Raw genomic sequence first — 57,671 nt, 5'->3', positions numbered from 1 at the left:
AGGTCCCACACGATTTCGGCCAAGGCCTCCTTGGGGCCGTGGGCCACGGGCGTCTCACTGCCGTCGGCGCCCAGCACGACGGCCTCGTTCTCCTCGGAGCCGAACGTTCTGCGCTCCCCCACCTCGTTCACCACCAGCAGATCGCAGCCCTTGCGCAGCAGCTTCGCCCGGCCGTTGGCCAGGACGTCGTCGGTCTCGGCGGCGAAGCCGACGACCACCTGATCGGCGCGCGCCCGGTCGGCGGACAGCTCCGCGAGGATGTCCGGATTTCGCACGAGGACGATCGGGTCCGGCTCCTTGCCGTCCTTCTTCTTGATCTTTCCGGCCGCGTAGGTCTCCGGCCGGAAATCTGCCACGGCGGCCGCCATGACGACCGCGTCGGCGTCGGCGGCCGCCTTCAGGACCGCCTCGCGCAGCTGTACGGCGGTGCCGACCCGCACGACGTCGACCCCGGCCGGGTCGGGCAGGCCGGTGTTCGCCGCGACCAGGGTGACGCGGGCGCCACGGGCGGCGGCGGTGCGGGCGAGGGCGTAGCCCTGCTTGCCGGACGAGCGGTTGCCGAGGAAGCGGACCGGGTCGAGGGGTTCACGGGTGCCGCCGGCGCTGACCACGACGTGCCGGCCGGCCAGGTCGGGCTCGCGTACGCCCCTGGCCAGGACGCGGCGGCAGACCTCGAAGATCTCGCCGGGGTCGGGCAGGCGGCCCTTGCCGGTGTCGACGCCGGTGAGGCGGCCGACCGCCGGTTCGATTACGACGGCGCCCCGGCGGCGCAGTGTCGCCACGTTCTCCCGGGTGGCCGGGTGCTCCCACATCTCGGTGTGCATCGCGGGGGCGAAGACGACCGGACAGCGGGCCGTGAGGAGGGTGTTGGTGAGGAGGTCGTCGGCCAGGCCGTGGGCTGCCTTGGCGAGCATGTCGGCGGTGGCCGGGGCGACGACGACCAGATCGGCGTGCTGGCCGATGCGGACGTGCGGGACCTCGTGGACGTCGTCCCAGACCTCGGTGGAGACCGGGTGGCCCGAGAGGGCGGACCAGGTGGCGGCGCCGACGAAGTGCAGCGCGGAGGCAGTGGGGACGACGCGCACGTCGTGACCCGACTCCGTCAGCCGGCGCAGCAGCTCGCAGGCCTTGTAGGCGGCGATGCCTCCGCTGACCCCCAGAACGACCTTCGGTGTGTCCACCGTCTCTCCCCGGACCTCGACGATTTCGTCCGCCGTGGCTCCCGGCGTACGAGTCCATCACACACCACAGGCCCGGCAGTCGTACTGCCGGGCCTGTGGAAAAACCAAGTGCGAGCCGAAAATACTACTGGGCGGGGCCTTCGACGGCCTCGGACGTCAGCAGTCCGGCGTTGATCTCGCGGAGGGCGATCGAGAGCGGCTTCTCGTGGACGTGGGTGTCCACGAGCGGACCGACGTACTCGAGGAGGCCCTCGCCGAGCTGCGAGTAGTACGCGTTGATCTGGCGGGCCCGCTTGGCCGCGTAGATCACGAGGCTGTACTTCGAGTCGGTGGCCTCGAGGAGCTCGTCGATCGGCGGGTTGATGATGCCCTCGGGCGCGGAGATGGAAGAGGACACGCTCTACCTTCCGATGGATGGGAAAAGACCGGTCGTGATCACAGAGGCCGCGAAGAGCACGAACCCGCGATCACACAACATCCATCAAGGCTAGCAGCTCACGCGCCACGTCCTCGACGGAGGTGTTGACCAGGGTCACGTCGAACTCCGGCTCGGCCGCGAGTTCGATCTTCGCCGCCGCCAGGCGGCGCTCGATGACCTCGGGCGGTTCGGTGCCCCGCCCGGTGAGTCTGCGGACCAGCTCCTCCCAGGAGGGGGGAGCCAGAAAGACCAGCTGGGCCTCGGGCATGGACTCGCGGACCTGCCGGGCGCCCTGGAGATCGATCTCCAGCAGGACCGGCTCGCCCGACTCCAGGCGCTCCAGGACGGCGGCGCGCGGAGTGCCGTAGCGGTTGCCGGCGAACTCGGCCCATTCCAGCAGCTCGCCGTTGGCGATGAGCTTGTCCATCTCCTCGTCGGTGACGAAGAAGTAGTGGACGCCGTGCTGCTCGCCGGGACGGGGCTTGCGGGTCGTCGCCGACACCGAGAGCCAGACCTCGGGGTGTTTCTTGCGCATATGAGCGACGACCGTGCTCTTGCCGACCCCTGAAGGGCCGGAGAGCACGGTCAGCCGCGGACGTACGTCCGGGGGCTCGGGGGTGGTCCCCCGGAATGTTGCAGCCATGCAGCGATTATTCCAGCAATCCCGGAGTGCCCGGGACTCCCCTCCGGCAGGAACCGGCAATCAGGAGCCGGTGCTGCCGAACTCGCGCTCCAGGGAGGCGATCTGGTTGGAACCGAGGCCGCGTACCCGGCGGCTCTCGGAGATGCCGAGTCGCTCCATGATCTGCTTGGCGCGGACCTTGCCCACGCCCGGGAGCGACTCCAGGAGGGCGGAGACCTTCATCTTGCCGATGACGTCGTTTTCCTGACCCTGCTTGATGACCTCGTGAAGAGAGGCGCCGGAGTGCTTCAGTCGATTCTTGACCTCGGCCCGCTCCCGGCGAGCCGCGGCGGCCTTTTCGAGCGCGGCTGCGCGCTGTTCGGGGGTAAGGGGCGGAAGAGCCACGCCTACGTCACCTCGGATGTCGAACTGTCGGATACGGACCGGTGAGGGGCCTGGTCGCCCCTCACCAGGTGAGCCGGACAACATGCTTGCCCGTTCACTCTCCGTCGGAGACTAGCGGCCAACTCCGCCGGAGTCAGCGAGAACAGAGGAAAAGTCCTGGTCAGCCTCCGTAGGGCCGGACATTTAAGACATACTGCCCCGGATTCGGGGATGTATCCAGGCTCGAGTCGACCGCCGGCCGCCCGACCGAGCCCCCGGTGGGACGGCCGACGCCCGTCAGACGGAGGTCACGGCGCTCCGCACTTCTCGCGCGAACCGCTCCACGGCGTCACGCAGAGCGACCGTGTCGGGACCGTGCCGCAACACGCCCCGGCTCACGTTCGGCACCACATTGCGCACCGCGGACCCGAAGACACGCGGCAGATCCGCCGGGGTCGCCCCCTGGGCGCCGACGCCGGGCGCGAGGAGCGGCCCGTTGACGTCGAGGTCGTACGCCGAGAGATCACCCAGGGTGGCGCCCACGACCGCCCCGAAGGAGCCCAGCGGCCCCTCCCCCGCGTTCTCCGCCGCCAGGTGCGCCAGCATGGTCGCGCCCACGTTCCGCCCGTCGGCGCGCAGCGCGTGCTGCACCTCGCCGCCCTCCGGGTTGGAGGTGAGCGCCAGCACGAAGAGCCCCGCGCCGCTCTCCCGGGCCAGCGCCACCGCGGGCGCCAGCGACCCGTAGCCGAGATAGGGCGAGACGGTGAGGGCGTCCGAGAACAGCGGCGCGTCCTTGTGCAGGAAGGCCTCGGCGTAGGCGGCCATGGTCGAGCCGATGTCGCCGCGCTTGGCGTCCATGACGACCAGCGCGCCGGCCGCCCGCGCCTCCTGCACCGTCTTCTCCAGGACGGCGACCCCGCGCGAGCCGAACCGCTCGAAGAAGGCGCTCTGCGGCTTCAGCAGGGCGACCCGGTCCGCCGTCGCCTCGACGACCGTGCGGCTGAACCGCTCCAGACCGGCGACGTCGTCGTTCAGACCCCACTCGGCGAGCAGGGAGGCGTGCGGGTCGATGCCGACGCACAGGGGACCGCGCTCGTCCATGGCGCGGCGCAGCCGCCCGCCGAAGGGCTCCAGGGTCATGCCGTCCTCCTCACGTCGGCGCCGACGGCGTCGGCGAGGGTGGCGTGGGGGCTCGTCCGCAGACGCGCGGCGAGCCCCTTGTGCACGGCGCGGCTCCAGAAGGGCCCTTCGTAGACGAAGGCGCTGTACCCCTGGACCAGCGTGGCGCCGGCCAGGATGCGCTGCCAGGCGTCCTCGGCGTTCTCGACGCCGCCGACGCCCACCAGGGTGATGCGGTCGCCCACGCGCGCGTACAGCCGGCGCAGCACCTCCAGGGAGCGGGTCTTGAGGGGCGCCCCGGACAGTCCGCCGGTCTCCTTCACCAGCGAGGGGTCGGACGTCAGCCCCAGACCCTCGCGCGCGATGGTGGTGTTGGTGGCGATGATCCCGTCCAGGCCCAGCTCCACGGCCAGGTCGGCGACCGCGTCGACGTCCTCGTCGGCCAGGTCCGGGGCGATCTTCACCAGCAGCGGGACGCGCCGCGCGGTCACCACGCGGTCGGCGGCCTCGCGAACGGCGCTGAGCAGCGGCCGCAGCGCCTCGGTGGCCTGGAGGTTGCGCAGCCCGGGCGTGTTCGGCGAGGACACGTTCACGACCAGGTAGTCGGCATGGGGGGCGAGCCGCTCGGCCGACTTCACGTAGTCGCCGACGGCCTCCTCCTCGGGGACGAGCTTGGTCTTGCCGATGTTGACGCCGACCACGGGCCTGAAGACGGGGGTCCGGGAGGCCAGGCGTGCGGCGACGGCCAGGGAGCCCTCGTTGTTGAAGCCCATCCGGTTGATGAGCGCCCGGTCCTTCACGAGCCGGAACAGCCGCTGCCTGGGGTTGCCGGGCTGCGGCTCACCGGTGACCGTGCCGATCTCGACGTGGTCGAAGCCGAGCATCGCCATGCCGTCGATCGCGACGGCGTTCTTGTCGAAGCCGGCGGCGAGCCCGAAGGGGCCGTGCATGCGCAGGCCGAAGGCCTCCGTGCGCAGCTCCCGGTGGCGGGGAGCGAGGGCGGCGGCCACGAAGGTGCGCAGCACCGGGACTCGGGCGGCGAGGCGGATCCAGCGGAAGGCCAGGTAGTGGGCCTGCTCGGGGTCCATCCGCTGGAAGACGAGATTGAAGAAGATCTTGTACATGGTTCCCTCATGAAGAGGGGGACACCGTTTCCCGGTGTCCCCCTCAGGGCTGCTAGTCGCGGTCGCGGGCCGCGGTCAGGTGTTCGGCGTGTTCCTGGAGCGAGCGCACGCCCACGTCGCCGTGGTTGAGCGCGTCGATGCCCTGGACGGCGGCGGCGAGCGCCTGGACCGTCGTCAGGCACGGCACGGACCGGGCCACGGCCGCCGTGCGGATCTCGTAGCCGTCGAGACGGCCGCCGGTGCCGTACGGGGTGTTGACGATGAGGTCGACCTCCCCGTCGTGGATGCACTGGACGATGGTCTTCTCACCGTTGGGCCCGGTGCCCTCGGACTGCTTGCGCACCACCGTGGCGTTGATGCCGTTGCGCCTGAGGACCTCGGCGGTGCCGGAGGTGGCGAGCAGCTCGAAGCCGTGCGCGACCAGCTCGCGCGCGGGGAAGATCATCGAGCGCTTGTCCCGGTTGGCGACCGAGATGAACGCGCGGCCCTTGGTGGGCAGCGGGCCGTAGGCGCCCGCCTGCGACTTGGCGTACGCGGTGCCGAAGACGGAGTCGATGCCCATGACCTCGCCGGTGGAGCGCATCTCCGGGCCGAGGACGGTGTCGACGCCGCGGCCGGAGGTGTCCCGGAAGCGGGTCCACGGCATCACGGCCTCCTTGACGGAGATCGGCGCGTCCAGCGGCAGCTCGCCGCCGTCGCCGGTCGCCGGGAGCAGGCCCTCCGCACGCAGTTCGGCGACGGTCGCGCCCAGCGAGATCCGGGCGGCGGCCTTCGCCAGCGGCACCGCGGTCGCCTTGGAGGTGAAGGGCACGGTGCGCGACGCGCGCGGGTTGGCCTCCAGCACGTAGAGGATGTCGCCCGCCATCGCGAACTGGATGTTGATCAGGCCGCGCACGCCGACGCCCTTGGCGATCGCCTCGGTGGAGGCCCGCAGACGCTTGATGTCGAAGCCGCCCAGGGTGATCGGGGGCAGGGCGCAGGCCGAGTCGCCGGAGTGGATGCCGGCCTCCTCGATGTGCTCCATCACGCCGCCGAGGTACAGCTCCTCGCCGTCGTACAGCGCGTCGACGTCGATCTCGATGGCGTCGTCGAGGAAACGGTCGACCAGGACCGGCCGGGTGGGGCTGATCTCGGTCGACTCGGCGATGTAGGAGGACAGCCGGGTCTCGTCGTAGACGATCTCCATGCCGCGGCCGCCCAGGACGTAGGACGGCCGGACGAGGACCGGGTAGCCGATCTCGTCCGCGATGGCCTTGGCCTCGCTGAAGGTGGTGGCGGTGCCGTGCTTCGGGGCCGGGAGGCCGGCCTCGGCGAGCACCCGCCCGAAGGCGCCCCGGTCCTCGGCCGCGTGGATGGCCTCGGGCGGGGTGCCCACGATCGGCACGCCGTTGTCCTTCAGCGCCTGCGCCAGACCCAGCGGGGTCTGCCCGCCGAGCTGGACGACGACGCCGGCGATCGGGCCGGCCTGCGCCTCCGCGTACACGACCTCCAGCACGTCTTCCAGCGTCAGCGGCTCGAAGTACAGGCGGTCGGAGGTGTCGTAGTCGGTGGAGACGGTCTCGGGGTTGCAGTTGACCATCACGGTCTCGTAGCCCGCGTCGCTCAGCGCGAAGGAGGCGTGGACGCAGGAGTAGTCGAACTCGATGCCCTGGCCGATGCGGTTCGGACCGGAGCCCAGGATGATGACGGCCGCCTTCTCGCGGGGCGCGACCTCGTTCTCCTCGTCGTAGGAGGAGTAGAAGTACGGCGTCTTCGCGGCGAACTCGGCGGCGCAGGTGTCGACCGTCTTGTAGACCGGCCGCACGCCCAGCGCGTGCCGGACCTCACGCACCACGTCCTCGCGCAGTCCGCGGATCTCGGCGATCTGCACGTCGGAGAAGCCGTGCCGCTTGGCCTCGGCGAGCAGCGCGCCGTCGAGGCGGTCGGCGGCGGCCAGCTCGTCGGCGGTCTCCTTGATCAGGAAGAGCTGGTCGACGAACCAGGGGTCGATCTTGGTGAACTCGAAGACCTCCTCGGGCGTGGCGCCCGCGCGGATGGCCTGCATGACGGTGTTGATGCGGCCGTCGGTGGGCCGGACGGCCTCGCGCAGCAGCTCGTCCTTGTCGCCGGGCTCGCCGACGAAGGTGAACTGGCTGCCCTTCTTCTCCAGCGAACGCAGCGCCTTCTGGAAGGCCTCGGTGAAGTTGCGGCCGATCGCCATGGCCTCGCCCACCGACTTCATCGTCGTCGTGAGCGTGGAGTCGGCGCTCGGGAACTTCTCGAACGCGAAGCGCGGGGCCTTGACGACCACGTAGTCGAGCGTGGGCTCGAAGGAGGCCGGGGTCTCCCGGGTGATGTCGTTGGGGATCTCGTCCAGCGTGTAGCCGACGGCGAGCTTGGCCGCGATCTTGGCGATCGGGAAGCCGGTCGCCTTGGAGGCGAGCGCCGACGAGCGCGACACGCGCGGGTTCATCTCGATGACGATGACCCGGCCGTCCTCGGGGTTCACCGCGAACTGGATGTTGCAGCCGCCGGTGTCGACGCCGACCTCGCGGATGATCGCGATGCCGACGTCGCGCAGCACCTGGTACTCGCGGTCGGTCAGCGTCATGGCCGGGGCGACGGTGATCGAGTCGCCGGTGTGCACGCCCATGGGGTCGAAGTTCTCGATGGAGCAGACCACCACGACGTTGTCGTGCTTGTCGCGCATCAGCTCGAGCTCGTACTCCTTCCAGCCGAGGATGGACTCCTCCAGGAGCACCTCGGTGGTCGGCGAGAGGGTGAGGCCCTGGCCCGCGATACGGCGCAGCTCCTCCTCGTCGTGGGCGAAGCCGGAACCGGCGCCGCCCATGGTGAAGGAGGGGCGCACGACGACGGGGTAGCCGCCGAGCTCGTCGACCCCGGCGATCACCTCGTCCATGGTGTGGCAGATGACCGAGCGGGCCGACTCGCCGTGCCCGATCTTGGCGCGGACGGCTTCCACGACGCCCTTGAACAGGTCGCGGTCCTCGCCCTTGTTGATGGCCTCGACGTTGGCGCCGATCAGTTCGACGCCGTACTTGTCCAGGACGCCGTTCTCGGCGAGCGAGATCGCCGTGTTGAGGGCCGTCTGGCCGCCCAGGGTGGGCAGCAGCGCGTCGGGCCGCTCCTTGGCGATGATCTTCTCGACGAACTCGGGGGTGATCGGCTCGACGTAGGTGGCGTCGGCGATCTCCGGGTCGGTCATGATCGTCGCCGGGTTGGAGTTGACCAGGACGACCCGCAGGCCCTCGGCGCGCAGGATGCGGCACGCCTGGGTGCCGGAGTAGTCGAACTCGGCGGCCTGACCGATGACGATCGGGCCGGAGCCGATGACCAGGACGGACTGGATATCGGTGCGCTTAGGCACGCTGGCCCTCCATCAGAGATACGAAGCGGTCGAACAGGTAGGCGGCGTCGTGCGGGCCCGCTGCCGCTTCGGGGTGGTACTGGACGGAGAAGGCCGGCTGGTCGAGCAGCTGAAGCCCCTCCACGACGTCGTCGTTCAGGCAGACGTGGGAGACCTCGGCGCGGCCGAACCTCGTCTCGCTGACCCTGTCGAGCGGCGCGTCCACGGCGAAGCCGTGGTTGTGCGCGGTGACCTCGACCTTGCCGGTCGTGCGGTCCTGGACCGGCTGGTTGATGCCCCGGTGGCCGTACTTCAGCTTGTAGGTGCCGAACCCGAGGGCGCGGCCGAGGATCTGGTTGCCGAAGCAGATGCCGAACAGGGGCGTCCTGCGCTCCAGCACCTCGGTCATCAGCGCGACGGGGCCGTCGGCGGTGGCCGGGTCGCCCGGCCCGTTGGAGAAGAACACGCCGTCGGGGTTCACGGCGTACACCTCCTCGGCCGAGGCCGTCGCGGGCAGCACGTGCACCTCGATGCCGCGCTGGGCCATGCGGTGCGGGGTCATGCCCTTGATGCCGAGGTCGACGGCGGCGACGGTGAACCTCTTCTCGCCCACCGCCGGGACGACGTAGGCCTCCTTGGTGGCGACCTCCTCGTAGAGGCTCGCGCCCTTCATGTGCGGCTGGGCCTGCACGCGCGCGAGGAGCTCGCCGTCGGGGGCGATCGCCTCGCCGGAGAAGACGCCGGCGCGCATCGAGCCGCGCTCGCGCAGGTGGCGGGTGAGGGCGCGGGTGTCGATGCCGGAGATCCCGACGACGCCCTGGGCGACCAGCTCGTCGTCCAGGGAGCGCTTGGCCCGCCAGTTGGACGGCACGCGCGCGGGGTCGCGCACGACGTAGCCGGAGACCCAGATGCGGCCCGACTCGTCGTCCTCGTCGTTCCAGCCCGTGTTGCCGATCTGCGGCGCGGTCGCCACGACGATCTGGCGGTCGTACGAAGGGTCGGTGAGGGTCTCCTGGTAGCCGGTCATGCCGGTGGAGAACACCGCTTCGCCGAAGGTCTCCCCCACGGCCCCGTAGGCACGGCCCCGGAAGGTCCGGCCGTCCTCCAGGACGAGTACGGCGGGAAGCGCCTTTTTCCCCAAAGCGATTCCCCTGGTGGAGGTCGTCATCGTGCGCCTTCCGTTTCCGTCGGGTTTTCCGTCTTGTCGATCATGGAGTTGATGGCGTCGACCCACTGGCCGTGCTCGGCCGCGTGGTCCGAGCGGAAGCCGGAGTCGAGCAGCCGGTCGCCGTGCGCCCAGGTCACCACCAGCAGTCCGCCCTCGGTGAGGACCTTGCCGGCGATGCCCTTGTCGAGCCGGGCCCCGCGCAGTGCGGCGGCCGGGACGAAGAAGTCGCTCGCGCCGGGGCGGACGACGTCCAGTCCCGCGTCCGTGAGGGTGAGCTCGACCCGGCTGCGGGTGCCCAGGCCGTGCGCCACGATGCGGTCGAGCCACTGCCCCGCGGTGGTGGAGCCGTGGTAGCGGCCACTCGTCGACAACACCGTCAACACCGTCGGTCTCGCCTCGCCCGGCTCGGAAGGCGCGGCGGGAAGCGCGGGCAGGTCGCCCTGGAGCGTGCCGCGCCACTTCCAGCCCTCGCGCATCAGCCAGTACACGAGCGCGACGAACAGGCCGAGGCCGACCACCCAGCCGATCCGGGCGGCCCAGTCGGTCACTTGCGCCGATTCCTTCTCGGCCGCGAGCAGTAGTGCTGCAGATGTCACGTGAGCTTCCCGTCGACGAGCGTGGCCCTGCCCCGCAGCCAGGTGTGCGTGACACGGCCCGGCAGCTCACGCCCCTCGTACGGGGTGTTGTGGCTGCGCGAGGCGAAGCCCGCGGGGTCCACGGACCCACGGTATTCCGTGTCGACCAGCGTGAGGTTGGCGGGCTCACCAGCCGAGACGGGACGACCGTGGCCCTCGGCCTGCCCGATGAGGGCGGGCTTGAAGGACATCCGGCTCGCGACCCCGGCCCAGTCCAGCAGGCCCGTCTCCACCATGGTCTCCTGGACCACCGACAGCGCGGTCTCCAGGCCGACCATGCCCATGGCGGCCGCGGCCCACTCGCAGTCCTTGTCCTCGTGCGGGTGCGGGGCGTGGTCGGTGGCCACGATGTCGATGGTGCCGTCGGCGAGCGCCTCGCGCAGGGCGAGCACGTCCCGCTCGGTGCGCAGCGGCGGGTTCACCTTGTAGACCGGGTTGTACGACCGGACCAGCTCGTCGGTCAGCAGCAGGTGGTGCGGGGTGACCTCGGCGGTGACGTCGATGCCGCGGGACTTGGCCCAGCGCACGATCTCGACCGAGCCGGCGGTGGAGAGGTGGCAGATGTGGACGCGGGAGCCGACGTGCTCGGCGAGCAGGACGTCCCGGGCGATGATCGACTCCTCGGCCACCGCGGGCCATCCCCCGAGCCCCAGCTCGGCGGAGACGACGCCCTCGTTCATCTGGGCGCCCTCGGTCAGCCGCGGTTCCTGCGCGTGCTGGGCGACGACCCCGCCGAAGGCCTTCACGTACTCCAGGGCCCGGCGCATGATCACAGCGTCGTCGACGCACTTGCCGTCGTCGGAGAAGACGGTGACGCCGGCGGCCGACTCGTGCATGGCGCCGAGCTCGGCGAGCTTCCGGCCCTCCAGGCCGACGGTGACCGCGCCGATGGGCTGCACGTCGCAGTAGCCGTGCTCCCGCCCGAGGCGGTAGACCTGCTCGACCACGCCGGCGGTGTCGGCCACGGGGAAGGTGTTGGCCATGGCGAAGACGGCCGTGTAACCGCCGGAGGCGGCGGCGCGGGTGCCGGTCAGCACGGTCTCGGAGTCCTCGCGGCCCGGCTCGCGCAGATGGGTGTGCAGGTCGACCAGGCCCGGCAGCAGGACCTTCCCGGCCGCCTCGACCACCTCGGCGCCCTCGGCGCTCAGTCCCGTGCCCACCTCGGCGATCGTGGAACCGTCGATCAGGACGTCCTGCGGCTCGCCGCCGAGCACCTTCGCACCACGGATCAGGATCTTGCTCATGTTCTTACTTCTCCTCGGTGGTGCGGGCGTGGCTGACGGCGGGTTCGTTGCCGCCCAGGAGCAGGTAGAGGACGGCCATCCGGATGGACACGCCGTTGGCGACCTGTTCGACGACGGTGCAGCGCTCGGAGTCGGCGACCTCCGCGGTGATCTCCATGCCGCGCACCATCGGGCCGGGGTGCATCACGATGGCGTGCTCGGGCATCCGCGCCATACGGTCGCCGTCGAGGCCGTAGCGGCGCGAGTACTCGCGCTCGGTCGGGAAGAACGCGGCGTTCATCCGCTCCCGCTGCACGCGCAGCATCATCACCGCGTCGGACTTGGGCAGCGTGCTGTCCAGGTCGTAGGAGACCGCGCAGGGCCAGGCCTCGATGCCGACCGGCACCAGCGTGGGCGGGGCGACCAGGGTGACCTCGGCGCCGAGGGTGTGCAGCAGGTCGACGTTGGAGCGGGCGACCCGGCTGTGCAGGACGTCGCCGACGATCGTGATGCGCTTGCCGGAGAGGTCCTGGCCGATCCCCGCGTCCCGGCCGACGAGCCGGCGGCGCATGGTGAAGGCGTCCAGGAGGGCCTGGGTGGGGTGCTGGTGGGTGCCGTCGCCGGCGTTGACCACGGCCGCGTCGATCCAGCCGGAGGTGGCCAGCCGGTAGGGGGCGCCGGAGGCCCCGTGCCGGATGACGACCGCGTCGACGCCCATGGCCTCCAGCGTCTGGGCGGTGTCCTTCAGGGACTCGCCCTTGGACACGCTCGACCCTTTGGCGGAGAAGTTGATGACGTCCGCGGACAGCCGCTTCTCGGCGGCCTCGAAGGAGATGCGGGTGCGGGTGGAGTCCTCGAAGAAGAGGTTGACGATCGTGCGGCCGCGCAGGGTCGGCAGTTTCTTGATGGGCCGGTCGGCCACCCGGGCCATCTCCTCGGCGGTGTCGAGGATCAGGACGGCGTCGTCGCGGGTGAGGTCGGCGGCCGAGATGAGATGACGCTGCATCTGTCAGGCTCCGTAAGGCAGTTCAGGTTCGGGGAGATTCCGGGCAGGCGGAGGCGTGCCGAAGGGGCGCACGCCGGCGGCGTACGCGATCCGTCTGCTACTGGGTCTGCTTCACGCCGAGCAGCACGGTGTCGCGACCGTCCTCCTCGGCGAGCTGGACCTTGACCGTCTCCCGCAGCGACGTGGGGAGGTTCTTGCCGACGTAGTCGGCGCGGATGGGCAGTTCGCGGTGGCCGCGGTCGACGAGGACCGCCAGCTGCACCGCGCGCGGGCGCCCGAGGTCGTTCAGGGCGTCGAGGGCGGCGCGGATGGTGCGCCCGGAGAACAGCACGTCGTCGACGAGGACGACCAGCCTGCCGTCCAGGCCGTCACCGGGGATCTCGGTGCGGGCCAGCGCGCGCGGCGGGTGCATGCGCAGGTCGTCGCGGTACATGGTGATGTCGAGGGAGCCGACGGGGATCTTGCGGTCGGTGATCTGCTCCAGCTTGGCGCCGAGCCGCCGGGCGAGGAACACGCCGCGCGTCGGGATGCCGAGGAGGACCACGTCGTCGGCGCCCTTGGCGCGTTCGACGATCTCGTGGGCGATGCGGGTCAGCACGCGCGCGATGTCGGGGCCTTCGAGGACGGGCCGCGCCTCGGCCTGCCGGAGGTCCTGCTCGCCGCCCTGCGTGATGTCCTGCGCGGTGTCCTGCTCAATGTCCTGCTTGTCCATACGAAACGGACCTCCTTCTCCGCCTCACGGGACGGACCTTAAAGGACGTCGGATTTGCGCCATCCACGGTAGCAGGCCGGGACTGCGGCCCTATCACCCCCTTGGCCTAGTCGGCCGTCACTACCACGGAAGAGTCGGTGTGGACCATTCGGCTTGACGCAGAAGAATCACGCTGCGTAACCTCACAGTGAGTTACCAGCACGCGGCTCGTGCCGCGTCGACCCAGTGCCGGGGAGCTATATGTCCAGCGAATACGCCAAACAGCTCGGGGCCAAGCTCCGCGCGATCCGCACCCAGCAGGGCCTTTCCCTCCACGGTGTCGAGGAGAAGTCCCAGGGACGCTGGAAGGCGGTCGTGGTCGGTTCGTACGAGCGCGGCGACCGCGCCGTGACCGTGCAGCGCCTCGCCGAACTGGCGGACTTCTACGGCGTTCCCGTGCAGGAACTGCTGCCCGGAACCACTCCGGGCGGGGCCGCAGAGCCGCCGCCGAAGCTGGTCCTCGACCTGGAGCGACTGGCTCACGTGCCGGTCGAGAAGGCGGGCCCGCTGCAGCGCTACGCGGCCACGATCCAGTCGCAGCGCGGTGACTACAACGGCAAGGTGCTGTCGATCCGCCAGGACGACCTGCGCACCCTCGCCGTCATCTACGACCAGTCGCCCTCGGTCCTGACCGAGCAGCTGATCAGCTGGGGCGTCCTGGACCCGGACGCGCGTCGCGCGGTCTCCCACGAGGAGAACTAGCCGCTTCGCGGCTGAGCAGAAACGTACCCTCCGAGTGGCCGGAACCCAGCGGTACCGGCGCCGGCCACTTGTACGGGGGCGTGTACATGGCGGAGGGCCCACAGCGTGCGCTGTGGGCCCTCCGCCATGTACACGCCCCCGCGGGGCACTGCGGGCCGCGGACGGCCCGCAGGCCGCCTGTGGCGGCCTGCGACGCCCCGGCTCGCCTCGCGGGGCTATTCGCGCCGCAGGGACGGCTTGAGCTCCTTGAGGCGGCCGAGCAGGCCGTTGACGAACGAGGGCGACTCGTCCGTCGAGAACTCCTTCGCCAGCTGCACCATCTCGTCGAGCACGACGGCGTCCGGCGTCTCGTCGGCCCAGATCAGCTCATAGGCGCCGAGGCGCAGGATGTTGCGGTCGACGACCGGCATCCGGTCCAGCGTCCAGCCGACCGAGTACTGCGAGAGCAGGTCGTCGATGCGCCGCGCGTGCTCCGCGTAGCCCTCGACCAGCTGCATCGTGTACTCGCTCACCGGCGGCTGCCGGGTGTCGGCCCGGGAGAGCCGGACCCAGTCCGCGAGGACCGTCAGGACGTCGGCTCCGCGCTGGTCGCCCTCGAAGAGGATCTGGAAGGCACGCTTGCGGGCCGTGTTGCGGGCAGCCACGGTTAGCTGTTCACCCGGCCGAGGTAGTCGCTGGTGCGGGTGTCGACCTTGATCTTCTCACCGGTGGTGATGAAGAGCGGGACCTGGATCTGGTGACCGGTCTCCAGGGTGGCGGGCTTGGTGCCGCCGGTGGAGCGGTCGCCCTGCAGGCCCGGCTCGGTCTCCTGCACCACGAGCTCGACGGCCGCGGGCAGCTCGACGAAGAGCACCTCGCCCTCGTGCTGCGCGACGGTGGCCGTGAAGCCCTCGATCAGGAAGTTGGCGGCGTCGCCGACGGCCTTGCGGTCGACCATGAGCTGGTCGTAGGTCTCCATGTCCATGAAGACGAAGTACTCGCCGTCCATGTACGAGAACTGCATGTCGCGCTTGTCGACAGTGGCCGTCTCGACCTTGACGCCGGCGTTGAAGGTCTTGTCGACCACCTTGCCGGACAGCACGTTCTTCAGCTTGGTGCGCACGAAGGCCGGGCCCTTGCCGGGCTTGACGTGCTGGAACTCGACGACGGACCAGAGCTGGCCGCCTTCGAGCTTGAGCACCAGGCCGTTCTTGAGGTCGTTCGTGGAAGCCACGGTTGCGGAATCTCCTGGACTGACGTGGACGACCCCGGGGCACGCACCTGCCTAGAGGGCGAGCAGCTCCTTGGTCGTGATGGTGAGTAGCTCGGGTCCGCCGTCCGCCTCGGGGCGCACGACGAGCGTGTCATCGATCCGGACGCCGCCCCGACCCGGGAGGTGGACCCCGGGTTCGACGGTGACCGGCACGCAAGCGTCCAGTTTACCCATGGCCGCGGGAGTCAACTGCGGCTCCTCTTCGATTTCGAGTCCGACACCGTGTCCGACGAGCGCCGGGAGGCCCTCGCAGTGGCCCGCGGAACCCAGCACCTGGCGTGCGGCGCGGTCCACGTCACGGCAGGCCACACCGGGCGCCAGAGCCTCGCGCCCGGCGCGCTGAGCGGCGAAGACGAGGTCGTACAGCTCGATCTGCCAGTCGGCCGGAGACGTGCCGATCACGAAGGTGCGGCCGATCTCGCAGCGGTAGCCGCGGTAGGCCGCGCCCAGACAGACCGAGAGGAAATCGCCCTCCTCGACCCGGCGGTCGGTGGGCCGGTGCCCGCGGCGGCCGGAGTTCGGGCCGGTGCCGACGGACGTGGGGAAGGCGGGGCCGTCGGCGCCGTGGTCGACCAGGCGTCGCTCCAGCTCGAGGGCGAGATGGCGTTCCGTACGCCCGACCAGGATGGACTCCAGCAGCTCCCCCAGGGCCTGGTCGGCGATCTCGGCGCCGATCCGCAGGCAGGAGATCTCCTCCTCGTCCTTGACCACTCTCGCCTGCTCCACCGCACCGCCCAGGTCGGCCAGGCGCAGCCGGGGCGCGACGGAGCGGATCCCACGGTGCCGGGACACCGTGAGGTGATGCTCCTCGACCGCGAGGCAGTCGCCGCCCCGGGCCACCAGGAGGTCGGCGGCGGCGACCGCGGGATCGCCTCCGGCGTGGGACAGGGAGTGGACGCGCAGCGCGTCGTCCGGGCGGCCTTCGCTCGGCCGCTCGTCGAGCGGCCCGGGGCAGACCAGGAGATCCTCTCGTCCGCCCAGCAGCAGAACGGCGCCGTTCGGGGCGGCGCCCGCGAGATACCTCACGTTGGCGGGACGGGAGATCAGCGCTGCCGCGCTGCCGGCCGCGTGGCAACGTTCCCGTAGGCGGTTTCGGCGGGACTCGTGCACCTCTGACATGACACGAGCGTAGGAGCGCCGACCGGATCGCGCCGGTTGGGAAGGCGTTCGGGGGACGGGACCCCGGGAGCGGCGGTGCGCCGCCCCCGGCAGACGGGGGCCTGTCGGGCCGTCACCCGTGTCCGGGACGGGCCCCGGTCCCGTCGGCTACCACTTGGGCGGGCTGGCGATCGCCCGGGCCAGCACGTCGTCCAGGACCCTGGCCGTCGTCGGGACGTCCAGCTGGGAGTTGTCGATGATGGGCAGGCCGGAGCCGTACCAGCCGGCCATGCGGCCGTGGATGCGGGCGACCTCCTCGTCGGTGAGGCGGCGGTTGCCGGAGCGCTCGGCGTTGCGCTCCAGTACGGCCTCCAGGCCTGGCAGCAGGACGACGGGCAGCAGCCCCGGGCCCACATGGCGCTTCCAGCCGCCCAGGCCCACGGCCGGACGGTCCGGGAAGATCGCGTCGTCCAGGATGCACGAGATGCCGTTGGCCAGGAAGTTGCGGGCGGCGAACCCGCAGGTGCGGCGGGCCAGCCGGTACTGGGCCTCGGAGTGGTCGTTCCACCCCGACTGCGGGTCGGCGAAGCCCGAGCGGACCCACTCGCGCACGTCGTCGAGGCTGACATGGGCGGTGGGCACTCTGCGGTGGTCGGCCCAGAACTTGGCGACGCTGGTCTTCCCGGCGCCCGCCGGGCCGATCAGCAGCACCGCGAGCGTCGTGGCCGCCGGGTCGGGGACCGTCGGAGCGGGCGGCGCGCTGGGCATGGGTACCGGCGCGCCGGGCGGCAGCGGGACGTGCCCGGTGGTATCGGCGCTCTGCGGGACCGCGGCATGCGGCGGGGCGGGCGGCGGCGCGGGCGGGACCGGAGGCCGGGGCGCGGGCGGGACGGGACCCGCGGGGGCGCCGAGGTGACCCGGCTGGTGCGGGGCGCTGCCCGGCTGGTGCGGGCCCGGGTGTTGCGCGGCCGGCGACCAGCCGGCGGCCGGACCGTGCCCCGGCTGGTGGGGCGGCGGCAGCGGAGAACCCACTGCGTGCTGCATCCGGTGCCACTCCGTCTCGTACAGGCGATGGGCGCTGGCTGTGGGGGCGCGGACCCCCGGTTCTCACCACAGCCTAAAGGGCGTGGAAGGTGCCCCCGTGCGAACGGTATCGCCCCCGGCTGTCGTTCGGTGAACGGCCGGGGGCGGTCCGAAGTGCCCGGCGGGGACGGCGAATCGGGCAGAAGGGGGCCGGGCGGACTTACCCGGCCGCCCGGCCGCCCGGCCGTCCTACTCGCCCACCTCGCCGTACGCGGCGAGCAGGACGGCCGGGTCGGGCCCCTCGAGGACGGTCGGCCTGGCCAGTCCGTCCAGGACGATGAAGCGCAGCAGGTCGCCGCGGGACTTCTTGTCGACCTTCATGTTCTCCAGCAGCTTGGGCCACTGGTCGTGGCGGTAGTGCAGCGGGAGGCCCACCGACTCCAGGACCGTGCGGTGGCGGTCGGCCGTGGCGTCGTCCAGCCGGCCCGCGAGGCGGCCCAGTTCGGCGGCGAAGTGCATGCCGACGGAGACGGCCGCGCCGTGCCGCCACTTGTAGCGCTCGTTCTTCTCGATGGCGTGCGCGAGGGTGTGGCCGTAGTTGAGGATCTCCCGCAGGCCGGACTCCTTGAGGTCGGACGACACGACGTCCGCCTTGACCCTGATGGAGCGCTCGACGAGTTCGGCGGTGTGCGGGCCCTGCGGGGTGCGGGCGGCCTGCGGGTCGGACTCGATCAGGTCCAGGATCGCCGGGTCGGCGATGAAGCCGGCCTTGATGATCTCGGCAAGGCCCGAGACGTAGTCGTTGACCGGGAGGGAGTCCAGCGCGGCCAGGTCGCACAGCACCCCGGCCGGCGGGTGGAAGGAGCCGACGAGGTTCTTGCCCTCGGCGGTGTTGATGCCGGTCTTGCCGCCGACGGCCGCGTCGACCATGGCGAGGACGGTCGTCGGGACGGCGATCCAGCGCACGCCGCGCAGCCAGGTCGCGGCGACGAACCCGGCCAGGTCGGTGGTCGAGCCGCCGCCGACGCCCACGACGACGTCCGTGCGGGTGAACCCGGACTGGCCGAGCGCCTTCCAGCAGTACGCGGCGACCTCGGCGGTCTTGGCCTCCTCCGCGTTGGGCACCTGGATGGCCACGGCCTCGAAGCCCTGCCCGGCCAGGTCGGCGCGCAGCGCGTCCCCGGTCTCGGCGAGCGCCTCGGGGTGGATCACGGCGACGCGCTTCACCCGGTCGCCGATCAGCCCACCGAGCTCACCCAGCAGCCGGCGGCCGACCAGCACCTCGTAGGGGTCCGTCCCCGCGCTGCCGCCGATCCGGATCCGCGTCACGGACTCGCTGCTCATGCTTCCTTCAACTCCAGTGCGTCCAGGGCTGCTTGGCTGACCTCTTCGGGGGTGCGGCCGTCCGTGGCCACGACCGCGGTGGCGACGCCCTCGTACAGATGGCGACGGGCCTCCATCAGCTCGCGCCACTGCTTGCGCGGGTTGACGGCGAGCAGCGGGCGTGCCGCGTTCAGGCCGGTGCGCCTGACCGCCTCCTCGACGTCCATGGCCAGGTAGAGCACGCACTGTCCGGCCAGCAGACCGCGGGTGTCCGGGTCGAGGATCGATCCGCCGCCGAGCGCCAGGACGCCGTCGTGCTCGGCGAGGGCGCGCCGCACGGCTCGCTTCTCCAGCGTGCGGAAGGCGTCCTCGCCGTCGTCGACGAAGATCTCCGCGATGCTGCGGCCCGCCTCGGCGACGATGTCGTCGTCGGTGTCCCGGTAGGCGACGCCGAGCCGCTCGGCGAGGAGCTGCCCGACGGTGGACTTGCCCACGCCCATGGGGCCGACCAGGACGACGCGTGGCCCACTCATCGGATGCGCAGGTTGTCGAGGTAGGACCGCACGTTGCGGCGGGTCTCGACGACGCTGTCGCCGCCGAACTTCTCCGCCACCGCGTCGGCCAGCACCAGCGCGACCATGGCCTCGGCGACGATGCCGGCGGCCGGGACCGCGCACACGTCGGAGCGCTGGTGGTGCGCCTGGGTCGCTTCGCCCGTGGCGACGTCGACCGTCTGCAGGGCCCGCGGCACGGTCGCGATCGGCTTCATCGCCGCGCGCACGCGCAGCAGCTCGCCGGTGGTCAGTCCGCCCTCGGTGCCGCCGGAACGGCCGGAGGCGCGCTTGATCCCGTCGCCGGTGGCGAGGATCTCGTCGTGCGCCTTCGAGCCCGGCACGCGCGCGAGGTCGAAGCCGTCGCCGACCTCGACGCCCTTGATGGCCTGGATGCCCATCAGCGCGGCGGCGAGCCGGGCGTCCAGCCGGCGGTCCCAGTGCACGTGCGAGCCGAGACCGACCGGGACGCCGTAGGCCAGCACCTCGACGACGCCGCCGAGGGTGTCGCCGTCCTTGTGGGCCTGGTCGATCTCCGCGACCATCGCCTTCGACGCGTCCGCGTCCAGGCAGCGGACCGGGTCGGCGTCCAGCTTCTCGACGTCGGCGGGGGTCGGCAGGACGCCGTAGGGCGCCTTGGCGGCGGCCAGCTCCACGACGTGGGAGACGATCTCGATGCCGGCCGTCTCCTTGAGGTACGACCGGGCGACCGCGCCGAGCGCGACCCGGGCGGCGGTCTCCCGCGCGGAGGCGCGTTCCAGGATCGGCCGGGCCTCGTCGAAGCCGTACTTCTGCATCCCGGCGAGGTCGGCGTGGCCGGGGCGGGGGCGGGTGAGCGGGGCGTTGCGGGCGAGGCCCGCGAGGATCTCCGGGTCGACCGGGTCGGCCGCCATGACCTGTTCCCACTTGGGCCACTCGGTGTTGCCCACCATGACGGCGACCGGAGAACCCATGGTCAGACCGTGCCGGACGCCGCCGAGGAAGGTGACCTCGTCGCGCTCGAACTTCATCCGCGCACCGCGCCCATAGCCGAGCCGCCGCCGCGCGAGGTGGTCGGCGACCATCTCGGTGGTGATCGGCACGCCGGCGGGAAGGCCCTCCAGCGTCGCCACAAGTGCGGGACCGTGGGATTCCCCCGCGGTCAGCCAACGCAGCCTGCTCAACGATGCTCCTCAGTGCTCGCGCCCTGGTACTGCCCTGCGCACGCGCGTCCTTCGCGTACGTCGTCGGCGTGACCGGGTGCGCGGCCCTGGCCCGCCTACTGCCGATCCTCCCACGTCCCGGCGCCGAAGCCGGTCGCCGGTCCAGCAAGCGGACGGGAGAGGGCCCCGGCGGTCAGGCGTGGCCCGGAGTCCGGCGGGAGGCGAGGGCCCGCTCGCCCGCCCTGCGCATGGCCTCCACCGGGGCCGGGGCTCGGCCGGTCATCTGTTCCACCTGGAGCACCGCCTGGTGCACGAGCAGGTCGAGGCCGCTGACGACGGCGCCCCCGCCCATCGACCAGCGGGCCGCCAGCTCGGTCGGCCAGGGGTCGTAGAGCACGTCGAAGAGGGTGGCGGGGCGTTCCGGCACCGAAGCGGCCAGGGCGTCCGTGGCCCCGGCCGGGGTGGTCGCGACGACCAGCGGGAAGCTCAGCGCGTCGGCGGCGTCCGACCAGTCGGCGATGAGGACCTCGACGTCGAGGCGCTCGCCCCACTCGCGCATCTCGGCGGCGCGGGCCTCGGTGCGCACGTAGGCGACGATCCGGCCGGTGCAGACCCGGGTGAGCGCGGCCAGGGCGGAGGACGCGGTGGCGCCCGCGCCGAGGATCGCGGCCGAGTCGACCTGGTCGATCCCGCGCTCACGCAGGGCGGCGACCATGCCGGGGATGTCGGTGTTGTCGCCGAGCCGACGGCCGTCCTCGGCGAACACGAGGGTGTTGACCGCCTCGACGGAGGCCGCGGTCTCGCTGATCTCGTCGAGCAGCGGGATGACCGCGCGCTTCAGCGGCATGGTCAGCGACAGACCGGTCCACTCGGCGCCCAGTCCGTCGAGGAAGGCGGGCAGGGCCTCCTCGCCGACGTCGAAGCGGTCGTACGTCCAGCCGGTGAGCTCCAGCGCCTCGTACGCGGCGCGGTGCAGCGCCGGGGAGAGGGAGTGGGCGATGGGGCTGCCGAGCACCGCGGCACGACGGGCGTCACTTGCCCGAGCTGGCATCGAACTTGTCCTTGAGTCGCTGGAACTCGGCGTAGGTCTTGGCGAATTCGGTGTTGCTCTTGCCGTCGGTGGCCACGAAGTAGATCCAGCCGTCGGAGGTCGGGCTCAACGTGGCCTTCAGCGCGTCCTCACCGGGATTGCCGATCGGACCGGGCGGCAGGCCCTTGTTGGTGTAGGTGTTGTACGGGTCCTTGTTCTGGTTGATCTCGGACGAGCTGATGTGGATGTTGCTCTCGCCCTTCAGGTAGTTGAAGGTCGAGTCGAACTGGAGCAGCCGGTTGGTCTGGTCGTTCGTCGGCTTGAGCCGGTTGTAGACGACCTCCGCCATCTTGCGGTAGTCGTCGTGCGTCTTGCCCTCGGCCTGGACCAGGCTGGCGACCGTGATCACCTGGAGCGGAGTGTCCAGCTTGAGCGCCTTCGCCTTGGCCGCGAAGTCGTAGGTGCCGTACACCTCGTTGGCGTGGTCGACCATCGCCTTGAGGACCGTCTCCGGCTTCATGCCCTTGGCGGCGCCGTAGGTGCCCGGGAAGAGGAAGCCCTCCAGCGGGTCCTTGATCTCCTCGTTGTCGTTAGCCCACTTGGGCAGCCCGAGCGTCGCGTACTTGCTCTCCGCGACCTTCCTGGTGGCGCCCGGGGCGAGGCCGAGTTTCTCGTCGATGTTCTTGTAGACCGCCACGTTGCGCTGCCCCGGCGTCACCAGCACGTTGGCCTGGCTCTTGGGATCGAGCATCATCTCGACGGCGCTCTTCGCGGACATCTGCTTCTTCAGGATGTACGCGCCCGCCTGGATCTTGCCGCCGTCCGGATTGCTCGTGGCCGCGGACACGAAGGCGTCGACGCTCTTGACGACGCCTGCCTCTTTCAGCAGACGGCCGATGTCCGCGCCGCCCGAGCCTTTGGGGACCTGGACGCTGACGGTCTGGCTGATGCCGCCGCCCGCGAAGTCCGGAGCCGCGCTGTAACGATTCTTGTAATAGTGGTAACCGACGTAGCCGACGCCGCCGATGCCACCGGCGAACACCAGCACGACGATCAGGCAGGCGCAGCCGTTGCGGCTCTTCTTGTTCTTCGCGCCCTTCGCGCCTTTGCCTCCGCGGCTTCGGCGCCTCCCGCGATCCGGCTCCTCGTCGTCCTCGTCGTCATCGGCGCCGCCGGCGAAGAAGGCATGCTCCTCCTGGTCGGCTCCCGGATCCCGGTCGGTGTCCTCGGAGCCGGGTTCCGGCGCCGGCTCGGGCTCCGGTTCCGCTTCGGGTTCGGCGCGCCGCCGGGCGGGCGGCTCCGGCGGCGGATACGCGTCAGGGGTGCCGTAGAAGTCGGGCTGTTCCGCGCCGTAGGCGGCGGCCTGCTGACCGTAGGGGTCGCCGGGGTCGGCCGCGTAGGGGACGTGGGCGTGGGTGCCCGTCCCGTCCCAGCCGCCCTCCTGGTATCCCTCGTGGTAGCCCTGCTGCTGGCTCTGGTGGGCGTACTGCTGCCCGCCCTGTTCGGCGTACTGCTGCTGGTCGTACCCCTGGTACTGAGGGTCGTACTGCTGACCGCCGTAGTGCTGTCGGTCGTACTGCTGCCCCTGGCCCTGGCCCCAGTCGCCGTACTCCGACTGCTGCGGATGCTGCTGCTGCGGGTGCTGCTGCGGGTAGGGGTGCTGCTGCTGGCCACCGTAGGCAGGCTGATGACCCGTGTGGGCCTGCTGCCCTTCCCATCCGCCGTCCCCGTACAACGGGTCCTCCGGATGCCACGGTTCGGAGCCTTGGCCCCGGCCATACTCAGTCATCGATCCCCTAGAGCCGCGAGGCGGCGAGAAGTCGGCCTTCGCGGGCCCGTCACCGTTCCGCCTCTCTCTGTGCGGCGGCTGTTCGAACACCACCACATCGCGCGGAACGTTACCGTATCGCGATCAGATGACCACTTCGACGCCCTCGCCCGGTGCTTTGCCTGACACTCGTTCGGATTCCAGCGCCTGCTGCAGGATGATCACAGCGGCTGCCTGGTCGATCACCGAGCGGCCCTTCTTCGCCTTCACGCCCGAGGCGCGCAGTCCCTGACTGGCCGTCACAGTCGTCATCCTCTCGTCGACCAGACGTACGGATACGGGCGCGATTGTGTTCGCCAGTTCCTGCGCGAATCCGCGCACCTTCACCGCGGCCGGGCCCTCGCCCCCCTTGAGGGAGCGAGGGAGACCGACGACGACCTCGATGGGCTCGTACTCCGCGACCAGCTGTGCCAGCCGGCGGTGAGCCGCCGGCACGTCCCGGCCGGGGACCGTCTCGACCGGGGTGGCGAGGATCCCGTCGGGGTCGCACGAGGCGACTCCGATCCGGGCGTCCCCGACGTCGATCGCGAGTCGGCGGCCCTTGCGCATCGGCTCGCTCACTTGGCCGTTTCCGCCACGAGCCGCTCGACGGCGTCCACGGCCTCGCCGACGGCGGCCGCGTTCTGGCCGCCGCCCTGGGCGACGTCCGGCTTGCCGCCACCGCCGCCGCCGAGCGTCCTGGCGGCCGTGCGGACCAGTTCGCCGGCCTTGAGGCCCCGCTCGCGGGCGGCCTCGTTGGTGGCGATGACCGTCAGCGGCTTGCCGTTGTTCACCGTGAAGAGGGCGACCACGGCGGCCCGGCCGCCCTGGATGCGGCCCCGCACGTCGAGGACGAGCCTGCGCAGGTCGTCCGGCGTGGTGCCGTCCGGGACCCGGCCGGTGACGACGGCGACGCCGTGGACGTCCTTGGCGGAGTCCACGAGACCGGCGGCGGCCTGCAGAACCTTCTCGGCGCGGAACTTGTCGATCTCCTTCTCGGCGTCCTTCAGCTTGCCGAGCATGGCGGAGACCTTCTCCGGGAGCTCCTCGGGACGTCCCTTGATCAGCTCCTGGAGCTGGGCGACGACCGTGTGCTCACGGGCGAGGAAGTGGTAGGCGTCGACGCCGACGAGGGCCTCGATGCGGCGCACGCCGGAACCGATGGACGACTCGCCGAGCAGCTTGACCAGTCCGAGCTGAGCGGTGTTGTGCACGTGCGTGCCGCCGCACAGCTCCTTGGAGAAGTCGCCGATGGTGACGACGCGGACGCGCTCGCCGTACTTCTCGCCGAACTCGGCGATGGCGCCCTGCTTCTTGGCCTCGTCGATGCCCATGACCTCGGCCTGGACGTCGAGTTCACGGGCGAGCACCTCGTTGATCTTCTGCTCGACGTCGGTCATCACAGCCGTCGGAACGGCGGCGGGGGAGCCGAAGTCGAAGCGGAAGCGGCCGGGCTGGTTCTCGGAACCGGCCTGGGCGGCCGTCGGACCGAGGGCGTCGCGCAGCGCCTGGTGGGTGAGGTGAGTGGCGGAGTGGGCGCGGGCGATGGCCGTGCGGCGACGCCGGTCGATCGAGGCGTGGGCCTTGGCGCCGACCGTGACCTCGCCGACCTGCACGACGCCCTTGTGGACGTACACGCCGGGAACCGGCTTCTGGGTGTCGCGGATCTCGACGATCGCGCCGGTGTCCACCCGGATCCGGCCGGTGTCGCCGATCTGGCCGCCGCCCTCGGCGTAGAACGGGGTGCGGTCAAGGACGATCTCGACCTCGTCGCCCTCGGTGGCGGCGGGCGAGGAGGCGCCGTCGACGAGGATGCCGACGATCGTCGACTCGCTCTCGGTGTCGGAGTAGCCGATGAAGTCGGTCGCCCCGGCCTGGTCGGCGATCTCGCGGTAGGCGCCCACCCCGGCGTGTCCGGTCTTCTTGGCCTGGGCGTCGGCCTTCGCCTTGTCCCGCTGCTCCTTCATCAGGCGGCGGAAGCCGTCCTCGTCCACGGCGAGGCCCTGTTCGGCGGCCATCTCCAGGGTGAGGTCGATCGGGAAGCCCCAGGTGTCGTGGAGCAGGAAGGCCTTGTCGCCGGCGAGGACCGCGCCGCCGGACTGCTTCGTCTCGCTGATGGCCGTGTCGAGGATGTTCGTGCCGGCCTTCAGCGTCTTGAGGAAGGCGGCCTCCTCGGCGAGGGCCACCGTCTCGATGCGCTGCCGGTCGGTGACGAGCTCCGGGTACTGCTGGCCCATCATCTCGATGACGGTGTCGATGAGGTCCTTGACGACCGGGCCGGTGGCGCCGAGGAGGCGCATGTTGCGGATGGCGCGGCGCATGATGCGGCGCAACACGTAACCGCGGCCCTCGTTGCCGGGGGTGACGCCGTCGCCGATGAGCATCACGGACGTGCGCATGTGGTCGGTGACCACGCGCAGGGAGACGTCCGAGTCGTGGGCCTGGCCGTACTCGACGCCGGTCAGCTCGGTGGCCTTCTTGATGACGGCCATGGAGGTGTCGATCTCGTACATGTTCTGCACGCCCTGCAGAATCATGGCGAGGCGCTCCAGGCCGAGGCCGGTGTCGATGTTCTTGCTCGGCAGCTCGCCCAGGATCTCGAAGTTGTCCTTGCCGATGCCCTCGCCGCGCTCGTACTGCATGAAGACGAGGTTCCAGATCTCCACGTACCGCTCGTCGTTGACGGCCGGGCCGCCCTCGACTCCGAACTCGGGGCCGCGGTCGTAGTTGATCTCGGAACACGGTCCGCAGGGTCCGGGGACCCCCATGGACCAGTAGTTGTCCTTCATGCCGAGGCGCTGGATGCGCTCCCTGGGCACGCCGACGACCTCGTGCCAGATACGCTCGGCCTCGTCGTCGTCCTTGTAGACGGTGATCCAGAGCCTCTCCGGGTCCAGGCCGTAACCGCCCTTGTCCTGGGGCGTGGTGAGCAGCTCCCAGGCGTACTTGACGGCGCCTTCCTTGAAGTAGTCGCCGAAGGAGAAGTTGCCGCACATCTGGAAGAACGTGCCGTGGCGGGTGGTCTTGCCGACCTCTTCGATGTCGGGCGTGCGCACGCACTTCTGCACGCTGGTGGCGCGCGCCCACGGCGGCTTGACCTCGCCGAGGAAGTACGGCTTGAAGGGGACCATGCCGGCGGGGACGAGGAGCAGCGTCGGGTCGTCCGCGATGAGCGACGCCGAAGGGACGACGGTGTGCCCGCGCTCCTCGTAGAAGCTCAGCCAGCGGCGGCGAATCTCGGCCGACTCCATCAGTGGTCCTCATTCCGGTTGTACGGGTTCTTCTGCTGCGGGTACGTCGAGCTCTCGATGTGCCCGGAGCGCCTGGAAGGGCTGCGGTGGTTCTCGATGGCGGGGTACCGCCTGGGGGCGGGGAGCGCGGGGTCCTCGTGGATCCCGAGCGCCTCCCCCAGTTCGGCCTCGCGCTGGGCCATGTTGTCGCGGACGTCGAGCACGAAGCCGACCGCGCGGTCCTTGAGTCGTGCTCCCGTCTCGAGCGCCTTGTCCGCCGCGGCGGCGGCGAGGCTCTCGGGGGTCAGCTGCCTCAGCTTGCGGTTGACCTTGGTGGTGGCCCAGACACCGGCGGCGACGCCCGTGCTGAACCAGAAGGTGCGGCGGAACATCGCTGGCTCTCAGTCCCTCTTTCCACGGGGCTTGCGCTTCTCCCGCCGGGAGACCGTGCGGCCCACGATCACGGTACGCCGGAGGTCCCCGGCGGGCATGTCGTCCTTGCGGCCGCCGAGGGCCCGCCGGACGCCGTAGCCGAAGGCGGCGACCTTCACCAGGGGGCCGCCGAAGGTGGAGGCGACCGTGGTGGACAACGCCGAGGCGTTGGACGTGACTTCCTGGACGTCGGTGGCGATCGCGTCGACCCGGTCGATCTGGGTCTGTGCCGAGCGCACCGCCGCGGAGGCGTCGGCGAGCAGCGGGACGGCCTGTTCGGTCACGTCCGCGACGAGTCTGGTCGTCGCCCTGAGCGTCTGGGCCAGCCTCGCCAGGGCGACGGCGAGGAAGGAGACCAGGATGGCCCAGAACACGGCCACCAGGATGCCGGCCACCTCTCCACCGGACACTGCGCACCCGCTCCCTGTGCTGACGGACAGCTGTCTTGGCAGCTTCTCTGGAGGCGAGCCTATCGCGCCGACGCCGCCGGTCCGTACCGGATTAGGGGTGCGCGAAGGCCCGCCGCCCCGCCCGCCCCGAAGGGCAGGAGGACGACGGGCCGGGGCGCGGAAGTCCTGCGACGGCCGCGAAGACCGATCCGGGAGGGGATCAGCGGGCGTAGTACTCGACGACGAGCTGCTCGTCGCAGATGACCGGGATCTCCTTGCGGTTCGGCTCACGGTCCAGGCGGAACGCCAGGGCGCCGAGGTTCACCTGGAGGTAGCGCGGGGTCTCGCCGTCGGGGGCGAAGCCACCGGCGCGGGCCACCTCGAACAGCGTCTTGCCGCGGCTGCGCTCGCGGACCATCACGACGTCGTCGGGACGGACACGGAAGGAAGGCTTGTCGACCTTCTGGCCGTTGACCTCGATGTGGCCGTGGACGACCATCTGGCGGGCCTGGTAGATCGTGCGGGCGATGCCCGAACGCAGGACCAGGGCGTCGAGACGGCGCTCGAGCTCGATGATCAGGGCCTCACCGGTCTTGCCCTGGACCTTGGAGGCACGCTCGTAGGCGCGGACGAGCTGGCGCTCGGACACGTCGTACTGCGCGCGCAGACGCTGCTTCTCGAGCAGACGGACCTTGTAGTCCGAGTTCTGCTTGCGGCCACGGCCGTGCTCGCCCGGCGGGTAGGGACGGGCCTCGAAGTACTTGACAGCCTTCGGGGTGAGCGCGATGCCGAGGGCACGCGACTTCTTGACCTTGGGGCGGGACTGGTTCGCCACTGTCTCTCATTTCCTGGTTTCGGCTTGTCAGGGTGGAGGGAGGTCGCAATCCGCAGCCGGGGAAACCCGTCGGGTCCGCATGGGACCTGTCGGGCAGCCGCTCCCCTGGTCTGGGCACATACGTGCAGCACGCGAGTGGCCCACCGACCGTTCCCGGAACCGGGTGGTGGTGGGCTGCCCGCGACACCTTCGACGGTGCGCGACGCTCCTTGGAGCCGGTCCGAGGGACCGGTGCTCCGGCTGACTGTCCCGTTCTGACTGCACGGGACGCAGCACTCCGGGCGAGTCTACAGGGTGCTCAGGACCCCTTGCGACCGAGGCGCTGCCTGGTCCATTCGACGGCGTCCGCGTAGCGGGCCTCGGCTCCGTGCCTGGTGGGCGTGTAGTAGTCCCGGCCGTGGACCGCGTCCGGGGCGTACTGCTGGGCCGCGATGCCCTCCGGCAGGTCGTGCGGATAGACGTATCCCTGCGCGTGGCCCAGCTTGGCGGCGCCCTTGTAGTGCCCGTCCCGCAGGTGCGGCGGTACGGGTCCGGCGAGGCCCTTGCGGACGTCCTCCAGGGCGGCGCCGACGGCCGTCGTCGCGGCGTTCGACTTGGGGGCCAGGGCGAGGGCGATCGTGGCGTGGCTGAGGGTGAGGGCGGCCTCCGGGAAGCCGATCATCGCGACGGCCTGGGCGGCGGCGACCGCGAGGGGCAGGGCGTTCGGGTCGGCGAGACCGATGTCCTCGCTGGCGGAGATCATCAGACGGCGGGCGATGAAGCGGGGGTCCTCGCCGGCCTCGATCATGCGGGCCAGGTAGTGCAGGGCGGCGTCGACGTCCGAGCCCCGGATGGACTTGATCAGGGCGCTGGCGACGTCGTAGTGCTGGTCGCCGTCGCGGTCGTACTTCACCGCCGCGCGGTCGACCGTCTGCTCCAGCGTCCGGAGGCTGATCTCGGACTCGTCCTGGTCGAGGGCCGCGCCGGCGGCGGCCTCCAGGGCGGTCAGCGCGCGCCGGGCGTCCCCGCCGGCGATGCGCAGGAGGTGTGCCTCGGTCTCCTCGGGGAGGGTGACGGCGCCCTTGAGGCCGCGTTCGTCGGCCAGGGCGCGCCGGACGAGGCCCCGCAGGTCGTCGTCCGTGAGAGGTTCGAGGGTCAGCAGCAGGGAGCGGGACAGCAGCGGGGAGATGACCGAGAAGTAGGGGTTCTCGGTGGTCGCCGCGATCAGCGTCACCCAGCGGTTCTCGACGGCCGGGAGGAGGGAGTCCTGCTGGGCCTTGCTGAAGCGGTGGATCTCGTCGAGGAAGAGGACGGTCTCCTTGCCGAACCCGCCGATGGCGCGGCGGGCGCCGTCGATGACCGCGCGGACCTCCTTGACGCCGGCGGTGATGGCCGACAGCTCGACGAACCGCTTGTCGGTGGCCTTGGAGACGACGTACGCCAGGGTGGTCTTACCGGTGCCCGGGGGTCCCCAGAGGATCACCGAGGAGGGGCCTGCCGGCCCCTTGGCGCCGTCGCCGACCAGGCGGCGCAGGGGTGAGCCCGGTTTCAGCAGGTGCTGCTGCCCCATCACCTCGTCGAGGGTGCGGGGGCGCATCCGGACCGCCAGGGGGCTCCCGGCGGGATCCTTCTCCTGGCGGTCTTCTGCTGCGGCGGTGAACAGGTCGGGCTCCACACGTCGGAGCCTACGTCAGGGGTCCGACACTCCTGTCCGGCGGTGCGTCCGGCGTCGCATCCGGTGCTCCGCGGGCCGCCCGGCGCGGCGCCGGGCTCAGGCCCAGAGGTCGGCGCCCCAGCGGGTGAGGATCAGCATGGCGATGATGCCGACGTGGGTCGCGGGCAGGACCCAGGTGAACTCGCCGAAGAACCGCTTGAGCCCGTCCGGCGCGGGCAGGAAGCCGTTGCGCACGTTGAACGAGGTGACGTACCAGAACATGGTGATCGTCGCGACCCAGGCCAGCGAGCACCACAGGCACAGGGCGTTGATGTTGTACAGCGACTGGTACTGCAGCCAGGTGACGAAGCCCACGCCGAACAGCGTGCCGAAGTTGAAGGTCAGCCAGTACCAGCGGGGGAAGCGGGCCCCGGTCAGCAGGCTCATGCCGACGCAGATGACGATGCCGTAGGCGACCAGGCCGAGCATCGGGTTCGGGAACCCGAAGACGGAGGCCTGCTTGCTCTCCATGACGCTTCCGCAGCTGATGATCGGGCTGATGCTGCAGCTGGGCGTGAACGTCTTCCCCTCGGCCTTGGCTTCGAGGATCTTCATCTTGTCGATCGTGATGACCCAGGCGGCGAGCAGGCCGGCCGCACCGGTGATCAGCAGCAGGATCGCGAACGCACGACTGCCGCCCACGGTTCGCGGCTCGGCCGCGGCGACGCGCTCGGACTCCGTGGAGACGTCTTTCACTGTCGTCTTGCTCATCACGCCGATTCCGTCACTTGAGAGGTGGCCCATCTTCGGACAGGGGCCATTGTGCCGCACCCGGCCCTGCCTCCACCGTTCGGCGGACATAAGGACGTACGTGCGGCGGGCCCGTAGCGTTCGGTTTCGGCCGCTGGACGGAACCGGACAGCACACACGAACGAAGGGTGCCGGAGCACACGCCCCGGCACCCCCCGACGGCACGCTCAGCCCAGCCTCGACTCCAGCTCGGCCACGATCTCGTTCACGCCGATCGCCGTCTGCTCGCCGGACTCCATGTCCTTGAGCTGGACGACGCCCTCGGCGAGGTCGCGTTCGCCGGCGACGACCGTGTAGCGGGCGCCGCTGCGGTTGGCGTTCTTCATGGCGCCCTTGAGGCCCTTGGCGCCATAGGAGAAGTCGGCCGCGACACCGAGCTTGCGCAGCTCGGTGACCTTCGCGAAGAGCACCCGGCGGGCCTCCTCGCCGAGCGGGACGGCGAACACGGAGGTCGCGGCGGGCAGTTCCAGCTCCACGCCCTCGGCCTCCAGCGCCAGCACCGTACGGTCGACGCCCAGCGCCCAGCCCACCGACGGCAGCGCGGGGCCGCCGATCATCTCGGAGAGTCCGTCGTAGCGGCCGCCGCCGCCCACCGCGGACTGCGAGCCCAGTCCGTCGTGGACGAACTCGAAGGTCGTGCGGGTGTAGTAGTCGAGGCCGCGGACCAGCTTCGGGTCGTCCTCGAAGCGCACGCCCGCCGCCGTGATCAGCTCTCGGACCTCCTCGTGGTACGCCTTGCAGGCGTCGCAGAGGTAGTCGCGCAGCAGCGGCGCGTCCCCGAGCTGCTTCTGGACCGACTCGCGCTTGTCGTCGAGGACCCGCAGCGGGTTGATCTCCGCGCGGCGCAGCGTGTCCTCGTCGAGGTCCAGGCTCCGCAGGAAGGTCTGCAGCGCCTCCCGGTACACCGGGCGGCACTCCTTGTCGCCCAGGCTGTTGAGCAGGATGCGGAAGTTCCGCAGCCCCAGCGACCGGTACGCCTGGTCCGCCAGGATGATCAGCTCGGCGTCCAGCGCCGGGTCCTCGGCGCCGATCGCCTCGGCGCCCACCTGTGAGAAGTGGCGGTAACGGCCCTTCTGGGGCCGCTCGTAGCGGTAGTAGGAGCCGGAGTACCAGAGCTTGACCGGCAGGTTGCCCGCCTTGTGCAGATTGGCCTCGAGGGCCGCGCGCAGCACGGACGCCGTGCCCTCGGGGCGCAGGGCGAGGCGGTCGCCGCCCTTGGTCTCGAAGGCGTACATCTCCTTCGTCACGATGTCGGTCGACTCACCCACACCGCGCGCGAAGAGCTCCACGTTCTCGAAGCCGGGCGTCTCGATATAGCCGTAGCCGGAGTTGCGCAGCGGCGCGGCGATGGCCTCGCGGACGGCGAGGTACTTGGCGCTGTCCGGCGGGATCAGGTCGTACGTGCCCTTGGGGGCCTGGAAGGTACTCACGGAAGGTCTCTCGTCACATTCCTCGTCGGGGAGGGGTGTGGGAACCCGCTCCCTGGCCGCCGGCCGCCACCTGCCGCAGATACGGGTTGGCGGCGCGCTCCTGGCCGATGGTCGTCTGGGGGCCGTGGCCGGACAGCACCACGGTCGAGTCCTCGAGCGGCAGGCACACACGGGCCAGCGAGTCGAGCATCTCGGCCATGTCGCCGCCGGGCAGGTCGGTGCGTCCGATGGAGCCGGCGAACAGCAGGTCCCCGGAGAAGAAGACCGACGGGACGTCGGCCGCCTCGGGCATCCGGAAGGTCACCGACCCCTTGGTATGGCCCGGGGCGTGGGCGACGGAGAACTCCAGACCGGCCAGGTCCAGTCTCGCGCCGTCGGTCAGCTCGCGGACGTCGTCCGGCTCCCCCACGGTCAGCTCGCCCATCAGCGGCATCCCGATCGACCGGCCGAGCGCCTTCTCCGGGTCGCTCATCATGAACCGGTCCTCGGGGTGGATCCAGGCCGGCACGTCGTGCGCGCCGCAGACCGGGACGACCGAGGCCACATGGTCGATGTGGCCGTGGGTGAGGACGACGGCGACGGGCTTGAGGCGGTGCTTGCGGACCGCTTCCTCGACTCCTGGGGCAGCCTGGTGGCCCGGGTCGATGATCACGCACTCCTCACCGGCGGCGGGGGCGACGAGATAACAGTTCGTCCCCCAGGCCCCGGCGGGGAACCCGGCAATGAGCACGATCGTCCTTCGTTTGTGTCGATACGCGTGGGCTTCTGGCGGCTGCGTCAGTGGTCAGAGCCTACCGGCGCTGCCGTTTCCTCAGCGAACCCATATACGGTACGGGGCACACGCAGGCGGTCGGCTCACAAGACGCACGCGTCCCAGTCGACGTACGAGACGCATGAGGAGAGAATCCGGTGGTCACCCAGGAACAGCGGAAGCGTCAGCTCGCCCGGGAGAAGTTCTTGCGGCAGCAGCAGCGACGCACGAGCGCCCGGCGCAAGGCGCGCATGCGCAACGCGGTGATCGCGTCGGTGCTCGGCGTGGTCGTCATCGGCAGCCTGGCGCTGTACACGACGGGTGTCCTGAAGGACGACGACAAGAAGGCGGACGCGAGTCCGCAGACGACGCCGTCGGCCGCGCCCAGCGCCGCGAAGGACCCGTGCGAGAAGCCGGCCGCCGGGTCCGTCAAGAAGCAGACCTGGAAGAAGGAGCCGGCGGTCACGATCGACGCGTCGGCGAAGTACACGATGACCCTCGCGACGACCTGCGGCGACATCGACATAGCGCTCAAGGCGAAGGCCGCGCCGCACACGGTGAACTCCTTCGACTTCCTCGCCGGCAAGGGCTTCTTCGACCACACCAAGTGCCACCGTCTCACCACCAACGGGATCTACGTCCTGCAGTGCGGCGACCCGACGGGCAGCGGCAGCGGCGGCCCCGGCTACACCATTCCGGACGAGAACCTGAAGGACGCGAGCCTCAAGGCGAACGTCTACCCGGCGGGCACGGTGGCGATGGCCAACACCGGCCAGCCGCACACCGGCGGCAGCCAGTTCTTCCTCGTCTACCAGGACAGTCAGCTCCCGCCCAGCTACACGCCGTTCGGGACGATGTCGGCCGACGGCATGAAGGTCCTGAAGAAGATCGCCGCCGCGGGCGAGAACACCGGCGGCGGTGACGGCGCCCCCAACGCGACGGTCGTGATCGACAAGGCGACCGTCACGAAGTCCTGACGACGACCTGGCGACACGCCGACGACGAGGGGCGGTCGACCGCGCAATTTCGGTCGCGCTGGATGCGGACAGGCGACCCGCCGGTCGCCTATGTTGGCCGTGACGAAACTGTGGACGATGCCCAGGGGCGCCGAAGCCCCTCGGAGGCATCATGTGGAGGAGGCGCTGTGAGCAGCGACCCGTGGGGCCGCGTCGACGAGACGGGCACCGTGTACGTGCGTACGGCCGACGGCGAGCAGGTGGTCGGTTCCTGGCAGGCAGGCTCCCCCGAGGAGGCGCTGGCCTACTTCGAGCGCAAGTACGAGGGCCTGGTTGTCGAGATCGGCCTCCTCGAGAAGCGAGTGCAGACCACCGATCTGTCGACCAAGGACGCTCAGGTCGCGATCGACCACATCCGCGAGCAGGTCGACGCGCATCACGCCGTCGGCGATCTGCAGGCGCTGCGGGAGCGGCTGGACAAGCTGGTGGCGACCGTCGAGTCGCGCCGCGAGGAGCGCAAGCAGCAGCGGGCCAAGCAGTCCGACGAGGCCCGCAAGGCCAAGGAGGACCTGGTCACCGAGGCGGAGCAGCTGGCGCAGTCCGACCAGTGGCGGGCCGCCGGTGAGCGCCTGCGGGCGCTGGTGGACATCTGGAAGGGCCTGCCCCGGCTGGACCGCAAGTCGGACGACGAGCTGTGGCACCGGTTCTCCCACGCGCGTTCGGCGTTCTCCAAGCGCCGCAAGGCGCACTTCGCGCAGCTGGACGCGCAGCGCGAGGAGGCCCGACGCGTCAAGGAGCGGCTGGTCTCCGAGGCCGAGGCGCTGTCCGGTTCGACGGACTGGGGTCCGACGGCGGCGCGCTACCGCGAGCTGATGGCGGAGTGGAAGGCGGCGGGCCGCGCCCAGCGCGAGCACGAGGACGACCTGTGGAACCGCTTCCGTGGCGCCCAGGACGTCTTCTTCGCCGCCCGCAGCTCGGTGTTCGCCGAGCGGGACGCCGAGCAGACGGAGAACCTCAAGCTCAAGGAGGAGCTGGCCGAGGAAGCAGAGAAGCTGCTGCCGGTCGGCGACCTGAAGGCGGCGCGCGCCGCATTCCGCACGATCAACGAGCGCTGGGAGGCCATCGGTCATGTGCCGCGTGACGCCCGGCCGAAGATCGAGGGCAGGATGCACGCGGTGGAGCGGGCGATCCAGGAGTCCGAGGAAACCGAGTGGCGCCGGACCAACCCGGAGGCACGCGCGCGTGCCGCCGGTCTGACCGGTCAGCTCCAGGCCGCCGTGGACAAGCTGCAGGGGCAGATCGAGCAGGCGCGCGCCCAGGGCAACTCCGCGCGGGCCGACAAGCTGGAGCGCGAGCTCGAAGGCCGTCAGGCGCTGCTGGACCAGGCGCTGAAGGGTCTGCAGGAGTTCGGCGGCTGACCTCCCGCCCGGCCGTACGACGACAAGGCCCCCGTACCTCGCGTACGGGGGCCTCTCGCGTGCTCGGCTACGGTCTGCGGGCCGACGTCACCCGGTACACGTCGTAGACGCCCTCGACGCCGCGTACGGCCTTCAGGACGTGTCCCAGGTGCTTGGGGTCGCCCATCTCGAAGGTGAAGCGGGAGGTGGCCACCCGGTCGCGGGAGGTCTGGACGGCCGCGGAGAGGATGTTGACGTGCTGGTCGGACAGGACACGGGTGACGTCCGAGAGGAGCCGGGAGCGGTCCAGGGCCTCGACCTGGATGGCGACCAGGAAGACCGAGGACTGCGTCGGCGCCCACTCGACGTCGAGGATGCGCTCCGGCTCCCGGGACAGCGACTCCACGTTGACGCAGTCGCTGCGGTGAACCGACACGCCGCTGCCGCGCGTGACGAAGCCGATGATCGGGTCGCCGGGGACGGGGGTGCAGCAGCGGGCCAGCTTGACCCACACGTCGTCGACACCCTTGACGACCACGCCCGGGTCCTGGTTGGCGCGCCGTTTGCGGCCACGGGTGCGGGACGGCGGGACCGCCTCGTCCATCTCCTCGGAGGCGGCCTCCTCGCCGCCGAGCGCCTGCACCAGCTTCTGCACGACGTTCTGCGCGGCCACATGGCCCTCGCCGATCGCCGCGTACAGCGAGGAGATGTCCGGGTAGCGCATCTCGTGTGCGAGCGTGACGAGGGAGTCGCCGGTGAGGATGCGCTGGATCGGCAGGTTCTGCTTGCGCATCGCGCGCGCGATGGCGTCCTTGCCCTGCTCGATCGCCTCGTCCCGGCGCTCCTTGGAGAACCAGGCCCGGATCTTGTTGCGGGCCCGCGGCGACTTGACGAAGTTCAGCCAGTCCCGGGACGGTCCGGCGCCGGCCGCCTTGGAGGTGAAGACCTCCACCAGGTCGCCGTTGTCCAGGGTCGACTCCAGCGGGACGAGACGTCCGTTGACCCGGGCTCCTATCGTGCGGTGGCCCACCTCGGTGTGGACCGCGTACGAGAAGTCCACGGGAGTCGCGCCGGCCGGCAGCGCTATGACGTCGCCCTTGGGCGTGAAGACGAAGACCTCGTTGCGGGACAGGTCGAAGCGCAGGGACTCCAGGAACTCGCCGGGGTCCTCGGTCTCCTTCTGCCAGTCCAGGAGCTGGCGCAGCCACGCCATGTCGTTGAGGTGGTCGTCCTTGCCGGTGGTCCTCGGCTGGTCCGAGCGGACCTTGGAGGCGCCGGCGACGGCCTCCTGCTTGTACTTCCAGTGCGCGGCGATGCCGTACTCGGCACGGCGGTGCATGTCGAACGTGCGGATCTGGAGTTCGACGGGCTTGCCGTTGGGGCCGATGACCGTCGTGTGCAGCGACTGGTACATGTTGAACTTGGGCATCGCGATGTAGTCCTTGAACCGGCCGGGGACCGGGTTCCATCGCGCGTGCACGGTACCGAGGGCGGCGTAGCAGTCGCGGACGGTGTCCACGAGGACGCGGATGCCCACCAGGTCGTAGATCTCCGCGAAGTCACGGCCGCGGACGATCATCTTCTGGTAGACGCTGTAGTAGTGCTTCGGGCGGCCGGTGACGGTCGCCTTGATGCGGGCGGCGCGCAGGTCGGCCTGGACCTCGTCGGTCACTATGGCCAGGTACTCGTCACGCTTCGGCGCCCTTTCGGCCACCAGCCGTACGATCTCGTCGTACATCTTGGGGTAGAGGATCGCGAAGGCGAGGTCCTCCAGCTCCCACTTGATGGTGTTCATGCCGAGGCGGTGGGCGAGGGGCGCGTAGATCTCGAGGGTCTCGCGCGCCTTCTTCTCCTGCTTCTCGCGCTTGAGGTAGCGCATGGTGCGCATGTTGTGCAGCCGGTCGGCGAGCTTGATGACCAGGACGCGCGGGTCCTTGGCCATCGCGACGACCATCTTGCGCACCGTCTCGGCCTGCGCGGCCTCGCCGAACTTGACCTTGTCGAGCTTGGTGACTCCGTCGACCAGCAGGGCCACCTGGTCGCCGAAGTCCCGGCGCAGGTCCTCCAGGCCGTACTCGGTGTCCTCCACGGTGTCGTGGAGCAGGCCCGCCATGAGCGTCGCCGGATCCATGCCCAGCTCGGCGAGGATCGTCGTCACCGCGAGGGGGTGGGTGATGTACGGGTCGCCGCTCTTGCGCTTCTGGCCGCGGTGCCAGCGCTCGGCCACCTGGTAGGACTTCTCGATCTGGCGCAGCGTCGCCGTCTCGATCTTGGGGTCGTTGCTGCGCACTATCCGCAGCAGCGGCTCCAGGACCGGGTTGTACGGGTTCTGGCGCTGGACGCCGAGCCGGGCGAGACGGGCGCGGACGCGGTTGGAGGAGCCGGAGCGGGCGGGCGGCTGCGCGGTGGCGGCCGGGCGGGCGGGCGGTGCGGACGAGGAGGCCTCGGGCGCGGCCGGCTTGGGGCGCGGCTGCTCGTCCGGCCTGTCGACGGGCGCGGAACGGTCGTGCTCCACCGGCCCATGGCTGTCGTCCTGCGCGTGCGACGCGGGCGCAGCCGCGGAGCCCGAGGCGGACTCGGGCTTGGCGGCGGTCAGGTGCTGGGCCTCGTCTGGCAAGAGGACTCCTCGTGCGCGATCCGGGTCCCCGGTCAGGCTCCGGAAGACCCATCGTAGCCATCCTGGGCTCCGGGATCGCCTCCAGGCCGGTGAGAGGGACGTTCACGGGAGAAACGCGAGTGGGCGGGCCCCGGATTCCTCCGGGGCCCGCCCACTCGCGTACGGCAGGTGTCAGATGGTCAGCAGCGACTCGAGGGGAGCCCCGCCGAGGGCCGCCTCCAGCCGGGGCCGGCCGGCGAGGAAGCCCAGCTCCATCAGCACGGCGACGCCCGCCACCTGGGCGCCCGCCCGGTGGATGAGCTGGATCGACGCCTCGGCCGTGCCGCCGGTGGCGAGGACGTCGTCGACGATCAGCACGCGGTCTCCGGCGGCCAGGTCCTCGGCGTGCACCTCGATCTCCGCCGAGCCGTACTCCAGGTCGTAGGCCTGGCCGAGGGTGGCTCCGGGGAGCTTGCCCGCCTTGCGTACGGGGATGAAGCCGAGGCCGGCGCGGACGGCGACCGGGGCGCCCAGGATGAAGCCCCGCGCTTCCAGGCCGACGACCTTGGTGGCGCCGGTGCGCTCGGCGATCTCCGCGAAGGCGTCGGTGAGCGCGGTGAACGCCGCCGGGTCCGCCAGGAGCGGGGTGATGTCCTTGAACATCACGCCCGGCTCCGGGTAGTCGGCCACGTCACGGATGCGGCTGAGGAGCAGCGTCGTGATGTCGGTGGTCTCGGTCACCGGCGCTTCCCCGACGGACGGCCGCGGCCGCGGCCACGGGACGAGGGCTGGGTGCGCGGTCCGACGACCGCCGGGGCGTCCTCCGGCTCGTCGTCGTAGTCGTCGGCGCTGTGCGCCTCGGCCGCCTGCGGCTCGTTGGCGGCCTGGGCACGCTTGGCCAGGACGCGCTTCCTCAGCGCCTTGATCTGCGGCTCGCGTTCCTTGAGGTCGGCGACGAGCGGCGTGGCGATGAAGATCGAGGAGTAGGCGCCGGCGGCGAGACCGACGAACAGCGACAGCGAGATGTCGTTGAGCGTGCCCGCGCCGAGGAAGCCACCGCCGATGAACAGCAGGCCCGCGACCGGCAGCAGCGCGACGACCGTCGTGTTGATGGAGCGGACCAGGGTGCCGTTGATCGAGCGGTTGGCGATCTCGCTGTAGGTGAAGCGGGTCTGCTTCGTGAGGTCCTTCGTCTGTTCCTTGAGGGAGTCGAAGACGACGACCGTGTCGTACAGCGAGTAACCGAGGATCGTCAGCAGACCGATCACCGTGCCGGGCGTGACCTCGAAGCCGACGAGGGCGTAGACGCCGACGGTGATGGTGATGTCGTGGATCAGGGCGACGAGCGCGGCGATGGCCATGCGCCACTCGAAGGCGATCGCCAGGTAGATCACGACCAGCACCATGAAGATCGCCAGGCCCTGCCAGGCCTTGTTGGCGATCTGGTCACCCCAGCTGGGGCCGACCAGTTCGGCGGTGATCGTCTCCGGGTCGGCCTTGAAGTCCTGGGCGAGTTCGGACTTGATCTTGTTGGACTGCTGGATGTCCATGCCGGCGATCTGGATGCGCATCGTGCCGTTGCCCAGCTTCTGCACGACCGCGTCGTGGCCGGACGCCGACCTGGCGTACTCCTCGGCCTGGGAGACGGAGACGCTGGTCTTCTCCGTGGTGAAGACGGCGCCGCCCTGGAAGTCGATGCCCATGTTCAGGCCCCGCACCGCCAGGCCGAGGACGGCCGTGATGGTGATCAGGATCGAGATGCCGTACCAGAGCTTGCGGTGGCCGATGAAGTCATAGCTGACCTCGCCACGGTGCAGTCGGGCGCCGAGATTGCCGAGTTTCGACATCGCTCACGCCTCCTTCGTCTCGACGGGGCCGGCGGCAGGACCGGAGGGACGGCGGGTGCGGCGGATCGGCGGGTTGGCGCCCAGGCCCTTCGGGTCGAGGCCGGACCACTTGTGGCCGCTCGCGAAGAACTTCCGCCGGGCGATGAGCGTCATCAGCGGCTTGGTGAAGAAGAAGACCACGACCACGTCGAGGACGGTGGTCAGGCCCAGCGTGAACGCGAAGCCCTGGACCTTGCCGACGGTGACGATGAAGAGCACGGCGGCGGCGAGGAACGACACGAAGTCGGAGACCAGGATGGTGCGCCGGGCGCGCGGCCAGGCGCGTTCGACGGCCGGGCGCAGCGTCCGGCCCTCGCGGATCTCGTCCCGGACCCGTTCGAAGTACACGATGAACGAGTCGGCCGTGATGCCGATGGCGACGATGGCGCCGCAGACCGCCGGCAGGTTCAGCGCGAAGCCGATGGCCGGGCCGAGCAGCGCCATGATCACGTAGGTGAGCGCGGCGGAGACCAGCAGCGAGGCCATCGCGATGAGCGACAGACCGCGGTAGTAGGCCACCAGATACAGGACGACCAGGGCGAGACCGATGGCGCCCGCGAGCAGACCGGCGTGCAGCTGGTCGCCGCCGAGCGCGGCGGTCACCGTGGTGACGCTCTGCTCCTTGAAGGAGAGCGGGAGCGCACCGTACGACAGCATGTTGGCGAGGCTCTGCGCCTCTTCCTGCTTGAAGCTGCCGGAGATCTGGGCCTGGCCGCCGGTGATCGCGTTCCGCACGTAGGGGCTGGAGACGACGTTGCCGTCGAGCACGATCGCGAACTCGTTCTGCGGCTGCTGGTTCTGCGCGAGCTTCCCCGTGACGGCGGCGAACTTCTTGGAACCATTGCCGGTGAAGGTCATGTTGACCTGCCAGCCGGCCGCGCCCTGCGTGTCGAAGACGGCCTGGGCCTTCTTGACGTCGGTGCCGTCGACGGCGGCCGGGCCGAGGAGGTACTTGTACCAGACCTTGTCGACCTCACCGCAGGCCACGGTCGCGTCGCCGGGCTTGACGCCCTCGCCGGCCTTGGCGCGGACGGCGTCCTTGGAGCAGTCCAGGGTCGCGTACCTGGCCTGCAGCGCGGCGGCCGCGCCGGTGGAGGCGCCGCCGCTCGGCGCGGCCGACGGGCTCGGCGAGGAACCCGCCTTGGCGCCCGCGGAGGCCGACGGGGTGGAGTCGGTCTTCAGGCCGTCGGTGACGGCACGGCCCTGCGCGGTGGCCGAGGCCGACGGGGACGGGGACGTCGAGGAGGTCGCCTTCTGACCGGTGCCGGAGGGGCTCGCCGAAGGGCTCGGCGAGGCGCTCGACGCGCCGTTCGCGGACGCACTCGGCGAAGGGGTCACGGCGGCGGAACCGGTGGCCTCCTGGGACAGGACCGGACGGAAGTACAGCTTGGCGGTGGTGCCCACCTGCTGGCGGGCTTCCTCGGAGTTGGTGCCCTTGGGGATGTTCACGATGATGTTGCGATCGCCCTGCCTCTGCACCTCCGCCTCGGAGACGCCCAGCCCGTTGACACGGCGGTTCATGATGTTGACCGCGGTGTCCAGGTTGGCCTTGTTGATCGCGGATCCCTGGTCGGCCTTCGCCTCCAGCGTGATGCTGGTGCCGCCGGCAAGGTCGATGCCGAGACGCGGAGTGGTGTTTCCGGAGGCGAACATGCCTCCGGTGAGCCCCACGATGGCGATCATGATCAGGGCCAGCGAGCGCCCTGGCTTGCTCTGGGCACTCGCGCTCCGGCCCTTCTTAGGTGCTGCCACCTTCTCGTACTCCCTCTCGGGCCGCGTCGCGCCGGGTCAGCGCGGCGGCGGCCATGACATGGTGTCGGGATCCCCTGGCGAGATGCGCGCCACGGCGCGTACGGGTGTGGCCCGTACGCGCCGGGACCATGGCTACTTCTTCGTGTCGGAGTCGCCGTCGGTCTTCTTCGGCTCTTCGTCGGCGTCGGCCTGCCCGGTCTCGGCGGCCTTCTCCCGGACCTCGTCGGGTCCGTCCTTCTTGCCGAGGTCGACGGCCTTCTCGTCGGAGGCGGCGACAGCTTCGTCGGCGGGCTCGTCGGCACCGGCGGAGTCGGTGAGGGAGGAGGCGTCGTCCGGGACGATGTCGGTGTCGGACTTCAGGTCGTGCTCGATGCCGTGGACGATGCGGTTGTACTCGTCGTCGGTCAGGACGGCACCGATCGAGTTCTTCGCGAAGAGCAGTTCCACGCCCGGCCCCGCATCGAGGAGGATCGTGTCGTCACTGACCTCCTTGACCGTCGCGTACATGCCCCCGATGGTGCGGACACCGCTGCCGGGCTGCAGGTCGTTGCGCATGGCGGCCGCTTGCTGCTGCTTCTTCTTGGCCGACCTGGTCATCAGGAACATGGCCCCGATGAGCACGATGAACGGGAGGAGGGTCACAGGACTCACGGGTCGGAACTTCCTTCAAACGACCGCGACGCTTGAGCGGCCTGATGGATGGGGGTTGTGTGCTGCCGACAACTGCGGCATCGGCGGAGTCTAAGCGAGTCCGCGCGCAGGGAACAACGCCCAGCATGGCACCTGGGTTCCCCTCCCGGCCAAAGCCCCGGCCGCGGCCCCGCGCATCACGTACCGAACAGGTCTGGTTGCCCGCCGCCCAGGGCCTGGGGGCGCGAGGGCGTGAGCCCCAGGTGCGTCCACGCCGCCGGGGTGGCCACCCTGCCCCGCGGCGTACGGGCCAGCAGACCCTCCCTGACGAGGAACGGCTCGGCGACCTCCTCGACGGTCTCGCGCTCCTCCCCCACCGCGACGGCGAGGGTGGACAGGCCGACCGGACCGCCCGCGAACAGCTTCAGCAGGGCTTCCAGGACCGCTCGGTCCAGGCGGTCCAGCCCGCGCTCGTCCACCTCGTAGACCTTGAGGGCCGCCGCCGCGATCTCACGGGTGACGTTCCCGTCGGCCTTGACCTGCGCGTAGTCGCGCACCCGGCGCAGCAGACGGTTGGCGATACGGGGGGTGCCGCGGGAGCGGCCGGCGATCTCGGCGGCGCCGGCGGGGTCGATCGCCACGTCGAGCAGGTCGGCCGAACGGTGGATCACGCGCTGGAGTTCGCCGGGCTCGTAGAACTCCATGTGGGCGGTGAAGCCGAACCGGTCGCGCAGCGGGGGCGGCAGCAGCCCCGCGCGCGTGGTGGCGCCGACCAGGGTGAAGGGGGGCAGTTCGAGCGGGATGGCGGTGGCGCCGGGCCCCTTGCCGACGATGACGTCGACGCGGAAGTCCTCCATCGCCATGTACAGCATCTCCTCGGCGGGCCGGGACATGCGGTGGATCTCGTCGAGGAAGAGGACCTCGCCCTCCTGCAGGGAGGACAGGATCGCCGCGAGGTCGCCCGCGTGCTGGATGGCGGGACCGCTGGTGATGCGGATCGGGGCGCCCATCTCGGCGGCGATGATCATCGAGAGGGTGGTCTTGCCCAGGCCGGGCGCGCCGGAGAGCAGCACGTGGTCGGCGGTCGCGCCCCGCGCGCGTGCGGCGCGCAGGACGAGGTCGAGCTGTTCACGGACCTTCTCCTGACCGATGAACTCGCCCAGGTCCTTGGGGCGCAGGGCGGCCTCGACCGCCTGGTCCTCCCCGTCGGCGACAGAGCCCACCAGTCGTTCCGCGGCGGGGTCGGCGAGCCGCTCGGGGGCGGTCTCGTCGCTCGTGTCGTCCCAGTTCACTGACGTTCTCCTAGCGGGCGCGGTTCAGGGTCTGCAGGGCGGCCTTCAGCAGCGGGCCCACCTGGGGCGTGCCCTCGGCGGCCTCGGCCTGCGGGGTCACGGCGACGACCGCCTCGTCGGCCTCGCGGGTGGCGTACCCGAGGCCGATCAGAGCGGCGTGCAGCTGGTCGCGCCAGCCGCTGGTGACCGGCGCGCCGACCACGGGGGCGCCGACCGGCTCGCCCAGCCTGTCCTTGAGCTCGAGGAGCAGTTTCTGGGCGCCCCTCTTGCCGATGCCCGGCACCGCGATCAGCGCCTTCTCGTCGCCCGTGGCCACGGCCCGGCGCAGCGCGTCCGGGGCGTGCACCGCCAGCATGGCCTGGGCCAGCCGCGGGCCGACGCCGCTCGCGGTCTGCAGCAGCTCGAAGACCTGGCGTTCGTCGTCGTCCACGAAGCCGTACAGGGTCAGCGAGTCCTCCCGTACGACGAGGGAGGTGGCGAGCTTCGCCGGCCGGCCGAGCCGGAGCGTGGACAGCGTGTTCGGCGTGCACTGCAGGGCCATGCCCACGCCGCCCACCTCGATCACCGCGGAGTCGGGAGCGAGTGCGGCGACCGTGCCGCTGACGAAGGCGATCATGCCGTACGGCCTTTCGAAGGGATCGGGGAACGGGCCGCGTGGAGGGCGACGGCCTGCTGGAGTCGGTTCTGTGCGGGGGCGCGCCAGATGTGGCAGATGGCGAGCGCGAGGGCGTCGGCGGCGTCGGCCGGCTTGGGGGGCGCGTCGAGCCGGAGCAGGCGCGTGACCATCGCGCCGACCTGGGCCTTGTCTGCGCGTCCGCTGCCGGTGACGGCGGCCTTGACCTCGCTGGGGGTGTGCAGAGCGACGGGGATGCCGCGGCGGGCCGCGCACAGCATCGCGACGGCGCTGGCCTGGGCGGTGCCCATGACCGTGCGCACGTTGTGTTGGCTGAAAACCCGCTCCACGGCGACGAGTTCAGGCCGGTGTTCGTCGAGCCAGCGCTCCATGCCCTGCTCCACGGCGACCAGGCGCTGCCCCAACTCGGCGTCGGCGGGCGTGCGTACGACGCCCACGCCGAGCATGGTGAGCGGTCGTCCCGCGACGCCCTCGACGACGCCGAGACCGCACCGGGTCAGTCCGGGGTCCACACCCAGTACCCGCACGCGCCCTCCCCTTCACCGCCGGCCGTCCGTCGCCCGGTGACCTCGGACGTCGTCCGTCCGGTCTCTGACGTCGTCAGGCTATCCGCAGGCACCGACAACGACGTCGGGCCGGCAGGACGTGTCCCACCGGCCCGACGGGTCCGCCCGGTTCGCGGCGGCCCTACGCGTCGACCTTCTCCATGACCTCGTCGCTGACGTCGAAGTTGGCGAAGACGTTCTGCACGTCGTCGCTGTCCTCCAGCGCGTCGATCAGCTTGAAGATCTTCCTCGCGCCTTCCTCGTCCAGCTCGACCTGCATGGTCGGGACGAAGTTGGCGTCGGCGGAGTCGTAGTCGATGCCGGCCTCCTGGAGGGCCGTGCGCACCGCGACCAGGTCGGTGGCCTCGCTGAGCACCTCGAAGGACTCGCCGAGGTCGTTGACCTCCTCGGCGCCCGCGTCGAGCACCGCGCCCAGCACGTCGTCCTCGCCCAGCTCGCCCTTGGGGACGATCACGACGCCCTTGCGGTTGAAGAGGTACGACACGGAGCCGGGGTCGGCCATGGAGCCGCCGTTGCGGGTCATGGCGACGCGCACGTCGGAGGCGGCCCGGTTGCGGTTGTCGGTGAGGCACTCGATGAGCACGGCCACGCCGTTCGGGCCGTAACCCTCGTACATGATCGTCTCGTAGTCGGCGCCACCGGCTTCGAGACCGCCGCCGCGCTTGATCGCCGAGTCGATGTTCTTGTTCGGAACCGACGACTTCTTGGCCTTCTGCACGGCGTCGTACAGCGTGGGGTTGCCTTCCAGGTCCACGCCGCCCATGCGCGCCGCGACCTCGATGTTCTTGATCAGCTTCGCGAAGAGCTTGCCGCGCTTGGCGTCGATCACGGCCTTCTTGTGCTTCGTCGTAGCCCATTTAGAGTGGCCGGACATCTGCCTGTCTCCTTCGCGTAACCCGTCTCGTCCGAACTCCCCCGGACGTCGAGAGCCTGGGGGACCCCCGAATCCTACAAGGACTCGGCCGCCCGGTTCGCGCGCACCATGTCGACGAACAGGGAGTGCACGCGGTGGTCGCCGGTCAGCTCCGGGTGGAACGACGTGGCGAGCGCGTTGCCCTGACGGACCGCGACGATGTGACCGTCGTGCTCGGCGAGCACCTCGGCCGCCGCGCCGACCGACTCCACCCAGGGGGCGCGGATGAACACGCCGTCGACGGGAGCGCCGGCGACGCCCTCGACGTCCACGGACGCCTCGAAGGACTCGTTCTGCCGTCCGAAGGCGTTGCGGCGCACGATCATGTCGATGCCGCCGACGGTCTCCTGACCCGAGCGCGGGTCGAGGATCTTGTCGGCGAGCAGGATCAGGCCCGCGCAGGTGCCGTAGACGGGCATCCCGCTCCGCACGCGCGCGCGGAGCGGTTCCATCACGCCGAAGAGGACGGCCAGCTTGGAGATGGTCGTGGACTCTCCGCCGGGCAGGACGAGGCCGTCGACCCCGGCCAGTTCCTCGGGGCGACGCACCGGCCTGGCCACGGCGTCGGCCGCGGCCAGGGCGACGAGATGCTCCCGTACGTCGCCCTGGAGGGCCAGGACGCCTATGACAGGGACTTCGTTGCTCATGAGGACGATTACCAGCCGCGGTTGGCGTAGCGCTCGGCCTCGGGCAGGGTGTCGCAGTTGATGCCGACCATGGCCTCGCCGAGGTTGCGGGACGCGTCCGCGATGATCTTCGGGTCGTCGTAGAAGGTGGTGGCCTTCACGATGGCGGCGGCGCGCTTGGCCGGGTCGCCGGACTTGAAGATGCCGGAGCCGACGAAGACGCCCTCGGCGCCGAGCTGGCGCATCAGCGCGGCGTCGGCCGGGGTCGCCACGCCGCCGGCGGAGAACAGCACGACGGGGAGCTTGCCGAGCTCGGCGACCTCCTTGACCAGCTCGTAGGGGGCGCGCAGGTCCTTGGCGGCGGCGTACAGCTCGTTGTTGTCGAAGCCGCGCAGCCGGGCGATCTCGTTCTTGATCTGCCGCAGGTGGCGGACGGCCTCGACGACGTTGCCGGTGCCGGCCTCGCCCTTGGAGCGGATCATCGCGGCGCCCTCGGCGATGCGGCGCAGGGCCTCGCCCAGGTTGGTGGCGCCGCAGACGAAGGGGGTCGTGAACGCGAACTTGTCGGAGTGGTTGACCTCGTCGGCCGGGGTGAGGACCTCGGACTCGTCGATGTAGTCCACGCCGAGCGACTGCAGCACCTGGGCCTCGACGAAGTGGCCGATGCGGGACTTGGCCATGACCGGGATCGAGACGGCCTCGATGATGCCTTCGATCATGTCGGGGTCGGACATGCGGGCCACGCCGCCGTCCTTGCGGATGTCGGCCGGGACCCGCTCGAGCGCCATGACGGCGACCGCGCCCGCGTCCTCGGCGATCTTCGCCTGCTCCGGCGTGACGACGTCCATGATCACGCCGCCCTTGAGCTGCTCGGCCATGCCGCGCTTCACGCGCGCGGTGCCGGTCTCGGGGGTCTGGTTGTCGGAGATCGTGCTGGACACGGGGTGACCTCGCTCGCTTAAAAGAGGATTTGTGCAGCACCGAGGAAACGTGAGCGGGCCAGTCCACAGCAAGGGCCAATGAACAGCCGGTGGATCCTTTTCGTCAGCTCGCCCGGTCCACGAGTGCGGCCGGCGGTTCGTCGTCCATCTCGAAGGCCAGCGGGAACGGGGCGTGGCCGGCGAGCCGGAACCAGCGCACCTTGCGGTGTTCGCGCAGTCTGCGGGCCGCGCCCACGGCGTCGTTGTGGAAGCGGCGGGCCATGGGGACCCGGCGGACGGCCTCCGTGAGCTCGCGGGCCGCCGCCTCTCCCCCGGGCGCCACGCGCACGCCGTCCAGCTGCTGGGCGTCCGCGAAGACGGCCCGCAGGGCCTGGCTGAGTTCGCTCTCGGCGACCTCCCGCTGCTCCTCCTCGGCCTGCCGGGCGGCGTGCGCGGCCTCGTACAGGACGATCGAGGCCGCGGGATCGAGGACCTTGGAGGTGGCCAGTTCCTGCGCCACCGAGGCACGGCGCAGCAACTGCGCGTCCAGCGCGGCGCGGGTGGCGTCGATGCGGGTGTGCAGCCGGTCCAGTCGTCCCGCCGTCCAGCTCAGGTAGAGGCCGATCACGACGAGGACGGCCAGGATCCAGATCAGGGTTGCGGTCACGGGCGGCAAGGCTACCCGTGCGTCTCACGCGCGCGTGCTCCGCGCCCGTACGCCCGGCGGAGGACGGGCGCCCGCCCGGGCGCCTCACCGCGGGGCTCCGGCCGGGCGTCCCGGGCGCGGCCCCGGCTCGGCGGCGCCGGCCGGGGCCGGGTCCGGGAGCGCGCGCCCGTCACTCCCGCGCCAGGCCGAGTCTGGAGCGCAGGCCCGTCGGCCCCCGGTCCTCCTCGGCCGCCACCGCCGCCGCGCCGCCCGTCACCGTCTCGTACACCGACAGGATGTCGGCGCCGACGGTCGACCAGTCGAAGCGCCGTACGTGCGCGCTGCCGCGCTCGCGCAGTTCGGCCCTGCGCCCGGGGTCGCCCAGGAGACGCACCGCCGCCTCGGCCAGCGCGTCCGCGTCCTCGTTGGCGAACAGCTCGCCCGCCGCGCCCTGGTCGAGCACCTGGGCGAAGGCGTCGAGGTCGGAGGCGAGCACCGGGGCGCCGGCCGACATGGCCTCGACGAGGATGATGCCGAAGCTCTCGCCGCCCGTGTTGGGCGCGACGTAGACGTCGACGCTGCGCAGGAAACGCGCCTTGTCCTCGTCGCTGACCATGCCGAGGAACTCCACGCGCGCGCGCAGTTCCCCGGGCAGGTCCGCCACCGCCTCCTTCTCGTCGCCGCGGCCGGCGACCAGCAGCCGGGCGTCCGGCCGCTCGGCGAAGATCCGCGGCAGCGCCTTCATCAGCACCGGCAGGCCCTTGCGGGGCTCGTCGATGCGGCCGATGAAGCCGAGGGTCTCGCCCTGCCACGCGGGGTTGGGCTCGGCCCGCGCGAAGAAGTCGACGTCGACGCCGTTGGGGATGACGACCGCGTCCCCGCCGAGGTGCTCCACCAGCGTGCGCCGGGCGTACTCGCTGACCGCGATCCGCGCGCTGATCTTCTCCAGGGCTGCCTGAAGGATCGAGTAGGCGGCGATCATCGCGCGCGAGCGCGGGTTGGACGTGTGGAAGGTGGCCACTATCGGCCCCGACGCCGCCCAGCAGGTCAGCAGGCCGAGGGACGGCGAGGTCGGCTCGTGGATGTGGACGACGTCGAACGCCCCGTCGTGCAGCCAGCGCCGCACGCGCGCGGCGGACAGGAACCCGAAGTTGAGGCGGGCGACCGAGCCGTTGTAGGGCACCGGGACGGCGCGGCCGGCCGAGACGACGTACGGGGGCAGCGGGGTGTCGTCGTCGGCGGGGGCCAGGACGGATACCTCGTGGCCGAGCCCGAGGAAGTACTCGGCGAGGTCGCGGATGTGGAACTGGACGCCGCCCGGCACGTCCCAGGAGTAGGGGCAGACGATGCCGATCCTCACGCCGGGTCCCCGTCCGACGGGCGGGGTTCCAGGTCCGCGAGCCACAAACGCTGGAGCATGTGCCAGTCCTCCGGGTGGTCGGCGATGCCGGTGGCGAAGGCGTCCGCCAGGGCCTGTGTCATGACGGACGTCTTCTCGGCCCGGGTGCCTGACCCGGGCGTCTCGATCGGTGGGTGCACGCGGCCCTGCATGACGGGCGAGTCGTCGTACCAGAGGGTGACGGGGAGCAGGAGCGCGCCCGTCTGCTGGGCGAGCAGGGACGGGCCCGCGGGCATCCGCATCCGGTCCCCGAAGAAGTCCACCTCGACGCCGGAGGCCGACAGGTCCCGCTCGGCGACCAGACAGACCAGGCCGCCCTCGCGCAGCCGCCGGGCCAGGGTGCCGAACGCGGTGCCGCCGGTGTGCGGCAGCACCTCCATGCCGAGCCCCTCCCGGTAGGCCACGAACCGGTCGTACAGCGTTTCCGGCTTCAGGCGCTCGGCGACGGTGGTGAACGGCGTCTTCAGCTCGGTGGTGACCCAGGCGCCGGCCAGGTCCCAGTTCGCCATGTGCGGCAGGGCGAGGACGACGCCCCGGCCGGAGGCGATGCCGTCCGTCAGATGGTGCAGGCCCTTGGGGTCGAAGCCGCTTCGCACGCGCGCGACGCTCCAGGCCGGCAGCCGGAAGGACTCCATCCAGTACCGCAGATAGGAGCGCATCCCCGCGCGCGAGAGCTCGGCCAGGCGCTCGGGGCTCGCGTCCGGCACCACGCGCGCGTAGTTGCTCTCCAGCCTCCGCACGCCCTTGCCGCGTCGCTTCCACGCGAGGTCGGCGACGGTGCGGCCGAGCCGTACGGCGACCGGCTCGGGAAGCTTCTTGACGGTGCTCCAGCCGAGGCCGTACAGCGCGTCGGCCAGCCGCTCCTGGGCGCTCACTTCGCGGCCTCGCTCCCCCGGGACTCGCCCTGGGCCTCGTGTCCCCCGGCTTCGCGCGCCGCGGCCGCCTCGGCCTCCGCCGACTCCCGCCGGACCGTGACGACGCGCTGGATCAGCGTGATCATGCTGCCCACGGCGACGATCCACAGGGCGATCGGCAGCAGCACCTGGATGCCCGGCACGCCGAAGCCGTGCAGGCCGGCCAGACCGGCGGCGACCAGGGAGATGACCAGGCGCTCCGCCCGCTCCACGAGCCCGTTCACGGCGACCGGCAGGCCGATCGACTCGCCCCGCGCCTTGGTGTAGGACACCACCTGACCGCTGGCCAGGCAGAAGATCGACACCGCGCACAGGGCGTTGTCGTTCCCGTTGCCCGCGTACCAGAGGGCGAAGCCGCCGAAGATCGCGCCGTCGGCGACCCGGTCGAGGGTCGAGTCCAGGAAGGCGCCCCAGCGGCTGCTGCGGCCGAGCTGCCGGGCCATGTTGCCGTCGACGAGGTCGGAGAACACGAAGAGCGTGATCACGATCGTGCCCCAGAAGAACTCCCCCCCGGGATAGAAGACCAGCGCGCCCGCGATCACGCCGGCGGTGCCGAGGAGCGTGACCGTGTCGGGGCTCACGCCCCTGCGGATGAGAAACGCGGCGAACGGTGTGAGGACACGCGTGAAGAATGCACGCGCGTACTTGTTCAGCATGGCCTTCCCGAGGGTTCGGTGTGGCCGTGCGGCCCCTGCTGGCCACCGGCTGGCCCATCGTAGCCACGCGCGTGCGGGTGCGACGGTCGGGCAGCGGGCCCCGTGTCCCGTGGGACCGGCGTCCGGGTCACGGACGGGTCGGGTCCGTCGTATGGACGAGCGGTGACGGGAGTGGAAAGCTCGAAGGACCGCGGGCGTCGCCGGAGCCGCCATCGCACGCGGGGCCGCCGTGCCCGCGCCCCCAGTGACCTCACCGTGCACGGGAGGCAAGGAAATGGGCGACAAGGCGAACGCACACCCCGGAGCCGCCGGCAGGGCCACAGCGGCCGACCACCCCGCGTCCGTGCGGAACGTGGTGCTGGTCGGCCACAGCGGATCGGGCAAGACGACGCTGGTGGAGGCTCTCGCGCTCACGGCGGGAGCGGTGAACCGGGCGGGCCGTGTGGAGGACGGCGGCACCGTCTCCGACTACGACGAGATCGAGCACCGGCAGCAGCGCTCGGTGCAGCTCTCCCTGGTGCCCGTCGAATGGGACGGCATCAAGATCAACCTTCTCGACACCCCCGGATACGCCGACTTCGTCGGGGAGCTCAGGGCCGGTCTGCGCGCCGCGGACGCGGCCCTCTTCGTCGTCTCGGCGGCGGACGGCGTGGACGGCTCGACCCGCATGGTGTGGGAGGAGTGCGCGGCCGTCGCCATGCCCCGCGCGATCGTCGTCACGCATCTGGAAGCGGCGCGCGCGGACTTCGAGGAGATGACCCGGATCTGCGCGGAGGCCTTCGGCGGGGACGACCCGGACGCCGTGCTGCCGCTGTACCTGCCGCTGCGCGGGCCCGAGGGGCCCGACGGGCACGCGCCCGTGACCGGGCTGACCGGGCTGCTGTCCCGGACGCTGTTCGACTACTCCCGCGGCCGGCGCGAGGAGTCCCAGCCGGGCGAGGACCAGTTGCCGGGTCTGGAGGAGGCCCGCAACCGGCTGATCGAGGGAATCATCGCCGAGAGCGAGGACGAGACCCTCATGGACCGCTATCTCGGCGGCGAGCAGATCGACGTCAAGACCCTCGTCGAGGACCTGGAGCGGGCCGTCTCGCGCGGCACGTTCTTCCCCGTGCTGCCGGCCGCACCGGCCGCCGACGGAGCCCGGCAGGGCCTCGGCACGGTCGAGCTGCTGGAGCTGGTCACCAGGGGTTTCCCGACGCCCCTGGAGCGCGAGGCGCCCCGTGTGACGACCGTCGACGGCGAGCCGCGCGAGCTGAAGCGCTGCGATCCCGGCGGCCCGCTGGTCGCGGAGGTCGTGAAGACCTCCTCCGACCCCTACGTCGGCCGGGTCTCGCTCGTGCGCGTCTTCTCCGGCACCCTGCATCCCGACGCGACCGTCCACGTCTCGGGGCACGGCCTCGCCGACCGGGGCCACGAGGACCATGACGTCGACGAACGCGTCGGCGCCCTGTCCGCACCGTTCGGCAAGCAGCAGCGGACCCTGACGCACTGCATCGCGGGCGACCTCGCGTGCGTGGCGAAACTCGGCCGCGCGGAGACCGGCGACACCCTCTCCGCCAAGGACGACCCGCTCCTGATGGAGCCCTGGCAGATGCCCGACCCGCTGCTCCCGCTCGCCATCCGGGCACACAGCAAGGCCGACGAGGACAAGCTCTCGCAAGGCCTGGGCCGGCTGGTCGCCGAGGACCCGACGATGCGCCTGGAACAGAACCAGCACACTCACCAGGTGGTCCTGTGGTGCCTGGGCGAGGCCCATTCGGACGTCGCCCTGGAACGACTGCGCTCCCGCTACGGCGTCCAGGTCGACGTCGTCCCGCACAAGGTCTCGCTGCGGGAGACGTTCGCGGAGCGGTCCGCGGGGCGCGGGCGGCACGTGAAGCAGTCCGGCGGGCACGGGCAGTACGCGGTCTGCGAGATCGAGGTGGAGCCGCTGCCGGGCGGCTCGGGCATCGAGTTCGTGGACAAGGTCGTGGGCGGCGCGGTGCCGCGCCAGTTCATCCCCTCCGTCGAGAAGGGCGTACGGGCGCAGGCGGCGAAGGGCGTGGCGGCAGGGCATCCGCTGGTCGACGTCCGGATCACGCTGCTCGACGGCAAGGCGCACTCGGTGGACTCCTCCGACGCCGCGTTCCAGACGGCCGGCGCGCTCGCGCTTCGGGAGGCCGCGGCCGACGCGAGGATCCATCTGCTGGAGCCGGTGGCCGAGGTGTCCGTCCTGGTCGGCGACGACTACGTGGGCGCCGTGATGAGCGATCTGTCGGGGCGGCGCGGCCGGGTGCTGGGCACCGAGCAGACCAGCGGCAACCGCACCCTCGTACGGGCCGAGGTGCCCGAGATCGAGATCGGCCGGTACGCGGTCGACCTGCGCTCGCTCTCGCACGGCACGGCGCGGTTCCACCGTGTCTACGCCCGGCACGAGCCGATGCCGGCGCAGGTCGCCGACAAGGTCCGCCAACAGGCGCAGGACGGGTGACGGTTGGGGCTGGGCCGTACTCAAGTGGCCTGTGCGGAAGGTGATCCTCCGATTCGGCGGGCGGCTTCGGCCGTCCGCCGACGGATGTCAGCGGCGGCCGATACCCTGATGACCTGATCAACAGGTGTGCGGAGTACGGAAGTCGGGAAAGCCGCAGGAGCGGGACGGCGGCGAGTGGGGGCGGGAATGACCGTGGAGGACTTCTTCGGGCCACAGGTGCCCCGGGCGGGCGGCGCGGGCGGCGCGCCCACGTTCGCGTTGGCATCGGCGGCCTACCGGGACACCCCGATGGAGGAGATCAAGAAGGCCGACAACGAGTGGCACCAGTCGACGGTCAAGGAAGGCCGGAAATGGGCGAAGATCTTCCGCCCCAACTTCGGTGAGGCGTACTCGCAGGCGGTGATCGACCGCATGCTGGGCGTCGGCCGGGCGCCGCTCATCCAGTCCTTCGGCAGCGAGCCCCAGGTGGTCGTCGAGCACTGTCTCGCGGCCACGCGCATCCGCCGGGAGCGGGACACCAAGCTGACCGGCCTGATGCTGCTGTGCGGTGTGCTCTTCCTGCCCGGCCTGCTGGTCTGGCTGCTCGTCTTCCAGCTCCGCGCCACCATGGGCAGGACCGACGACAAGCGGATCTCCGGACTGGGCACGGGCCTGCTGGTCGCCGTCGGCGCCCTCGCCGTGATCTTCCTGGTCCGGATGCCGTTCACCGGCCTGGCGGGGTGGTACGCGCGCGGGTGCATCGTGGCCCCCGTCGTCGGCTGGTTCCTGGCCAAGCGGGTCTGCGAGAGCACCGCGAGGGACCTGCGCGAGGCCTGGAGCGGCCTGCTCTCCGGCGGCGCCGTCGGCGCCAAGGTCCCCGAGGCCGTCCCGACCAGTCCCGACCAGGCCGCGGCCGAGCAGCTGCGCCAGTCCCTGGCCAGGCTCAGCGCCGAGCAGCAGTCCAACTCGGTCTTCTACGCGGGCCCCAAGGGCATACTGGGCATGGGCACCCGCTGGGGCTCCTGGCACCTCGCCGAGGAGCTGACGCCGCTCGACACGGTCAAGGGCATCCACGAGTTCCGCAGCTGGACCGTGGTCCGGGCGATCCACGACGAGCTGAGCGTGCTGCACCGGCAGAGCCTGAAGACCGGGGGCTTCCCGGAGCCTCAGGTACGGCACTGGATCGTCACGCACGTGGGCGAGGGCGCCAAGGAGGTGTCCCGGCCCGAGGGGACGGACGTCGAGGCGTACCAGGTCAAGCCCAGGGCCGTGGAGGACATCTGCAACAACCAGCAGTTCGACAGCGGCGACCGGCACTATCTGGGCGTGCAGTGGCCGCACCTGTGGAACGGCAATCTGATCCTGACCCTGATGATCACCGTGACGGTGCTCAAGGAGACCCTGCGCATCGAGGTCACCGGCCACGCCCTGGGCCCCGTCAACGGACTGTTCAGCGCCAAGCCGACGGCTCCCACCAGGGAGGTCGCCAAGACCGTCCGCTTCTGGGAGACCCGGACGGTCAAGCTGCCGCTGGTCACCGCCGACGAGGTCGTCCGGCTCGCCGCGCGCGCCACGATCAGCTGGTACCCGCCGGTGCTGAAGTGGCTCGGCGGCTCCATAGGGCTTCCCGAGCCCTTCGGTCTGCGGCATGCCTGGGCGGACCAGCCCTGGAAGCACCGCTTCATGGCCGACGACGCTCTGCGTGCGGCCACTCCGGTGCTGCGTGCGGTGCACAGGGCGGCGCTGAGGGTGCTCCGCGAGCACGACGTCGACGTGGAGAAGTTCAGCTCGCGGGCGTCCGTCCTCAGCGGGGCGGTGCAGGAGACGTCCCCGAAAAAGGCCGACACGTACGACGCTTGAGGCCTCCGGCCGAGGCCGGGGCGAGGTCCGGCGGGGGCGGGGTCCGGTGCGGGCGAGGCCGGTGACCGCGTCCGGGGGCCGCCGCTCCCGGACCTCGCTTCCGGCTTGGCCGGCCCCGTCCTCGAGCGCCGGTCCGGCCGACCGTGCCCGGCCGTGGCTGCAACGCCCCGCCGGGCGGTCAGGGCGAGGTCGGCCAGGCCTCGGCCAGCATCTTCCTCGTGTCCGCCAGGAGTTGGGGCAGTACGCGCGTGTGCCCCACGACCGGCATGAAGTTCGTGTCGCCGCCCCAGCGGGGCACGATGTGCTGGTGGAGGTGGGCCGCGATGCCGGCCCCCGCCACGCCCCCCTGGTTCATGCCGATGTTGAAGCCGTGCGCGCCGGACGCGGTACGCAGCGCGGTCATCGCCTGCTTGGTCAGCTCGGCGAGCTCGGCGGTCTCCGGGACGGTCAGATCGGTGTAGTCGGCGACGTGCCGGTAGGGCACGGCCATCAGGTGGCCGCCGTTGTACGGGTACAGGTTGAGCACCGCGTACACATACTCGCCGCGTCGGACGATCAGCCCGTCCTCGTCGGACTTCGCCGGGATCGAGCAGAACGGGCAGCCGTCCTCGGCCCCCGGGCCGGTCGGCTTGTTCTCACCCTGGATGTAGGCCATCCGGTGGGGCGTCCACAGGCGCTGGAACGAGTCCTGCGTCCCCACTCCGATCTGCTGCTCCGGCTCACTCGTCATGCCAGGCAGCATATTGCTTCGCCCGTTCGCGGCGTGTCGCCGGGGCCGCGGGGAGCGGCTTCCGCGCCAAGCTGGCTCGATGGACGCCCACAGCCGCACGGCCCGTGACGACAGCCGCCTGGCACGCTGGGAGGACCACGTCGAGCTGCCGCTGGCCCTCGGTTCGCTGATCTACCTGGCCGCGTACGCCGTCCATGTCCTCTCCCCCGGCATGGCCGCCATCGGACACGACATCTGCCTGGGGGTGCTCTACACCACCTGGGCGGTGTTCGGCGTGGACTACGCGGTGCGCTGGCGGCTCAGCGGACGCGGGCCGAGCTTCGTGAGGACCCACGGGCTGGACACCGTCGTGCTGATCCTTCCGCTGCTGCGCCCGCTGCGGATCGTGAAGGTGTACCAGGCGATGGCGCGCCGGCGCGGAGTGCCCCGGCTCTCCCTGTACGCGCGCGTGGTGGTCTATGCCGGGCTGGCCACCCTGCTGCTCGGCTTCGCCGGTGCGCTGGCCGTCTACCAGCAGGAACGCGGCGCGCCAGGGGCCAACATCCGCACCTTCGGCGACTCGCTGTGGTGGACCGCCACCACCCTCACGACCGTCGGTTACGGAGACGTCGTGCCGGTGACGTCGTGGGGCCGGGTCATCGCCGTCGGCGTCATGGCCTGCGGCCTCGCCCTGCTGGGCGCGGTCACCGGCTCGTTCTCGTCGTGGCTGCTCCAGGTGTTCTCCCGGGAGGGCGACGAGCAGCCCCCGGGGAGCTGATCGCTCCCCGGGGGCCGAGACGGCGCCGGATCAGACCTGCGCCCGCTCCTCGACGACCCTCGCGATCTTCTCGAGGGCCTCGTCGAAGGGGATGCCGTTCTCCTGCGAGCCGTCGCGGTAGCGGAAGGACACCGAACCGGCCGCCATGTCCTCGTCGCCCGCGATGACCATGAAGGGCACCTTCTGCTTCTGGGCGTTGCGGATCTTCTTCTGCATCCGGTCCGAGGAGGAGTCGACCTCGACCCGCAGCCCCTTCTTCTTCGCGGCCGCGGCGAACTTCTCCAGATACTCCACGTGCCCGTCGCCGATCGGGATGCCGAGTGCCTGGACCGGGGCCAGCCACGCCGGGAACGCGCCCGCGTAGTGCTCCAGGAGCACCGCGAAGAACCGCTCGATGGAGCCGAACAGCGCGCGGTGGATCATGACCGGGCGCTGCTTGGCGCCGTCCGGGCCGGTGTACTCCAGGTCGAAGCGGTCCGGGAGGTTGAAGTCGAGCTGGATGGTCGACATCTGCCAGGTGCGGCCGATGGCGTCCTTCGTCTGGACGGAGATCTTGGGGCCGTAGAAGGCGGCGCCGCCCGGGTCGGGCACCAGGGGCAGGCCCTGCTTCTCGGCGACCTGGCGCAGGGTCTCGGTCGCCTCCTCCCAGGCCTCGTCGGAGCCGACGAACTTCTCCGGGTCCTTGGTGGACAGCTCCAGGTAGAAGTCGGTCAGGCCGTAGTCGCGCAGCAGGCCGAGGACGAAGGTGAGCGTCTTGTCCAGTTCCTCCGACATCTGCTCGCGGGTGCAGTAGATGTGCGCGTCGTCCTGCGTGAAGCCGCGGGCGCGGGTCAGTCCGTGTACGACGCCCGACTTCTCGTACCGGTACACGGTCCCGAACTCGAAGAGGCGCAGCGGCAGTTCGCGGTAGGAGCGGCCGCGTGCGTCGAAGATCAGGTTGTGCATGGGGCAGTTCATGGGCTTGAGGTAGTAGTCGACGCCCTCGTCGAGCTGCATGGGCGGGTACATGCCGTCGGCGTACCAGTCCAGGTGGCCCGAGGTCTCGAAGAGCTTCCCCTTGGTCGCGTGCGGGGTGTAGACGAACTCGTAGCCCTCCTCCTCGTGCCGGCGGCGCGAGTAGTCCTCCATGACCCGGCGGATGATGCCGCCCTTGGGGTGGAAGACCGCGAGGCCGGAGCCGATCTGCTCCGGAATGGAGAACAGGTCCAGCTCGCTGCCGAGCTTGCGGTGGTCGCGCTTCTCGGCCTCGGCGAGGAAGTCGAGGTGGGCCTTCAGCTCCTCCTTGGAGGGCCAGGCGGTGCCGTAGATGCGCTGCAGCATGGGGTTCTTCTCGCTGCCGCGCCAGTAGGCGGCCGCGTTGCGCATCAGCTTGAACGCCGGGATGTTGCGGGTGGTGGGCAGGTGGGGACCGCGGCAGAGGTCCTTCCAGCACAGGTCGCCGGTCCTGGCGTCCAGGTTGTCGTAGATCGTCAGCTCGCCGCCGCCGACCTCGACGTCCGCGCCGTCGTCGCTGGAGGCGGAGCCCTTGAGGCCGATCAGCTCCAGCTTGTAGGGCTCGTCGGCGAGCTCCTCGCGGGCGGCCTCGTCGGTGACGACGCGCCGGGCGAACCGCTGCCCCCGCTTCTGGATCTCCTGCATCTTCTTCTCGACTGCCTTGAGGTCCTCGGGCGTGAACGG

The 57,671-nt window shown here is 71.0% G+C and carries 52 protein-coding genes and 1 pseudogene (2 of these 53 running past the window's edge); 6 read left to right on the top strand and 47 right to left on the bottom strand.

The window, feature by feature from the left end:
* The 12 genes from coaBC to pyrR form a co-directional block, all read right to left on the bottom strand.
* Positions 1-1,181, bottom strand: the 5' portion of a protein-coding gene (gene coaBC, locus IE239_RS09570; protein ID WP_190148845.1) for a bifunctional phosphopantothenoylcysteine decarboxylase/phosphopantothenate--cysteine ligase CoaBC. The gene continues 22 nt to the left of window position 1, outside the view; 1,181 of the gene's 1,203 nt are visible here — the first part of the coding sequence; its start codon is at positions 1,179-1,181; its stop codon lies off the left edge, out of view.
* Positions 1,182-1,305: 124 nt separating this feature from the next.
* A complete protein-coding gene (gene rpoZ, locus IE239_RS09565) occupies positions 1,306-1,578 on the bottom strand; it encodes a DNA-directed RNA polymerase subunit omega (protein WP_003988945.1) in 273 nt (90 codons plus the stop codon).
* Positions 1,579-1,648: 70 nt separating this feature from the next.
* Positions 1,649-2,242 (bottom strand): guanylate kinase, encoded by a 594-nt coding sequence (gmk, locus tag IE239_RS09560; RefSeq protein WP_190148844.1) that lies wholly within the window; start codon positions 2,240-2,242, stop codon positions 1,649-1,651.
* A 60-nt stretch (positions 2,243-2,302) separates the two neighbouring features.
* Positions 2,303-2,626, bottom strand: coding sequence for an integration host factor (locus tag IE239_RS09555; RefSeq protein ID WP_003977346.1), 324 nt, complete (start codon positions 2,624-2,626; stop codon positions 2,303-2,305).
* Positions 2,627-2,902: 276 nt separating this feature from the next.
* Entirely contained in the window at positions 2,903-3,745 is an 843-nt protein-coding gene (gene pyrF, locus IE239_RS09550) for an orotidine-5'-phosphate decarboxylase (RefSeq protein WP_190148843.1), read from the bottom strand.
* Positions 3,742-4,848, bottom strand: a complete 1,107-nt coding sequence (locus tag IE239_RS09545; protein WP_190148842.1) for a quinone-dependent dihydroorotate dehydrogenase — start codon at positions 4,846-4,848, stop codon at positions 3,742-3,744. Before IE239_RS09545 ends, pyrF begins: the two co-directional genes overlap by 4 nt.
* Positions 4,849-4,900: 52 nt before the next feature.
* Positions 4,901-8,215 carry a carbamoyl-phosphate synthase large subunit gene (gene carB, locus IE239_RS09540; RefSeq protein WP_190148841.1) on the bottom strand — a complete coding sequence of 1,105 codons (3,315 nt, stop codon included), beginning with the start codon at positions 8,213-8,215 and terminating at the stop codon, positions 4,901-4,903.
* On the bottom strand, positions 8,208-9,362 hold the full coding sequence (gene carA, locus IE239_RS09535) for a glutamine-hydrolyzing carbamoyl-phosphate synthase small subunit (protein WP_190148840.1): 1,155 nt from the start codon (positions 9,360-9,362) through the stop codon (positions 8,208-8,210). Before carA ends, carB begins: the two co-directional genes overlap by 8 nt.
* Entirely contained in the window at positions 9,359-9,958 is a 600-nt protein-coding gene (locus IE239_RS09530; protein ID WP_190148839.1) for a PH-like domain-containing protein, read from the bottom strand. The genes carA and IE239_RS09530 overlap by 4 nt, the downstream gene beginning before the upstream one ends.
* A complete protein-coding gene (locus IE239_RS09525; RefSeq protein WP_190148838.1) occupies positions 9,955-11,241 on the bottom strand; it encodes a dihydroorotase in 1,287 nt (428 codons plus the stop codon). Before IE239_RS09525 ends, IE239_RS09530 begins: the two co-directional genes overlap by 4 nt.
* A gap of 4 nt (positions 11,242-11,245) precedes the next feature.
* Positions 11,246-12,226, bottom strand: coding sequence for an aspartate carbamoyltransferase catalytic subunit (locus IE239_RS09520; protein WP_190148837.1), 981 nt, complete (start codon positions 12,224-12,226; stop codon positions 11,246-11,248).
* Between the two features lie 97 nt (positions 12,227-12,323).
* On the bottom strand, positions 12,324-12,938 hold the full coding sequence (pyrR, locus tag IE239_RS09515) for a bifunctional pyr operon transcriptional regulator/uracil phosphoribosyltransferase PyrR (RefSeq protein ID WP_229877960.1): 615 nt from the start codon (positions 12,936-12,938) through the stop codon (positions 12,324-12,326).
* A gap of 240 nt (positions 12,939-13,178) precedes the next feature.
* Between pyrR and bldD the strand changes: the two genes are divergently transcribed.
* Complete coding sequence (gene bldD / locus IE239_RS09510) at positions 13,179-13,679, top strand: transcriptional regulator BldD (RefSeq protein ID WP_190148836.1); 501 nt, start codon at positions 13,179-13,181, stop codon at positions 13,677-13,679.
* Positions 13,680-13,894: 215 nt separating this feature from the next.
* Here bldD and nusB read toward each other — a convergent pair whose 3' ends face one another.
* From nusB to IE239_RS09420, 18 genes are all read right to left on the bottom strand, one after another.
* Positions 13,895-14,323: a transcription antitermination factor NusB gene (nusB, locus tag IE239_RS09505; RefSeq protein ID WP_069771911.1), complete on the bottom strand. Its 429-nt coding sequence runs from the start codon at positions 14,321-14,323 to the stop codon at positions 13,895-13,897.
* Positions 14,324-14,325: 2 nt separating this feature from the next.
* Positions 14,326-14,892, bottom strand: coding sequence for an elongation factor P (gene efp, locus IE239_RS09500; protein WP_020117452.1), 567 nt, complete (start codon positions 14,890-14,892; stop codon positions 14,326-14,328).
* A 51-nt stretch (positions 14,893-14,943) separates the two neighbouring features.
* Positions 14,944-16,050, bottom strand: coding sequence for an aminopeptidase P family protein (locus tag IE239_RS09495; RefSeq protein WP_190148835.1), 1,107 nt, complete (start codon positions 16,048-16,050; stop codon positions 14,944-14,946).
* A 147-nt stretch (positions 16,051-16,197) separates the two neighbouring features.
* The gene (locus IE239_RS09490; protein ID WP_190148834.1) at positions 16,198-17,073 is read right to left on the bottom strand and encodes a Pro-rich N-terminal domain-containing protein; all 876 of its coding nucleotides are present in this window, start codon (positions 17,071-17,073) and stop codon (positions 16,198-16,200) included.
* Between the two features lie 228 nt (positions 17,074-17,301).
* Positions 17,302-18,396: a 3-dehydroquinate synthase gene (gene aroB, locus IE239_RS09485; protein ID WP_190148833.1), complete on the bottom strand. Its 1,095-nt coding sequence runs from the start codon at positions 18,394-18,396 to the stop codon at positions 17,302-17,304.
* Complete coding sequence (locus IE239_RS09480; protein ID WP_190148832.1) at positions 18,393-18,908, bottom strand: shikimate kinase; 516 nt, start codon at positions 18,906-18,908, stop codon at positions 18,393-18,395. The genes aroB and IE239_RS09480 overlap by 4 nt, the downstream gene beginning before the upstream one ends.
* Positions 18,905-20,089, bottom strand: a complete 1,185-nt coding sequence (gene aroC, locus IE239_RS09475) for a chorismate synthase (RefSeq protein ID WP_190148831.1) — start codon at positions 20,087-20,089, stop codon at positions 18,905-18,907. Before aroC ends, IE239_RS09480 begins: the two co-directional genes overlap by 4 nt.
* A 172-nt stretch (positions 20,090-20,261) precedes the next feature.
* Positions 20,262-21,119, bottom strand: a complete 858-nt coding sequence (locus tag IE239_RS09470; RefSeq protein ID WP_190148830.1) for a shikimate dehydrogenase — start codon at positions 21,117-21,119, stop codon at positions 20,262-20,264.
* On the bottom strand, positions 21,100-22,887 hold the full coding sequence (gene mltG / locus IE239_RS09465; protein WP_190148829.1) for an endolytic transglycosylase MltG: 1,788 nt from the start codon (positions 22,885-22,887) through the stop codon (positions 21,100-21,102). Before mltG ends, IE239_RS09470 begins: the two co-directional genes overlap by 20 nt.
* Before the next feature lie 123 nt (positions 22,888-23,010).
* The gene (gene ruvX / locus IE239_RS09460) at positions 23,011-23,475 is read right to left on the bottom strand and encodes a Holliday junction resolvase RuvX (RefSeq protein ID WP_190148866.1); all 465 of its coding nucleotides are present in this window, start codon (positions 23,473-23,475) and stop codon (positions 23,011-23,013) included.
* Positions 23,476-23,483: 8 nt separating this feature from the next.
* On the bottom strand, positions 23,484-26,156 hold the full coding sequence (gene alaS, locus IE239_RS09455; RefSeq protein ID WP_190148828.1) for an alanine--tRNA ligase: 2,673 nt from the start codon (positions 26,154-26,156) through the stop codon (positions 23,484-23,486).
* Positions 26,156-26,527, bottom strand: coding sequence for a hypothetical protein (locus tag IE239_RS09450; RefSeq protein WP_190148827.1), 372 nt, complete (start codon positions 26,525-26,527; stop codon positions 26,156-26,158). The genes alaS and IE239_RS09450 overlap by 1 nt, the downstream gene beginning before the upstream one ends.
* A 9-nt stretch (positions 26,528-26,536) precedes the next feature.
* Positions 26,537-26,977 carry a DUF948 domain-containing protein gene (locus tag IE239_RS09445; RefSeq protein WP_190148826.1) on the bottom strand — a complete coding sequence of 147 codons (441 nt, stop codon included), beginning with the start codon at positions 26,975-26,977 and terminating at the stop codon, positions 26,537-26,539.
* Positions 26,978-27,176: 199 nt separating this feature from the next.
* Positions 27,177-27,791: a 30S ribosomal protein S4 gene (rpsD, locus tag IE239_RS09440; protein WP_069771900.1), complete on the bottom strand. Its 615-nt coding sequence runs from the start codon at positions 27,789-27,791 to the stop codon at positions 27,177-27,179.
* 298 nt (positions 27,792-28,089) lie between these two features.
* The gene (locus tag IE239_RS09435) at positions 28,090-29,445 is read right to left on the bottom strand and encodes a replication-associated recombination protein A (RefSeq protein ID WP_190148825.1); all 1,356 of its coding nucleotides are present in this window, start codon (positions 29,443-29,445) and stop codon (positions 28,090-28,092) included.
* Positions 29,446-29,541: 96 nt separating this feature from the next.
* Positions 29,542-30,195 (bottom strand): vitamin K epoxide reductase family protein, encoded by a 654-nt coding sequence (locus IE239_RS09430; protein ID WP_190148824.1) that lies wholly within the window; start codon positions 30,193-30,195, stop codon positions 29,542-29,544.
* A 206-nt stretch (positions 30,196-30,401) separates the two neighbouring features.
* Entirely contained in the window at positions 30,402-31,664 is a 1,263-nt protein-coding gene (gene hisS / locus IE239_RS09425) for a histidine--tRNA ligase (RefSeq protein ID WP_190148823.1), read from the bottom strand.
* Between the two features lie 13 nt (positions 31,665-31,677).
* Entirely contained in the window at positions 31,678-32,394 is a 717-nt protein-coding gene (locus IE239_RS09420; protein WP_190148822.1) for an MBL fold metallo-hydrolase, read from the bottom strand.
* A gap of 179 nt (positions 32,395-32,573) precedes the next feature.
* Between IE239_RS09420 and IE239_RS09415 the strand changes: the two genes are divergently transcribed.
* Positions 32,574-33,392: a peptidylprolyl isomerase gene (locus IE239_RS09415; protein ID WP_190148821.1), complete on the top strand. Its 819-nt coding sequence runs from the start codon at positions 32,574-32,576 to the stop codon at positions 33,390-33,392.
* A gap of 167 nt (positions 33,393-33,559) precedes the next feature.
* Positions 33,560-34,789, top strand: coding sequence for a DUF349 domain-containing protein (locus IE239_RS09410; protein WP_190148820.1), 1,230 nt, complete (start codon positions 33,560-33,562; stop codon positions 34,787-34,789).
* A 67-nt stretch (positions 34,790-34,856) separates the two neighbouring features.
* Here IE239_RS09410 and IE239_RS09405 read toward each other — a convergent pair whose 3' ends face one another.
* From IE239_RS09405 to pgsA, 15 genes and pseudogenes are all read right to left on the bottom strand, one after another.
* On the bottom strand, positions 34,857-37,385 hold the full coding sequence (locus IE239_RS09405; protein ID WP_190148819.1) for a RelA/SpoT family protein: 2,529 nt from the start codon (positions 37,383-37,385) through the stop codon (positions 34,857-34,859).
* Between the two features lie 171 nt (positions 37,386-37,556).
* A complete protein-coding gene (locus IE239_RS09400; RefSeq protein ID WP_190148818.1) occupies positions 37,557-38,105 on the bottom strand; it encodes an adenine phosphoribosyltransferase in 549 nt (182 codons plus the stop codon).
* On the bottom strand, positions 38,102-39,211 hold the full coding sequence (secF, locus tag IE239_RS09395) for a protein translocase subunit SecF (protein ID WP_190148817.1): 1,110 nt from the start codon (positions 39,209-39,211) through the stop codon (positions 38,102-38,104). The genes IE239_RS09400 and secF overlap by 4 nt, the downstream gene beginning before the upstream one ends.
* A 3-nt stretch (positions 39,212-39,214) precedes the next feature.
* A complete protein-coding gene (secD, locus tag IE239_RS09390; RefSeq protein WP_190148816.1) occupies positions 39,215-41,002 on the bottom strand; it encodes a protein translocase subunit SecD in 1,788 nt (595 codons plus the stop codon).
* Between the two features lie 132 nt (positions 41,003-41,134).
* The gene (gene yajC / locus IE239_RS09385; protein ID WP_190148815.1) at positions 41,135-41,653 is read right to left on the bottom strand and encodes a preprotein translocase subunit YajC; all 519 of its coding nucleotides are present in this window, start codon (positions 41,651-41,653) and stop codon (positions 41,135-41,137) included.
* Between the two features lie 176 nt (positions 41,654-41,829).
* Positions 41,830-42,924 (bottom strand): Holliday junction branch migration DNA helicase RuvB, encoded by a 1,095-nt coding sequence (gene ruvB, locus IE239_RS09380; protein WP_190148814.1) that lies wholly within the window; start codon positions 42,922-42,924, stop codon positions 41,830-41,832.
* 10 nt (positions 42,925-42,934) lie between these two features.
* Positions 42,935-43,540 (bottom strand): Holliday junction branch migration protein RuvA, encoded by a 606-nt coding sequence (ruvA, locus tag IE239_RS09375; protein ID WP_190148813.1) that lies wholly within the window; start codon positions 43,538-43,540, stop codon positions 42,935-42,937.
* On the bottom strand, positions 43,537-44,085 hold the full coding sequence (gene ruvC, locus IE239_RS09370; protein WP_190148812.1) for a crossover junction endodeoxyribonuclease RuvC: 549 nt from the start codon (positions 44,083-44,085) through the stop codon (positions 43,537-43,539). The genes ruvA and ruvC overlap by 4 nt, the downstream gene beginning before the upstream one ends.
* Positions 44,086-44,245: 160 nt before the next feature.
* Entirely contained in the window at positions 44,246-44,998 is a 753-nt protein-coding gene (locus IE239_RS09365; protein WP_190148811.1) for a YebC/PmpR family DNA-binding transcriptional regulator, read from the bottom strand.
* Between the two features lie 74 nt (positions 44,999-45,072).
* Positions 45,073-45,684 (bottom strand): pyridoxal 5'-phosphate synthase glutaminase subunit PdxT, encoded by a 612-nt coding sequence (gene pdxT / locus IE239_RS09360; protein ID WP_190148810.1) that lies wholly within the window; start codon positions 45,682-45,684, stop codon positions 45,073-45,075.
* 8 nt (positions 45,685-45,692) lie between these two features.
* Positions 45,693-46,604, bottom strand: coding sequence for a pyridoxal 5'-phosphate synthase lyase subunit PdxS (pdxS, locus tag IE239_RS09355; RefSeq protein WP_190148809.1), 912 nt, complete (start codon positions 46,602-46,604; stop codon positions 45,693-45,695).
* A 103-nt stretch (positions 46,605-46,707) separates the two neighbouring features.
* On the bottom strand, positions 46,708-47,250 hold the full coding sequence (locus IE239_RS09350; protein ID WP_190148808.1) for a LemA family protein: 543 nt from the start codon (positions 47,248-47,250) through the stop codon (positions 46,708-46,710).
* A gap of 169 nt (positions 47,251-47,419) precedes the next feature.
* Positions 47,420-48,589, bottom strand: a complete 1,170-nt coding sequence (locus IE239_RS09345; protein WP_190148807.1) for a glycosyltransferase family 4 protein — start codon at positions 48,587-48,589, stop codon at positions 47,420-47,422.
* A complete protein-coding gene (locus IE239_RS09340) occupies positions 48,586-49,503 on the bottom strand; it encodes a phosphatidylinositol mannoside acyltransferase (protein WP_190148806.1) in 918 nt (305 codons plus the stop codon). Before IE239_RS09340 ends, IE239_RS09345 begins: the two co-directional genes overlap by 4 nt.
* Positions 49,500-50,256, bottom strand: a pseudogene (gene pgsA / locus IE239_RS09335) (phosphatidylinositol phosphate synthase). The gene IE239_RS09340 and the pseudogene pgsA overlap by 4 nt, the downstream one beginning before the upstream one ends.
* A gap of 216 nt (positions 50,257-50,472) precedes the next feature.
* On the opposite strand from pgsA, the gene IE239_RS09330 reads away from it, so the two are divergent.
* Positions 50,473-52,668: an elongation factor G-like protein EF-G2 gene (locus IE239_RS09330; RefSeq protein ID WP_190148804.1), complete on the top strand. Its 2,196-nt coding sequence runs from the start codon at positions 50,473-50,475 to the stop codon at positions 52,666-52,668.
* Between the two features lie 186 nt (positions 52,669-52,854).
* On the top strand, positions 52,855-54,507 hold the full coding sequence (locus IE239_RS09325; RefSeq protein WP_190148803.1) for an AbeC-like domain-containing protein: 1,653 nt from the start codon (positions 52,855-52,857) through the stop codon (positions 54,505-54,507).
* A 178-nt stretch (positions 54,508-54,685) separates the two neighbouring features.
* On the opposite strand, the gene IE239_RS09320 is transcribed toward IE239_RS09325, so the two are convergent.
* A complete protein-coding gene (locus IE239_RS09320; RefSeq protein ID WP_190148802.1) occupies positions 54,686-55,249 on the bottom strand; it encodes an HIT family protein in 564 nt (187 codons plus the stop codon).
* Between the two features lie 67 nt (positions 55,250-55,316).
* On the opposite strand from IE239_RS09320, the gene IE239_RS09315 reads away from it, so the two are divergent.
* Positions 55,317-55,994 carry a potassium channel family protein gene (locus IE239_RS09315; RefSeq protein ID WP_190148801.1) on the top strand — a complete coding sequence of 226 codons (678 nt, stop codon included), beginning with the start codon at positions 55,317-55,319 and terminating at the stop codon, positions 55,992-55,994.
* A gap of 30 nt (positions 55,995-56,024) precedes the next feature.
* Here the strand turns inward: IE239_RS09315 and thrS are convergent, their stop codons facing one another.
* Positions 56,025-57,671, bottom strand: partial view of a threonine--tRNA ligase gene (gene thrS / locus IE239_RS09310; RefSeq protein ID WP_190148800.1) — the 3' portion only. It continues 330 nt past the right edge of the window; the window shows 1,647 of its 1,977 coding nt (coding positions 331-1,977); the start codon falls outside the window, past its right edge; its stop codon occupies positions 56,025-56,027.

Source organism: Streptomyces humidus (assembly GCF_014649655.1).
Taxonomy (GTDB): Bacteria; Actinomycetota; Actinomycetes; order Streptomycetales; family Streptomycetaceae; genus Streptomyces; species Streptomyces humidus.
This window is presented reverse-complemented; position numbering and strand designations above follow the sequence as displayed.

What these genes read in the sequence shown, in the direction of transcription:
- gmk (WP_190148844.1), bottom strand. Translation starts at nt 2,242, where the DNA reads ATGGCTGCAACATTCCGGGGGACCACCCCCGAGCCCCCGGACGTACGT.
- pyrF (WP_190148843.1), bottom strand. Translation starts at nt 3,745, where the DNA reads ATGACCCTGGAGCCCTTCGGCGGGCGGCTGCGCCGCGCCATGGACGAG.
- IE239_RS09545 (WP_190148842.1), bottom strand. Translation starts at nt 4,848, where the DNA reads ATGTACAAGATCTTCTTCAATCTCGTCTTCCAGCGGATGGACCCCGAG.
- carA (WP_190148840.1), bottom strand. Translation starts at nt 9,362, where the DNA reads ATGACGACCTCCACCAGGGGAATCGCTTTGGGGAAAAAGGCGCTTCCC.
- IE239_RS09525 (WP_190148838.1), bottom strand. Translation starts at nt 11,241, where the DNA reads ATGAGCAAGATCCTGATCCGTGGTGCGAAGGTGCTCGGCGGCGAGCCG.
- IE239_RS09520 (WP_190148837.1), bottom strand. Translation starts at nt 12,226, where the DNA reads ATGCAGCGTCATCTCATCTCGGCCGCCGACCTCACCCGCGACGACGCC.
- pyrR (WP_229877960.1), bottom strand. Translation starts at nt 12,938, where the DNA reads ATGGACAAGCAGGACATTGAGCAGGACACCGCGCAGGACATCACGCAG.
- bldD (WP_190148836.1), top strand. Translation starts at nt 13,179, where the DNA reads ATGTCCAGCGAATACGCCAAACAGCTCGGGGCCAAGCTCCGCGCGATC.
- IE239_RS09495 (WP_190148835.1), bottom strand. Translation starts at nt 16,050, where the DNA reads ATGTCAGAGGTGCACGAGTCCCGCCGAAACCGCCTACGGGAACGTTGC.
- IE239_RS09490 (WP_190148834.1), bottom strand. Translation starts at nt 17,073, where the DNA reads ATGCAGCACGCAGTGGGTTCTCCGCTGCCGCCGCCCCACCAGCCGGGG.
- aroB (WP_190148833.1), bottom strand. Translation starts at nt 18,396, where the DNA reads ATGAGCAGCGAGTCCGTGACGCGGATCCGGATCGGCGGCAGCGCGGGG.
- IE239_RS09480 (WP_190148832.1), bottom strand. Translation starts at nt 18,908, where the DNA reads ATGAGTGGGCCACGCGTCGTCCTGGTCGGCCCCATGGGCGTGGGCAAG.
- IE239_RS09470 (WP_190148830.1), bottom strand. Translation starts at nt 21,119, where the DNA reads ATGCCAGCTCGGGCAAGTGACGCCCGTCGTGCCGCGGTGCTCGGCAGC.
- mltG (WP_190148829.1), bottom strand. Translation starts at nt 22,887, where the DNA reads ATGACTGAGTATGGCCGGGGCCAAGGCTCCGAACCGTGGCATCCGGAG.
- ruvX (WP_190148866.1), bottom strand. Translation starts at nt 23,475, where the DNA reads ATGCGCAAGGGCCGCCGACTCGCGATCGACGTCGGGGACGCCCGGATC.
- alaS (WP_190148828.1), bottom strand. Translation starts at nt 26,156, where the DNA reads ATGGAGTCGGCCGAGATTCGCCGCCGCTGGCTGAGCTTCTACGAGGAG.
- IE239_RS09450 (WP_190148827.1), bottom strand. Translation starts at nt 26,527, where the DNA reads ATGTTCCGCCGCACCTTCTGGTTCAGCACGGGCGTCGCCGCCGGTGTC.
- IE239_RS09430 (WP_190148824.1), bottom strand. Translation starts at nt 30,195, where the DNA reads ATGAGCAAGACGACAGTGAAAGACGTCTCCACGGAGTCCGAGCGCGTC.
- secF (WP_190148817.1), bottom strand. Translation starts at nt 39,211, where the DNA reads ATGTCGAAACTCGGCAATCTCGGCGCCCGACTGCACCGTGGCGAGGTC.
- ruvA (WP_190148813.1), bottom strand. Translation starts at nt 43,540, where the DNA reads ATGATCGCCTTCGTCAGCGGCACGGTCGCCGCACTCGCTCCCGACTCC.
- IE239_RS09365 (WP_190148811.1), bottom strand. Translation starts at nt 44,998, where the DNA reads ATGTCCGGCCACTCTAAATGGGCTACGACGAAGCACAAGAAGGCCGTG.
- pdxT (WP_190148810.1), bottom strand. Translation starts at nt 45,684, where the DNA reads ATGAGCAACGAAGTCCCTGTCATAGGCGTCCTGGCCCTCCAGGGCGAC.
- IE239_RS09330 (WP_190148804.1), top strand. Translation starts at nt 50,473, where the DNA reads ATGGGCGACAAGGCGAACGCACACCCCGGAGCCGCCGGCAGGGCCACA.
- IE239_RS09325 (WP_190148803.1), top strand. Translation starts at nt 52,855, where the DNA reads ATGACCGTGGAGGACTTCTTCGGGCCACAGGTGCCCCGGGCGGGCGGC.
- IE239_RS09320 (WP_190148802.1), bottom strand. Translation starts at nt 55,249, where the DNA reads ATGCTGCCTGGCATGACGAGTGAGCCGGAGCAGCAGATCGGAGTGGGG.
- IE239_RS09315 (WP_190148801.1), top strand. Translation starts at nt 55,317, where the DNA reads ATGGACGCCCACAGCCGCACGGCCCGTGACGACAGCCGCCTGGCACGC.